The sequence below is a fragment of the Paraburkholderia sp. RCC_158 genome (genome assembly GCF_041355255.1).
GTDB lineage: Bacteria > Pseudomonadota > Gammaproteobacteria > Burkholderiales > Burkholderiaceae > Paraburkholderia > Paraburkholderia graminis.
In genome coordinates this window covers 57,672-115,342 of record NZ_JBFUPM010000021.1, presented here as the reverse complement: position 1 = coordinate 115,342, position 57,671 = coordinate 57,672, and the positions used below count along the sequence as shown (strand labels likewise).

52 protein-coding genes and 1 tRNA gene (2 of these 53 cut by a window edge) are annotated in these 57,671 nt (G+C 63.1%); 36 read left to right on the top strand and 17 right to left on the bottom strand.

Features of this window, described 5'->3' with window-relative positions; all coding sequences use genetic code 11:
- Nucleotides 1-1,477, top strand: partial view of a long-chain fatty acid--CoA ligase gene (locus AB6809_RS29275; protein ID WP_371027735.1) — the 3' portion only. Its footprint begins 197 nt before the window's first position; 1,477 of the gene's 1,674 nt are visible here — the last part of the coding sequence; its start codon lies off the left edge, out of view; the stop codon is at nt 1,475-1,477.
- Nucleotides 1,478-1,654: 177 nt separating this feature from the next.
- On the opposite strand, the gene AB6809_RS29270 is transcribed toward AB6809_RS29275, so the two are convergent.
- Entirely contained in the window at nt 1,655-2,824 is a 1,170-nt protein-coding gene (locus AB6809_RS29270) for a porin (protein ID WP_006053201.1), read from the bottom strand.
- Between the two features lie 302 nt (nt 2,825-3,126).
- Here AB6809_RS29270 and coq7 point away from each other — a divergent pair, with 302 nt between their 5' ends.
- The 18 genes from coq7 to lpxC all read left to right on the top strand — a co-directional run bounded on the left by coq7 (nt 3,127) and on the right by lpxC (nt 23,507).
- The gene (coq7, locus tag AB6809_RS29265; protein ID WP_114156505.1) at nt 3,127-3,765 is read left to right on the top strand and encodes a 2-polyprenyl-3-methyl-6-methoxy-1,4-benzoquinone monooxygenase; all 639 of its coding nucleotides are present in this window, start codon (nt 3,127-3,129) and stop codon (nt 3,763-3,765) included.
- A 412-nt stretch (nt 3,766-4,177) separates the two neighbouring features.
- Nucleotides 4,178-4,606 carry a division/cell wall cluster transcriptional repressor MraZ gene (gene mraZ, locus AB6809_RS29260; RefSeq protein WP_006053203.1) on the top strand — a complete coding sequence of 143 codons (429 nt, stop codon included), beginning with the start codon at nt 4,178-4,180 and terminating at the stop codon, nt 4,604-4,606.
- A 15-nt stretch (nt 4,607-4,621) separates the two neighbouring features.
- On the top strand, nt 4,622-5,575 hold the full coding sequence (gene rsmH / locus AB6809_RS29255; RefSeq protein ID WP_006053204.1) for a 16S rRNA (cytosine(1402)-N(4))-methyltransferase RsmH: 954 nt from the start codon (nt 4,622-4,624) through the stop codon (nt 5,573-5,575).
- The gene (gene ftsL, locus AB6809_RS29250; protein ID WP_006053205.1) at nt 5,572-5,922 is read left to right on the top strand and encodes a cell division protein FtsL; all 351 of its coding nucleotides are present in this window, start codon (nt 5,572-5,574) and stop codon (nt 5,920-5,922) included. Before rsmH ends, ftsL begins: the two co-directional genes overlap by 4 nt.
- Nucleotides 5,919-7,784, top strand: a complete 1,866-nt coding sequence (locus tag AB6809_RS29245; protein ID WP_006053206.1) for a penicillin-binding protein 2 — start codon at nt 5,919-5,921, stop codon at nt 7,782-7,784. The genes ftsL and AB6809_RS29245 overlap by 4 nt, the downstream gene beginning before the upstream one ends.
- Nucleotides 7,781-9,328, top strand: coding sequence for a UDP-N-acetylmuramoyl-L-alanyl-D-glutamate--2,6-diaminopimelate ligase (locus tag AB6809_RS29240; protein ID WP_371027734.1), 1,548 nt, complete (start codon nt 7,781-7,783; stop codon nt 9,326-9,328). Before AB6809_RS29245 ends, AB6809_RS29240 begins: the two co-directional genes overlap by 4 nt.
- Nucleotides 9,325-10,752 (top strand): UDP-N-acetylmuramoyl-tripeptide--D-alanyl-D-alanine ligase, encoded by a 1,428-nt coding sequence (gene murF / locus AB6809_RS29235; protein WP_371027733.1) that lies wholly within the window; start codon nt 9,325-9,327, stop codon nt 10,750-10,752. The genes AB6809_RS29240 and murF overlap by 4 nt, the downstream gene beginning before the upstream one ends.
- A gap of 17 nt (nt 10,753-10,769) precedes the next feature.
- A complete protein-coding gene (gene mraY, locus AB6809_RS29230; RefSeq protein WP_006053209.1) occupies nt 10,770-11,939 on the top strand; it encodes a phospho-N-acetylmuramoyl-pentapeptide-transferase in 1,170 nt (389 codons plus the stop codon).
- 27 nt (nt 11,940-11,966) lie between these two features.
- On the top strand, nt 11,967-13,481 hold the full coding sequence (gene murD, locus AB6809_RS29225) for a UDP-N-acetylmuramoyl-L-alanine--D-glutamate ligase (RefSeq protein ID WP_006053210.1): 1,515 nt from the start codon (nt 11,967-11,969) through the stop codon (nt 13,479-13,481).
- Complete coding sequence (gene ftsW, locus AB6809_RS29220; RefSeq protein WP_371027732.1) at nt 13,478-14,749, top strand: putative lipid II flippase FtsW; 1,272 nt, start codon at nt 13,478-13,480, stop codon at nt 14,747-14,749. Before murD ends, ftsW begins: the two co-directional genes overlap by 4 nt.
- The gene (murG, locus tag AB6809_RS29215; protein WP_371027731.1) at nt 14,746-15,864 is read left to right on the top strand and encodes an undecaprenyldiphospho-muramoylpentapeptide beta-N-acetylglucosaminyltransferase; all 1,119 of its coding nucleotides are present in this window, start codon (nt 14,746-14,748) and stop codon (nt 15,862-15,864) included. Before ftsW ends, murG begins: the two co-directional genes overlap by 4 nt.
- Entirely contained in the window at nt 15,861-17,264 is a 1,404-nt protein-coding gene (gene murC, locus AB6809_RS29210; protein ID WP_371027730.1) for a UDP-N-acetylmuramate--L-alanine ligase, read from the top strand. The genes murG and murC overlap by 4 nt, the downstream gene beginning before the upstream one ends.
- 1 nt (nt 17,265) lies before the next feature.
- Complete coding sequence (locus AB6809_RS29205) at nt 17,266-18,207, top strand: D-alanine--D-alanine ligase (protein WP_114156502.1); 942 nt, start codon at nt 17,266-17,268, stop codon at nt 18,205-18,207.
- Nucleotides 18,208-18,241: 34 nt separating this feature from the next.
- The gene (locus tag AB6809_RS29200) at nt 18,242-18,994 is read left to right on the top strand and encodes a cell division protein FtsQ/DivIB (protein ID WP_029971515.1); all 753 of its coding nucleotides are present in this window, start codon (nt 18,242-18,244) and stop codon (nt 18,992-18,994) included.
- A gap of 27 nt (nt 18,995-19,021) precedes the next feature.
- A complete protein-coding gene (ftsA, locus tag AB6809_RS29195; RefSeq protein ID WP_013340575.1) occupies nt 19,022-20,254 on the top strand; it encodes a cell division protein FtsA in 1,233 nt (410 codons plus the stop codon).
- 117 nt (nt 20,255-20,371) lie between these two features.
- Nucleotides 20,372-21,568 (top strand): cell division protein FtsZ, encoded by a 1,197-nt coding sequence (gene ftsZ, locus AB6809_RS29190; RefSeq protein ID WP_029971514.1) that lies wholly within the window; start codon nt 20,372-20,374, stop codon nt 21,566-21,568.
- Nucleotides 21,569-21,790: 222 nt separating this feature from the next.
- Nucleotides 21,791-22,294, top strand: a complete 504-nt coding sequence (locus tag AB6809_RS29185; RefSeq protein WP_371027729.1) for a peroxiredoxin — start codon at nt 21,791-21,793, stop codon at nt 22,292-22,294.
- Nucleotides 22,295-22,589: 295 nt separating this feature from the next.
- A complete protein-coding gene (gene lpxC, locus AB6809_RS29180) occupies nt 22,590-23,507 on the top strand; it encodes a UDP-3-O-acyl-N-acetylglucosamine deacetylase (RefSeq protein ID WP_029971512.1) in 918 nt (305 codons plus the stop codon).
- An 83-nt stretch (nt 23,508-23,590) separates the two neighbouring features.
- Here the strand turns inward: lpxC and AB6809_RS29175 are convergent, their stop codons facing one another.
- The gene (locus tag AB6809_RS29175) at nt 23,591-24,076 is read right to left on the bottom strand and encodes a DciA family protein (RefSeq protein ID WP_006051822.1); all 486 of its coding nucleotides are present in this window, start codon (nt 24,074-24,076) and stop codon (nt 23,591-23,593) included.
- Nucleotides 24,077-24,365: 289 nt separating this feature from the next.
- Between AB6809_RS29175 and secA the strand changes: the two genes are divergently transcribed.
- The 4 genes from secA (at nt 24,366) to AB6809_RS29155 (ending at nt 29,897) form a co-directional block, all read left to right on the top strand.
- Entirely contained in the window at nt 24,366-27,176 is a 2,811-nt protein-coding gene (gene secA / locus AB6809_RS29170; protein WP_006051823.1) for a preprotein translocase subunit SecA, read from the top strand.
- 150 nt (nt 27,177-27,326) lie between these two features.
- Nucleotides 27,327-28,568, top strand: coding sequence for a bifunctional glutamate N-acetyltransferase/amino-acid acetyltransferase ArgJ (argJ, locus tag AB6809_RS29165; RefSeq protein ID WP_053858767.1), 1,242 nt, complete (start codon nt 27,327-27,329; stop codon nt 28,566-28,568).
- A 40-nt stretch (nt 28,569-28,608) separates the two neighbouring features.
- Nucleotides 28,609-29,478: an ATP-binding protein gene (locus tag AB6809_RS29160; protein WP_006051825.1), complete on the top strand. Its 870-nt coding sequence runs from the start codon at nt 28,609-28,611 to the stop codon at nt 29,476-29,478.
- Nucleotides 29,475-29,897, top strand: coding sequence for an NUDIX domain-containing protein (locus AB6809_RS29155; RefSeq protein ID WP_371027728.1), 423 nt, complete (start codon nt 29,475-29,477; stop codon nt 29,895-29,897). The genes AB6809_RS29160 and AB6809_RS29155 overlap by 4 nt, the downstream gene beginning before the upstream one ends.
- Before the next feature lie 81 nt (nt 29,898-29,978).
- Here the strand turns inward: AB6809_RS29155 and yacG are convergent, their stop codons facing one another.
- The 9 genes from yacG to AB6809_RS29110 form a co-directional block, all read right to left on the bottom strand.
- Entirely contained in the window at nt 29,979-30,176 is a 198-nt protein-coding gene (gene yacG, locus AB6809_RS29150; RefSeq protein WP_029971508.1) for a DNA gyrase inhibitor YacG, read from the bottom strand.
- 139 nt (nt 30,177-30,315) lie between these two features.
- Complete coding sequence (gene zapD, locus AB6809_RS29145; protein ID WP_006051828.1) at nt 30,316-31,071, bottom strand: cell division protein ZapD; 756 nt, start codon at nt 31,069-31,071, stop codon at nt 30,316-30,318.
- A 275-nt stretch (nt 31,072-31,346) separates the two neighbouring features.
- Nucleotides 31,347-31,949: a dephospho-CoA kinase gene (coaE, locus tag AB6809_RS29140; protein ID WP_371027727.1), complete on the bottom strand. Its 603-nt coding sequence runs from the start codon at nt 31,947-31,949 to the stop codon at nt 31,347-31,349.
- A 3-nt stretch (nt 31,950-31,952) separates the two neighbouring features.
- Nucleotides 31,953-32,906, bottom strand: coding sequence for an A24 family peptidase (locus AB6809_RS29135; protein WP_371027726.1), 954 nt, complete (start codon nt 32,904-32,906; stop codon nt 31,953-31,955).
- A gap of 27 nt (nt 32,907-32,933) precedes the next feature.
- Nucleotides 32,934-34,163 (bottom strand): type II secretion system F family protein, encoded by a 1,230-nt coding sequence (locus tag AB6809_RS29130; RefSeq protein ID WP_371027725.1) that lies wholly within the window; start codon nt 34,161-34,163, stop codon nt 32,934-32,936.
- Nucleotides 34,160-35,452 (bottom strand): GspE/PulE family protein, encoded by a 1,293-nt coding sequence (locus AB6809_RS29125; protein WP_371027724.1) that lies wholly within the window; start codon nt 35,450-35,452, stop codon nt 34,160-34,162. Before AB6809_RS29125 ends, AB6809_RS29130 begins: the two co-directional genes overlap by 4 nt.
- Before the next feature lie 185 nt (nt 35,453-35,637).
- Entirely contained in the window at nt 35,638-36,933 is a 1,296-nt protein-coding gene (locus AB6809_RS29120; protein ID WP_029971503.1) for an HlyC/CorC family transporter, read from the bottom strand.
- 204 nt (nt 36,934-37,137) lie between these two features.
- Nucleotides 37,138-37,214, bottom strand: a tRNA-Pro gene (locus tag AB6809_RS29115).
- A 48-nt stretch (nt 37,215-37,262) separates the two neighbouring features.
- Nucleotides 37,263-38,255 (bottom strand): polyprenyl synthetase family protein, encoded by a 993-nt coding sequence (locus tag AB6809_RS29110; protein ID WP_006051834.1) that lies wholly within the window; start codon nt 38,253-38,255, stop codon nt 37,263-37,265.
- Nucleotides 38,256-38,502: 247 nt separating this feature from the next.
- Between AB6809_RS29110 and rplU the strand changes: the two genes are divergently transcribed.
- From rplU to proB, 4 genes are all read left to right on the top strand, one after another.
- Nucleotides 38,503-38,814, top strand: coding sequence for a 50S ribosomal protein L21 (rplU, locus tag AB6809_RS29105; protein ID WP_006051835.1), 312 nt, complete (start codon nt 38,503-38,505; stop codon nt 38,812-38,814).
- Between the two features lie 25 nt (nt 38,815-38,839).
- Nucleotides 38,840-39,103, top strand: coding sequence for a 50S ribosomal protein L27 (gene rpmA / locus AB6809_RS29100; RefSeq protein WP_006051836.1), 264 nt, complete (start codon nt 38,840-38,842; stop codon nt 39,101-39,103).
- Nucleotides 39,104-39,331: 228 nt separating this feature from the next.
- Complete coding sequence (cgtA, locus tag AB6809_RS29095) at nt 39,332-40,453, top strand: Obg family GTPase CgtA (RefSeq protein WP_006051837.1); 1,122 nt, start codon at nt 39,332-39,334, stop codon at nt 40,451-40,453.
- A 65-nt stretch (nt 40,454-40,518) separates the two neighbouring features.
- Nucleotides 40,519-41,637 carry a glutamate 5-kinase gene (gene proB / locus AB6809_RS29090; RefSeq protein WP_114156495.1) on the top strand — a complete coding sequence of 373 codons (1,119 nt, stop codon included), beginning with the start codon at nt 40,519-40,521 and terminating at the stop codon, nt 41,635-41,637.
- 112 nt (nt 41,638-41,749) lie between these two features.
- Here the strand turns inward: proB and AB6809_RS29085 are convergent, their stop codons facing one another.
- Nucleotides 41,750-42,307 carry a CNP1-like family protein gene (locus AB6809_RS29085; RefSeq protein ID WP_006051839.1) on the bottom strand — a complete coding sequence of 186 codons (558 nt, stop codon included), beginning with the start codon at nt 42,305-42,307 and terminating at the stop codon, nt 41,750-41,752.
- Between the two features lie 83 nt (nt 42,308-42,390).
- Entirely contained in the window at nt 42,391-43,131 is a 741-nt protein-coding gene (locus AB6809_RS29080) for an RNA pyrophosphohydrolase (RefSeq protein ID WP_006051840.1), read from the bottom strand.
- Nucleotides 43,132-43,428: 297 nt separating this feature from the next.
- Here AB6809_RS29080 and AB6809_RS29075 point away from each other — a divergent pair, with 297 nt between their 5' ends.
- Together AB6809_RS29075 and AB6809_RS29070 are read left to right on the top strand one after the other, a co-directional pair.
- Nucleotides 43,429-45,165 carry a proline--tRNA ligase gene (locus AB6809_RS29075; protein WP_029971501.1) on the top strand — a complete coding sequence of 579 codons (1,737 nt, stop codon included), beginning with the start codon at nt 43,429-43,431 and terminating at the stop codon, nt 45,163-45,165.
- A 12-nt stretch (nt 45,166-45,177) separates the two neighbouring features.
- On the top strand, nt 45,178-45,777 hold the full coding sequence (locus AB6809_RS29070) for a MarC family protein (protein ID WP_006051842.1): 600 nt from the start codon (nt 45,178-45,180) through the stop codon (nt 45,775-45,777).
- A gap of 87 nt (nt 45,778-45,864) precedes the next feature.
- Here AB6809_RS29070 and AB6809_RS29065 read toward each other — a convergent pair whose 3' ends face one another.
- Nucleotides 45,865-46,416, bottom strand: a complete 552-nt coding sequence (locus AB6809_RS29065; RefSeq protein ID WP_006051843.1) for a hypoxanthine-guanine phosphoribosyltransferase — start codon at nt 46,414-46,416, stop codon at nt 45,865-45,867.
- A gap of 132 nt (nt 46,417-46,548) precedes the next feature.
- Nucleotides 46,549-47,916 (bottom strand): signal recognition particle protein, encoded by a 1,368-nt coding sequence (gene ffh / locus AB6809_RS29060; protein ID WP_029971500.1) that lies wholly within the window; start codon nt 47,914-47,916, stop codon nt 46,549-46,551.
- An 80-nt stretch (nt 47,917-47,996) separates the two neighbouring features.
- On the opposite strand from ffh, the gene AB6809_RS29055 reads away from it, so the two are divergent.
- The 7 genes from AB6809_RS29055 to AB6809_RS29025 all read left to right on the top strand — a co-directional run bounded on the left by AB6809_RS29055 (nt 47,997) and on the right by AB6809_RS29025 (nt 56,465).
- The gene (locus AB6809_RS29055) at nt 47,997-48,944 is read left to right on the top strand and encodes an inner membrane protein YpjD (protein WP_029971499.1); all 948 of its coding nucleotides are present in this window, start codon (nt 47,997-47,999) and stop codon (nt 48,942-48,944) included.
- Between the two features lie 9 nt (nt 48,945-48,953).
- A complete protein-coding gene (locus AB6809_RS29050) occupies nt 48,954-49,262 on the top strand; it encodes a PP0621 family protein (RefSeq protein WP_029971498.1) in 309 nt (102 codons plus the stop codon).
- The gene (gene ampD / locus AB6809_RS29045; protein ID WP_029971497.1) at nt 49,259-49,855 is read left to right on the top strand and encodes a 1,6-anhydro-N-acetylmuramyl-L-alanine amidase AmpD; all 597 of its coding nucleotides are present in this window, start codon (nt 49,259-49,261) and stop codon (nt 49,853-49,855) included. Before AB6809_RS29050 ends, ampD begins: the two co-directional genes overlap by 4 nt.
- A gap of 570 nt (nt 49,856-50,425) precedes the next feature.
- Entirely contained in the window at nt 50,426-53,440 is a 3,015-nt protein-coding gene (locus AB6809_RS29040) for a ribonucleoside-diphosphate reductase subunit alpha (protein ID WP_371027723.1), read from the top strand.
- Nucleotides 53,441-54,143: 703 nt separating this feature from the next.
- On the top strand, nt 54,144-55,376 hold the full coding sequence (locus AB6809_RS29035) for a ribonucleotide-diphosphate reductase subunit beta (RefSeq protein WP_081653099.1): 1,233 nt from the start codon (nt 54,144-54,146) through the stop codon (nt 55,374-55,376).
- Between the two features lie 84 nt (nt 55,377-55,460).
- Nucleotides 55,461-55,787, top strand: a complete 327-nt coding sequence (locus AB6809_RS29030; protein WP_006051851.1) for a hypothetical protein — start codon at nt 55,461-55,463, stop codon at nt 55,785-55,787.
- 30 nt (nt 55,788-55,817) lie between these two features.
- The gene (locus AB6809_RS29025) at nt 55,818-56,465 is read left to right on the top strand and encodes a histone H1-like DNA-binding protein (RefSeq protein ID WP_029971494.1); all 648 of its coding nucleotides are present in this window, start codon (nt 55,818-55,820) and stop codon (nt 56,463-56,465) included.
- Between the two features lie 259 nt (nt 56,466-56,724).
- On the opposite strand, the gene AB6809_RS29020 is transcribed toward AB6809_RS29025, so the two are convergent.
- Entirely contained in the window at nt 56,725-57,201 is a 477-nt protein-coding gene (locus AB6809_RS29020) for a glycine zipper 2TM domain-containing protein (protein ID WP_006051854.1), read from the bottom strand.
- A gap of 25 nt (nt 57,202-57,226) precedes the next feature.
- Nucleotides 57,227-57,671, bottom strand: partial view of a carbohydrate kinase family protein gene (locus tag AB6809_RS29015; RefSeq protein WP_006051855.1) — the final stretch only. Its footprint extends 494 nt past the window's final position; 445 of the gene's 939 nt are visible here — the last part of the coding sequence; its start codon lies beyond the right edge, outside the window; the stop codon is at nt 57,227-57,229.

Sequence of the window (57,671 nt, the reverse complement as noted above, 5' to 3'; positions counted from 1 at the left end):
GTCGAAGGGCCTTGCGCGCGGTGCCCGCATCGCAATCATGATGCCGAACGTGCTGCAATATCCGGTCGCGATTGCGGCGATTCTGCGGGCGGGGTATGTGGTCGTGAACGTCAACCCGCTCTATACGCCGCGTGAGCTCGAGCATCAGTTGAAAGACAGCGGCGCGGAAGCAATCGTCCTGCTAGAAAATTTCGCCGTCACGTTGCAGGCCGTCGTACGCAATACCGCTGTCAAGCACGTCGTGGTCGCCGCAATGGGCGATCTGATGGGCGTGAAGGGCGCTGTCGTGAACTTCGTCGTGCGCCGCGTGAAGAAAATGGTGCCCGCCTGGAGTTTGCCCGGTCACGTCAAATTCAACGCGGCCATCGCCGAAGGCGAGCGCCAAACTTTCAAGCCCGTCCAGCAAGGCCCCGACGATGTCGCGTTCCTTCAGTACACCGGCGGCACGACCGGCGTGGCCAAGGGCGCCACGCTGCTGCACAGGAACCTGATTGCGAACGTGCTGCAGTCCGAAGTGTGGCTCAATCCGGTTCGCGCAAACCGCACGGACATCGAGCAGTTCATCACGGTTGTGGCCTTGCCGCTGTACCACGTGTTTGCGCTGACGGTGTGCGGTCTGCTGACCATCCGCACAGGCGGACTCGGCGTGCTGATCCCCAATCCGCGCGATATTCCCGGCACGATCAAGGCGCTCCAGGGTTACGCAATTACCACTATCCCGGCGGTCAACACGTTGTACAACGCGCTGTTGAACAGTCCTGACTTCGACAAGCTCGACTTTTCGAAACTGATCGCGGCAAACGGCGGCGGAATGGCCGTCCAGGAAGCTGTCGCAAAGCGCTGGTTCGAGCACACAAAGACGCCGATCATCGAGGGCTACGGTTTGTCCGAGACGTCGCCGTGCGTCACCTGCAATCCCGTGACGGTGACTGAATATAGCGGCACGATCGGGCTGCCGTTGCCGTCGACCGAAGTCTCCATCCGCGACGACGACGGCAACGAAGTGCCGCTCGGGCAACCGGGCGAGATTTGCATCCGCGGCCCGCAAGTGATGGCGGGCTATTGGAACCGGCCGGAAGAAACCGCGAAAGTCATGACGCCGGACGGCTTCTTCAAGTCGGGCGATGTCGGCTTCATGAACGACCGGGGTTTCGTGAAGATCGTGGACCGCAAGAAGGACATGATTCTGGTTTCCGGCTTCAACGTGTACCCCAACGAAATCGAGGATGTGGTCGCGAAGCTACCCGGCGTGCTCGAGGTCGCGGCGGTCGGTGTGCCGGATCAGCACTCCGGTGAGGCGGTAAAGTTGTTTGTCGTCAAGAAAGACGACGCGCTGACGGACGCCGACATATTCGCCTACTGCAAACAGCAGCTAACCGGCTACAAGCGGCCGAAGATCGTCGAGTTCCGGACCGAACTGCCCAAGAGCAATGTCGGCAAGATTTTGCGTCGGGAACTGCGAGATGGGCGGGCGTAAGCGGAAGCCCAACATCGCGGACGCTGACACGTCGTAACGCATAGGCATCAGCAGCATGCGAAGGCCCGGCTGACACGACAAGTCAGCCGGGCTTTTTTCGTTTCCGCGCGTCCCCCCACGGCCATAAAAAAAGGCGCCCGAAGGCGCCTTTGAGGCAAACTGCGTTTTTACGACTTATTAGAACTTGTGGCGGATGCCGACGCGAGCTGCGAGCTGGTTCTGGTTCGACGAGCCCGACAGGCCGTTGATGCCAGCCGTTGCCGTGACGACGGCGCCTGCCGCATTCACGGTTTCGCCCGTAGCGTGCTGGTACACACCGATCACGTAGACGTCGGTACGCTTGGACAGGAAGTAGTCCACGCCCAGCGCGCCTTGGTGGTACTGAGCGCGCGAGTTGCCGTTGACTTCCGAACCGCGCGTGTAGTCATACGCTGCGCCGACCAGCAACGCCGGGGTCAACTGGTACTTGAAGTTGACTTCCGCGTTGTTGAACGTAGCCGTTTGGCCCTTGAACGGCGATGCGTACGACGCGCCCAGGTTTGCAAAACGGATGTTCGAGTACGTCAGGCCGAGGGTTGCTGCGCCGAACGTGTAAGCACCGCCTGCACCGATAACCTGGTACGTGTTAGCCGATGCGAAGCCAGCGTAGACCGGCGACGTCACTGCGCCAGCCGGCGTAGCTGCCGTGCCGCCGTTGTTGAACAGACCACCCGAAGCTGCCGGCGTGCGCGCGTTCAAATAACCAACGCCCAAGACCAACGGACCGTTGTTATAGCCAGCGCCCAACGACCAGATCTGGTTCTGCGAGAAGTTGCCTGCAACACCGCCGAAGCTGTACGTGCCGCCGAACTTCAGGCCGCCGTAATCCGCGCTCGTGTACTTGACCGTGTTGTTCGTACGGTATGCGTTGTTGAAGTTGTCGATGTCGCCCGGGTGAGCAGCGATGTAGCCGCCCCACTGGTCGCCGGCTTCCAGCGGACCGACGTAGTCGACGACGGAGTCGTACTGACGACCCAGCGTGACCGTGCCGAACTGGCTCGACAGACCGACGTAAGCTTGACGACCGAACATCAGGCCGCCTTGACCCAGCTTGCCGTTGTTCACGTCAAAGCCGTTTTCCAACACGAAGATTGCCTTCAGACCGCCGCCCAGATCTTCCGTGCCACGCAGGCCGAAACGCGAGCCTTGCATGACGCCGCTGGACAGGTTGTACAGGTGCTTGCCACCCGAGTTGGTGTTGATGTTGAAGCCTTCGTCAATGATACCGTACAGGGTCACGCTGCTCTGAGCATGTGCGACGCCTGCGAATGCGCCCAGTGCTGCGAGAGCGAGAAGCGACTTTTTCATCGAATGATCTCCAAGGATTACGAATCTTTTTTACAAGGCGAATATTTATGTAGCGTTGAGGCCTTGCTTGTCCAACTTCGCGAGAAGTTGCACGTAATGTAACAAAAGGGCTACATGGCACAAAGAAAAAGGACGCTGCCCGGACGGCTCCTGTTTCGTTTACGCAACATGATCTAAAATCGAAATCTTGATGCCTTCAGCGGCTGGATCAGCCCCGCGCGAAGGCCGTGTTTTTTCCCGCGAAGCCTTCTCGCCCGGGCCACGAAGAACGCGAAGCAAGTTGTCGAATCACGGAGTGCCGAATGTTTCTGGACGAGTTGATTACTGAATTTGATCGGGGTTTACGCTCAATGACGGGCGTTTCGCGCATGAGCCGTCCTTTGCCAGTTCCGCAAGAATCGGCGGCTTCGGCCGAGGCGCCCGAGCTCTCGCCGGCCGAGCGCGCGCACTCCGCGGGTCTGATGCGCGTGAACCATGTCGGCGAAGTCTGCGCGCAGGCGCTTTACCAGGCACAGAAGCTCGCGACCAGTTCGCCGTCGTTGAGAAGCGTGTTCGATCGCGCCGCAATCGAGGAAGAAGATCACCTCGCATGGACGGCGAAGCGTCTCGAGGCGCTCGACTCGCGTCCGAGTCTGCTGAATCCGCTTTGGTACGCAGGCGCGCTCGCCATCGGGCTCGCGGCCGGACGCATGGGCGACCGCGTGAGCCTCGGCTTCATGGCCGAAACCGAGCGGCAGGTCGAACAGCATCTGGATAGCCACCTCGATCGTCTGCCGGTCGGTGATCGCGAATCGCGCGCGATTGTCGAGCAGATGCGCGTCGACGAAGCCGGACATGGAAAAGCCGCAATTGACGCCGGCGGCATCGAGTTGCCGTTCCCCGTGCGCGCCATGATGCGCGCGATGTCGAAAGTGATGACCCGCACCGCGTACTACATATAAGAACCGCCGAGTTTCCGTCTCACCACGCAAGGTGGGACGACGCCCCGCGCGTCGTCCCCGCGTAGCCGCCGAAAACCCCGCCGCACACCTTCCAGACGCCCTTCACGATCGCTTACGCCCCGCGCTGTTCGCCCGCACTTTTCACGTATCACCTTCAGAAGCCTCAGTAGTCCCTTCATTTATAACGATTTTCCGTTTTTCGTCTGACATGAACGACTCGCGCTAAGTCCTTGTTCTAACAAACAAAATTCGCTCGAAAACGGCCTGTCTCCCTTGACCCGTGTTTAGCGTTCCTCTAAAGTGGGAGACAGTGTGAGAAAGTGTATTTTTGTGTGATCTCACGGGTGGTTTCGGGTAGATTTTTACGAATTGGGCAGCCGGCGCAAAGGCGCGGGCCAAGAGGGAGAGCGAAGTGTTCCAAGGGGCGTCGGCGCTGACGCTCGATGCGAAAGGGCGGATGTCTATTCCGTCCCGCTATCGGGATGCGCTGCAAACACAGGCTGAGGGCCGGGTGACGATCACCAAGCACCCGGACGGCTGCCTGTTGCTCTTTCCGCGCCCGGAGTGGGAAATCTTCCGCGACAAAGTCGACAAGCTGCCCATGAACGCAGCCTGGTGGAAGCGCATCTTTCTCGGCAATGCAATGGACGTCGATATGGACGGCGCGGGCCGCGTGCTCGTGTCGCCGGAATTGCGCGCGGCCGGTTCGCTGGAAAAAGAAGTGACGCTGCTCGGCATGGGGCGTCACTTCGAACTGTGGGACGCACAGATTTACGCCGCGAAGGAACAGGCGGCCATCGCCGAGGGCATGCCCGAAGCGTTGAAGAACTTCACGTTCTGATCGCGGCATACATATATGGCATCTGCGATGAGAAACGAATTGCAGCATCGCACGGTGCTGCTGGAAGAAGCGGTAGCGGCGCTGGTCACGCGCGCGGACGGCGTCTATGTCGACGGCACGTTCGGGCGCGGCGGCCACAGCCGTCTGGTGCTGGAGAAGCTGGGGCAAGCGGGGCGTCTGATCGCGTTCGACAAAGACCCGCTCGCCATCGCCACGGCGCAGCAGATCGGCGATCCGCGCTTTGGCATCGTGCACGAGAGTTTTGCTTCACTGCGCACCGCGATTGCGGAGCGCGGGATTGAACGGGTGTCGGGCGTTTTGCTGGATCTGGGCGTGTCGTCGCCGCAAGTCGACGATCCGGAGCGGGGTTTCAGTTTCCGCGCCGACGGCCCGCTTGACATGCGGATGGACCCGACGCGCGGCGAGTCCGCGGCTGACTGGCTGGCGCGGGCCACAGTGCAGGAACTGACGGAGGTGATACGAGATTATGGGGAAGAACGGTTTGCTTTTCAGATTGCAAAGGCGCTTGTTGCTCGCCGGGCAGAGTCCGACCGTCTTGGGCCTCTCGTCAGCACGGGCGAGCTTGCCCAAATCGTGGCTAACGTCGTCAAAACCCGTGAGAAGGGCAAGGATCCGGCAACCCGCACCTTTCAGGCTATACGGATTCACATCAATCAAGAGCTTGCGGAGCTGCAAGTCGTTTTAGAAGCAGCGTTGTCGCTGCTGGAGCAAGGGGGACGGCTGGTGGTCATCAGCTTTCATTCGCTCGAGGACCGGATCGTCAAGCGATTCATGCAGGCACACGCCAGTGCGCCCGCGGTCGATCGTCGTCTGCCGATTCGTGCCGTCGACCTACCGAGCCCTCCGCTCAAAATCATCGGCCGCGTGTTTGCGAGCGACGCTGAAGTCGCCGCGAACCCGCGCGCCCGTTCTGCCGTGATGCGTGTGGCGGAGCGGATCGCACCATGAATCGCCTCAATATCTTCCTGCTGATGATCGTGATGGGCTGTGCGTTGTCGGTTGTCAACGCAACGAACCAGCAGCGCCAGATCTTTATCCAGTTGCAGCGCGCGCAGTCGCAGGAGCGCCAGTTGCAGCAGGACTATTCGCAGCTTCAATATCAGCAGAGCGCGCTCTCCAAGACGTCGCGCATCGAGCAGTTCGCGACCACGTCGCTGAAGATGCAGGCGGTCAGCACCGGGCGCACGCAATACCTGACGCTCGATCCTGGCGCCGCAAAGGCCGAAGACGCGCCGATCCCGACTTCGGCTCCGGCATCGGCGCCGTCGGCGACTCGCAGCGGAGGCGTTCGATGAAAAAATCGTCCAGCCGCAAGAGCGTCGCTTTCTCCGCTAATCCGATCCTGTCCGTGCGCCTGCCGATGTGGCGCTCGAAGCTCGTCGTGTTCCTGCTCTTCATGGCGTTTGTCGCGCTGACCGCGCGCGCCTTCTGGATTCAGGGCCCCGGCAACGCGTTCTATCAGAAGCAGGGCGAAATCCGCTATCAGCGCCGCCTCGAATTGCCGGCCACGCGCGGCAAGATTCTCGACCGCAATGGCCTCGTGCTGGCCACGAGTCTGCCGGTGCGTGCGATCTGGGCGATTCCGGAATCGGTGCCGGACGACCTCGGCGCGGACAAGCTGAACTCGCTCGGCAAACTGCTCGGCATGACCGATAAGGAATTGCGCAGGAAGCTCTCGGAAGACAAGAACTTCGTGTACGTCAAACGTCAGGTGCCGGTGGATATTGCCGAGAAGGTGAAGGCGCTCGACATCCCCGGCATTTACGCGCGCGACGAGTACAAGCGTTTCTATCCGGAAGGCGAGATCACGGCTCACCTGATCGGCTTCACGAACGTCGAGGACGAAGGCCAGGAAGGCGTCGAACTCGGCGACCAGAAGCTGCTCGCCGGCATGTCGGGCAGCCGTCGCGTGATTAAAGACCGCATGGGCCACATCATCGAGGACGTGGACGAGCAGGTCGTGCCGCACAACGGCCAGGACGTGGATCTCTCGATCGACAGCAAGATCCAGTACATCGCGTACACGAACCTGAAAGCGGCCGTCGAAAAGTTCAAGGCGAAGGCCGGCGCGGCGATGGTGATCGACGTGCGGAGCGGCGAAGTGCTGGCGCTCGTCAATTACCCGACCTACAACCCGAACGACCGGTCGCACATGACCGGCGACCAGTTGCGCAACCGCATCCTGACCGACACGTTCGAGCCGGGCTCGATCATGAAGCCGTTCACGGTGTCGCTCGCGCTCGACCTGCACCGCGTCACGCCGACTACACTGGTTGATACAGGCGGCGGCCGCTTCGTGCTCGACGGTGCGCCGATTACCGACGACAGCGCGTTCGGTGTCCTGACGGTCGGCGGCGTGATCCAGAAGTCGAGCAACATCGGCGCGACGAAGATCGCGATGCAGTTGAAGCCCGAAGAGATGTGGAACATGTACACCAGCATCGGTCTTGGCCTCGCGCCGAAGGTCGGTTTCCCGGGCGCTGCGGCGGGACGTCTGCGTCCGTGGAAGAGCTGGCGCCGTATCGAGCAGGCGACCATGTCGTACGGCTACGGCCTGTCGGTGTCGCTGTTCCAGCTCGGCCGCGCGTACACGGCCATCGCGCACGACGGCCAGATCATGCCCGTGTCGATTTTCCGCACGCCTGGCGACCAGCCGGCCACCGGCCCGCAAATCTTTTCGCCGACCACCGCCCGCGAAGTGCGCGCGATGCTCGAAACCGTCGTCTCGCCGGGCGGCACGTCGCCGGATGCGGCGGTGCCGGGCTATCGCGTCGGCGGCAAGAGCGGTACGGCGTATAAGCACGGCCCTCACGGCTACGATCACTCGAAGTATCGGGCGTCGTTCGTCGGCATGGCGCCGATGCCGAATCCGCGCATCGTCGTCGCCGTATCGGTCGATGAACCGACTGCGGGCAGTCACTTCGGCGGTCAGGTGTCGGGTCCGGTGTTCTCGGGCATCGTCGGCGATACGCTGCGCTCGCTGAACGTGCCGCCACAAATGCCGGTCAAGCAGATGGTTGTGTCCGACGACTCCGCGTCCGCTGCGCCTTCGGCCACTCCCGCGCCGTCCGCAACGAAGAAAATTTCGGCGAACGCGAGCGCGAAGAAGATGACGATTTCCGCGAATGCGAAGACGCATGCGGGAGTCGTTCGATGAGCGCGCTGCGCAACAATCATCCGTCGCATCGGCAAATTGCCGAAGCGTTGAACTGGCTGCAAGCGCACCTGCAGCGAGGCGCGCATCTGCACGCGGACACGCGTTCGCTCACAGCCGGCGACGCGTTTTTCGCCTACGCCGTGGATGGCGCGGACAACCGCGCGTTCATCGACGGCGCGCTTGAACGCGGCGCTGCCGCGGTGCTCGTGCAGCCGGAAGGCTTTAGCGGCGCGATCGACGCGTCCACCACGCTCGCGGTGCCCGCGTTGAACGAGCTCGCGGGCTCGATTGCCAGCGCCTGGTACGGCGATCCGAGCGACAGCATGCTCACGGTCGGCGTCACGGGAACGAACGGCAAGACGTCGTGCAGCCAGTGGATTTCGGCGGCGCTCACCGCGCTTGGCAAACGTTGCGCGATCATCGGCACGCTCGGCACCGGCTTGCCGGGCCAACTCGTGCACACCGGCTTCACGACACCCGACGCGCCGCAACTCCAGCGCAGTCTCGCGCAGTTGCGCGACGCGGGCGCAAAGGCGGTTGCGATGGAAGTGTCGTCGCATGCGCTGTACCAGGGGCGCGTGAACGGCACGGCGTTCCACATCGCCGTGTTCACGAATCTCACGCAAGACCATCTGGACTATCACCACACGTTCGAGGCGTATGAGGCCGCGAAGGCGCGCCTCTTTGCCTGGCCGGAACTGCGTGCGGCCGTGATCAATCGCGACGACGCGGCGGGTCGCCGTTTGCTGGCAAGCACGCAAGGCCACGCACGCACGATCGCGTATGGTCTCGATTCCGCACAACAAAGCGCGCCGCAAGCCGACGCGTCGCTGCTCGCATCGAACGTGCGCGCGACGGCCACCGGCACCGCGTTCCACCTGAGCACGTCGGACTGGGGCAATGCCGAAGTGGAAGTGCAAACGCTCGGCGCATTCAACGTCAGCAATCTGCTCGGCGTACTCGGCGCGTTGCTCGCCGCTGAGATTCCCTTCGATGCCGCCCTCGCCGAACTCGCGAAGCTCGAATCGGTGAACGGCCGCATGCAGCGCCTCGGCGGCCGCTTGCAAAACGACGAGCCGCTCGTCGTGATCGACTACGCGCACACGCCCGACGCGCTGGAAAAAACACTCGAAGCGTTGCGTCCGATGGCGGCCGCGCGAGGCGGCGAACTGATCTGCATGTTCGGCTGCGGCGGCGATCGCGATGCAACCAAGCGTCCCCTGATGGGCGCCATCGCCGAAAAGATGGCGGACGGCGTGGTGGTCACGAGCGACAACCCGCGCAGCGAAGATCCGCAATCCATCATCGAGCAGATCGCAGCGGGAATGAAAGACGCGTCGAAGGCACGCCGTATCGAGGACCGCGCGAGCGCGATCCTTCAGGCGATCCGCGGCGCGGCGCGCGAAGACGTCATCGTGCTGGCCGGCAAGGGGCACGAAGCAACACAGGAAATCATGGGTAAAAAGCGCGCTTTCTCCGACCAGGACCACGCCCGCCTCGCGCTCGCCGCGCGGGCCACGCAGGCACGCGGAGGTGGCGAATGAGCGCGCAAGGCAATGCGATGTTCACGCTGCGTGAAGCGGCCGCGCTGATTCCCGGCGCAACGGTTATCGGTGACGACAGCGTCGCGTTCGAACGCGTGTCGACGGACAGCCGCAGCGCGGGTCCCGGCGATCTGTTCGTCGCGATCAAGGGCGATCGCTTCGACGCGCATGACTTCCTCGCCGACGTCGCCGCGCGCAACGTGAGCGCCGCGCTCGTCGCGCGCGTGCCCGACGGCTGGAACGTGCCCGCCTTGCGCGTGGCCGACACGCGCGTTGGACTCGGCGCGCTGGCTCGCGGCTGGCGTCGCAAGTTCAGCATGCCGCTCGTCGCCGTGACCGGAAGCAACGGCAAGACCACGGTCAAGGAAATGATCGCGTCGATTTTCGCCGCGGCTGTCGGCGTCGATGCGCGCCTTGCCACCGCCGGCAACTTCAACAACGACATCGGCTTGCCGCTCACGCTGTTTCGTCTGCATGCCGCGCATCGGTTGGCGGTCGTCGAACTCGGCATGAATCATCCGGGCGAAACGTCGCTGCTCGCGAAAATCGCCGAGCCGACCGTTGCCGTGGTGAACAACGCGCAGCGCGAGCATCAGGAATTCATGGCGACCGTCGAAGCGGTCGCGCTCGAGCATGCGAGCGTGATTCACGCGCTCACGCCTGATGGAATCGCTGTCTTCCCCGCCGACGATGCCTACGCAAGCATCTGGCGCGTGGCGGCCACGGGCAACCGCATCGTCGACTTCGCGCTGAACATCGCCGAGCGCACAACGGAAGCGGCGGTTACGGGCACGTTCGACGGCAAAGTACTCAGCATCGAAACGCCCGAAGGCCACACAAATATCACGCTGCAAGTGCTCGGAAACCACAACGCGCACAACGCGTTAGCTGCGACGTCAGCGGCGCTTGCCGCAGGCGTTTCGCTCGACGCCATCAAGCGCGGCCTCGAATCGTTCGGCGCGGTGAAAGGCCGCCTGCAGGTCAAGCACGCCGCGCTCGGCACGCTCGCGGGCGCGACCGTGATCGACGACACCTACAACGCCAACCCCGATTCGATGCGCGCCGCGATCGACGTGCTCGCGTCGCACGCATCGCCGCGTGTGCTGGTGATGGGCGACATGGGCGAAGTCGGCGACAACGGCCCCGAATTTCACCGCGAAATCGGCGCCTATGCGAAGGAACGCGGTATCGACGCGCTGTACGCAATGGGCGACGCCTCGCGCGACGCCTGCACCGCGTATGGCGAAAGCGCGCATCACGTCGCCGACGTCGGCACGCTGGTCGCGCAATTGCAGCAGGCCGGTTTCGGTCCTGCTGCAACGCTTCTCGTGAAAGGCTCGCGCTTCATGCAAATGGAGCGCGTGGTGGACGCCGTAACGAGTCCACAACCCAACGCAGCGGGCAGCGCGCCCGCTGCACACTGAAATAGAAGGACCGAAGCATGCTACTGGCGCTGGCGCAATGGCTGCAGAATGACGCAAGCTTCTTGCGCGTGTTCAGTTATCTGACTTTCCGCGCGGTGATGGCCACCATCACCGCGCTGTTGATCGGGCTCGTCTGCGGCCCGGCTGTGATCCGCAAGCTGACCGCGATGAAGGTCGGCCAGGCTGTCCGTAAAGACGGCCCGCAAACGCATCTCGTGAAATCCGGCACGCCGACGATGGGCGGCGTGCTGATTCTGCTCGGCATCGCCGTGGCAACGCTGTTGTGGGCCGATCTGACCAACCGCTTTATCTGGATCGTGATTCTGGTCACGTTCGGCTTCGGCGTGATCGGCTGGGTCGACGACTATCGCAAGGTCGTCTACAAGGACCCGCGCGGCATGTCGTCGCGCGAAAAGTATTTCTGGCAGTCGGTGATCGGTCTCTTCGCCGCCGTGTATCTCGCGTTCAGCGTGTCCGAAGCGAGCAATGTGCGCGTGTTCGATCTGTTCATGGCGTGGGTGCGCAGCGGTTTGTCGATGGGCTTGCCCGCGCGCGCCGATTTGATGCTGCCGTTCGTCAAGTCGATCAGCTATCCGCTCGGCGTGTGGGGCTTCATCGTGCTGACATATCTGGTGATCGTCGGCGCGAGCAACGCGGTGAATCTCACCGACGGCCTCGACGGTCTCGTGATCATGCCGGTCGTGCTGGTCGGCGCATCGCTCGGCGTGTTCGCTTACGTGATGGGCAGCTCGGTCTACTCGAAATACCTGCTGTTTCCGCACATTGCAGGCGCAGGCGAATTGCTGATTTTCTGTTCGGCGATGGGCGGTGCCGGCCTCGCGTTCCTCTGGTTCAACACGCACCCGGCGCAGATGTTCATGGGCGACGTCGGCGCGCTCGCGCTCGGCGGCGCGCTCGGCACGGTGGCGGTGATCGTGCGTCAGGAAATCGTGCTCTTCATCATGGGCGGCATCTTCGTCGCCGAAACGCTTTCGGTGATGTTGCAGGTGACGTGGTTCAAATTCACCAAACGCCGTTTCGGCGAAGGCCGGCGTCTCTTCAAGATGGCGCCGCTGCATCACCATTTCGAATTGTCGGGTTGGAAGGAAACGCAGGTGGTCGTGCGCTTCTGGATCATCACATTGATGTTGTGTCTGTTCGGATTGTCCACGCTCAAACTGCGTTAAGCAGAAGGTATTAAAGGGAAGCAGACGATGTTCGGCGAGAAGTTTCGGGATCGGCAAAAGCCGATGGTGCTCGTGCTGGGACTGGGTGAATCCGGTCTCGCGATGGCGCGCTGGTGCGCGCGGCACGGCTGTCGGCTGCGTGTGGCCGATACGCGCGAAGTGCCGCCGAACCTGTCCGCGCTGGAAGCGCACGGCGTCGACGCTGCGTTTGTCGGCGGCCCGTTTTCGCCGGTGCTGCTCGAAGGCGTGGAACTCGTCGCGATCAGCCCCGGTTTGTCGCCGCTCGCCGCCGATTTGTTGCCGCTGATCACGGCGGCGCGCGAGCAAGGCATCCCTGTGTGGGGCGAACTCGAACTCTTCTCGCAAGCGCTGAAGACGCTCGGCGAAAGCGGTTATGCGCCGAAGGTCGTCGCGATCACCGGCACCAACGGCAAGACCACGACGACGAGCCTCACGGGGCTGCTGTGCGAACGCGCGGGCAAGAAGGTCGCGGTCGCGGGCAACATCAGCCCGGCGCTGCTCGACAAACTGAGCGAAGCCATCGACAACACCGCGCTGCCCGACGTGTGGGTGCTCGAACTGTCGAGCTTCCAGTTGGAGACTTCGCATACGTTCGAGCCGGACGCGGCGGCGATCCTCAACATCACGCAGGATCACCTCGACTGGCACGGCGGCCTCGATGCCTATGCCGCCGCGAAGGGCCGCATCTTCGGTACACAAACCGTGCGCGTGCTCAATCGCGACGACGCGCGCGTCATGGCGCTCGCGCCTTCGGAGCCGGGCGATGTCGACGTGGTGACCTTCGGCGTAACCGAACCGAAGAACGACGGCGATTACGGTTTGCTGCGCGATAACGCGATGATCTGGCTCGTCGAAGCACACGATCTCGACGCGAGTGAAGACATCACGCCGAAGCGCCGCCGCAAGAACGAAGCGGTCACGCCGCCGAATATTGCGCTCAAGCGCCTGATGCCCGCCGACGCGCTGCGCATTCGCGGCCTGCACAACGCGGCCAACGCGCTCGCCGCGTATGCGCTCGCACGCGCGATCGGCTTGCCCGCCGCGCGGCTGTTGCACGGCTTGCGCGAGTATCGCGGCGAGCCGCATCGCGTGGAATTGATTGCGTCGATCGACGGCATCGACTACGTGGACGACAGCAAGGGCACCAATGTCGGCGCCACGGTCGCCGCGCTCGACGGCCTCGCGCAACGCGCGGTGCTGATTGCAGGCGGCGACGGCAAGGGCCAGGACTTCGAGCCGCTCGCCGCGCCCGTCATGCGCTGGTGCCGCGCGGTGATGCTGATCGGCCGCGACGCGCCGCAGATTCGCGCGGCGCTCGAAGACACCGGCATCGCGATGACCGATCACGCGACGCTCGAAGAAGCGACGCGTGCCGCCGCCGCACTCGCACAACCTGGCGACGCCGTGCTGTTGTCGCCCGCTTGCGCGAGCTTCGACATGTTCAAGGGTTACGCGCATCGCGCCGCGGTGTTCCGCAGCACGGTGGAAGAAATCGCGGCCGAACGGGGGACGATGATATGAGCTGGTCCGAACGATTCGGTTCGCGCACAGGCGCAGGCGCCGGCGACACGGCCAACGCAGCACGCGTCGGTGGCCGCACGGGCGGCAGCGGTCTCGCGAGCGCCGTCAATGGCGTGCGGCCGCTGCGCTCGCGCATGCTCGACTACGATCATTCGCTGCTGTGGGTGGTCGTCGCGTTGCTCGGGCTCGGCGTCGTGATGGTGTATTCGGCGTCGATCGCGATGCCCGATTCGCCGAAGTACGCGTCGTATCGCGACTACGCATTCCTTGTGCGTCAGATCATCTTCGTGACGATGGGCGCGGTGGTCGGCGTCGTCGCGTTCCGTATTCCGATTTCGACCTGGGACAAGTACGCGCCGAAGCTCTTTCTGATCGCGCTCGTCGCGCTGGTCATCGTGCTGATTCCGCACGTCGGCAAGGGCGTGAACGGCGCGCGCCGCTGGATTCCGCTCGGCATCACGAACATGCAGCCGTCCGAAATCATGAAGCTCGCGGTGACGATCTACGCGGCGAACTACACGGTGCGCAAACAGGAATACATGCACAGCTTCGCCAAAGGCTTTCTGCCGATGGCGATGGCGGTCGGTTTCGTCGGCGCATTGCTGCTGCTCGAGCCGGACATGGGCGCGTTCATGGTGATCGCGGCGATCGCAATGGGTCTGCTGTTTCTCGGCGGCGTGAACGGCAAGCTGTTCGGCGGCCTCGTCGCCACGGCGGTCGGCACGTTCAGCTTGCTGGTGTGGGCGTCGCCGTGGCGGCGCGAGCGGATTTTCGCGTACCTCGATCCGTGGGACGACCGTTATGCGCAGGGCAAGGCGTATCAACTGACGCACTCGCTGATCGCGTTTGGCCGCGGCGAGTGGTTCGGCGTGGGACTCGGCGGCAGCGTCGAGAAGCTCAACTATCTGCCCGAAGCGCATACCGACTTCATCCTCGCTGTTATCGGCGAGGAGCTCGGCTTTGTCGGCGTACTCATCGTGATCGTGATGTTCTACTGGATCGTGCGCCGCGCGTTCGAGATCGGCCGCCAGGCGCTCGCACTCGACCGCACGTTCGCGGGCCTCGTTGCGAAGGGCGTCGGCATCTGGTTCGGTGCGCAGACGTTCATCAACATGGGCGTGAACCTCGGCCTGCTGCCGACTAAAGGTCTGACGTTGCCGCTCGTCAGCTACGGCGGCTCGGGCATCGTGCAGAACTGCATCGCCATCGCGGTGCTGCTGCGGGTGGATTACGAAAATCGTGTGCTGATGCGGGGAGGGAAAGTATGACCTCCACGCAGCAACGCACGCTGATGGTGATGGCCGGCGGTACCGGGGGACACGTGTTCCCTGGGCTCGCGGTCGCGCACCTGATGCAGGCGTGGGGCTGGAAGGTCGTATGGCTCGGCAATCCCGCGGGCATGGAAGCGACGCTCGTGCCGAAGCACGGGATCCCGATGGAATACGTGCGCTTCGGCGGACTGCGCGGCAAGGGCCTGAAAACGAAGCTGATGCTGCCGCTGAATCTGCTGCGCGCATGCACGCAAAGCTTGAGCGTGCTGCGTCGCGTGAAGCCGGATGTGGTGCTCGGCATGGGCGGCTACATCACATTTCCGGCCGGCCTGATGACCGCGTTCAGCGGACGTCCGCTCGTGCTGCACGAACAGAATTCGATTGCGGGCCTTGCAAACAAGGTGCTCGCGAAGCTCGCCAAACGCGTGCTCGTTGCGTTTCCGAATGCGTTGCCGCACGGCGAATGGACCGGCAATCCGATTCGTGCGGAACTTGCGCGCGCGATTGCGCCCAAAGCACGCTATGCAGAACGCAACGGTCCGTTGAATGTGCTGGTGGTCGGCGGCAGTCTCGGTGCCGCGGCGCTCAATGAAGTCGTGCCGCGCGCGGTCGCGCTGCTGGCCTCGAACGAACGTCCGCGCATCGTGCATCAGGCGGGCGCAAAACATATCGACGCGCTGCGCGAGAACTACGCGGCAGCCGGTTTGCAAACGGGCGCTGACGTGCAACTCGTGCCGTTCATCGACGACATGACGAGCGCCTATGCAAGCGCGGACCTCGTGATTTGCCGCTCGGGCGCGATGACCGTGTCGGAGATTTCAGCGGTTGGTGTGGCCGCGTTGTTCGTGCCGTTCCCGTATGCGGTGGACGATCATCAAACCACTAATGCAGCGTTTCTCGCCGATAACGGCGCGGCGCTGGTCGTGCAGCAACGCGATCTGTCGGCGGAAAAACTCGCCGGCTGGTTGCGCAGCCAGACGCGGGAAAGTCTCGCGGAGATGGCGGAGCGTTCGCGCTCGCTCGCGAAACCCGACGCCACTGAACAGGTCGCGCAGATTTGCGCGAGCGTGGCGGGTTCGATTTCGGGCGCGAGCCCAGAAGGAAAGCAATGAAACACATCGTCAAACATATTCACTTTGTCGGCATCGGCGGTGTCGGCATGAGCGGCATCGCGGAGGTGCTGCTCAATCTCGGCTATCAGGTGAGCGGCTCGGACTTGTCGAGCAACGCTGTCACGGATCGCCTGGCCGCACTCGGCGCGCGTATCGCAATCGGTCACGCGGCGGAGAACATCGAAGGCGCGAACGCGGTGGTCGTCTCGACCGCGGTGCGCAGCGACAACCCGGAAGTGCTGGCCGCGCGTCATCGACGTATTCCGATCGTGCCGCGCGCGGTCATGCTCGCGGAACTGATGCGCCTGAAACAGGGCATTGCGATTGCCGGCACGCACGGCAAGACCACGACCACGTCGCTGGTCGCAAGCGTGCTCGCTGCGGGCGGGCTCGATCCGACCTTCGTGATCGGCGGACGGCTGATCAGCGCGGGCGCGAACGCGCGGCTCGGCACGGGCGACTTCATCGTGGCCGAAGCGGACGAATCGGACGCGTCGTTCCTGAATCTCTTTCCGGTGATCGAAGTCATCACGAACATCGACGCCGATCACATGGACACCTATGGCCACGACTTCGCGCGGCTCAAGCAGGCGTTCATCGAATTCACGCACCGTCTGCCGTTTTACGGTATCGCCGTGTTGTGCGTCGACGATCCGAACGTGAAGGAGATTCTGCCGTTCGTGTCGAAGCCGATCATCCGTTACGGCCTCGCACCCGACGCGCAAGTGCGCGCGGTCAACGTCGAAGCGCGCGACGGCAAGATGCATTTCACCGCGATGCGCGAAGACGCGGCGCCGCTCGACATCGTGTTGAACCTGCCGGGCGAGCACAACGTGCAGAACGCGTTGGCCGCGATCGCGATTGCGACTGAACTCGAAGTGAAAGATGCCGATATCCAGCGAGCGCTGGCGGATTTCAACGGCGTGGGCCGGCGCTTTCAGCGCTACGGCGAAGTGCCGGTCGTAAGCGACGGCGAGCCGCGCGGGGGGTACACGCTGGTCGATGACTATGGACATCATCCGGTCGAAATGGCGGCAACGGTCGCGGCGGCACGCGGCGCATTTCCGGGGCGGCGTCTGGTGCTCGCGTTCCAGCCGCATCGCTTCACGCGCACGCGCGATTGCTTTGAAGATTTCGTCAAGGTGCTGTCGACGGTCGACGCGCTCGTGCTGACCGAAGTGTATTCGGCCGGCGAAGCGCCCATCGTCGCGGCCGACGGCCGGGCGCTCGCACGCGCTTTACGCGTCGCGGGCAAGGTCGAGCCGGTGTTTGTCGATACGGTGGATGAAGTGCCGGACGCGCTCGCAGCATTGGTGCGCGACGGCGATGTGGTGATCACGATGGGCGCGGGTTCGATCGGCGGTGTGCCGGGTCGCCTCGCTCAGGAAACGAAGGTGTGAGATGAGCAGTATCGACCCGAAAAATTTTGGCAAGGTGGCCGTGCTGCTCGGCGGCAATTCGGCCGAGCGCGAAGTGTCGCTCAATTCCGGGCGCCTCGTGCTGCAAGGTCTGCGCGACGCCGGCATCGACGCGCATCCGTTCGATCCGGCCGAGCGTCCGCTCGCCGCATTGAAGGACGAAGGCTTCGTGCGCGCCTTCAATGCGCTGCATGGCGGCTACGGCGAAAACGGCCAGATTCAGGGCGCGCTCGATTTTTACGGCATCAAGTACACGGGCAGCGGCGTGCTCGGCTCGGCGCTCGGGCTCGACAAATTCCGCACCAAGCTCGTGTGGCAGCAACTCGGTATTCCGACGCCACCGTTCGAAGCCGTGCTGCGCGGCGACGACTACGAAGCGCGCGCGCAGGAGATCGTCGCGAAGCTCGGCTTGCCGCTCTTCGTGAAGCCGGCGAGCGAAGGGTCGAGCGTCGCGGTCATCAAGGTGAAGAGCGCGGACGCGTTGCCTGCGGCGCTCGTCGAAGCGGTGAAGTACGACAGGATCGTGGTGGTCGAGAAGAGCATCGAGGGCGGCGGCGAATACACCGCGTGCATCGCAGGCGATCTGGACTTGCCGGTGATCCGCATCGTGCCGGCCGGCGAGTTCTACGACTACCACGCGAAGTACATCGCGAACGACACGCAGTATCTGATTCCGTGCGGTCTCACGCCCGCTGAAGAGACGCGCATGAAAGTGCTGGCGCGCCGCGCGTTCGACGTGCTCGGCTGCACCGACTGGGGCCGCGCCGATTTCATGCTCGACGCGGACGGCAACCCGTACTTCCTCGAAGTAAATACGGCGCCCGGCATGACCGATCACTCGCTGCCGCCGAAGGCGGCGCGCGCGGTGGGCATCAGCTATCAGGAACTGGTGGTCGGCGTGTTGGCGCTGACCTTGAAGGATTGATCAGGACTACGCGGGGCAACCCGAAAGCAACACCATGTGGAACAACGTTCGCCAGCTCAATCTCGCCGCCAGCGCATTGCATGCGTTGCTGGTGCTCGTGCTGCTGGCGGCTGGCGCTTACTGGATGATCCAGCGTCCGAATTTCGCGCTGCGCGAGATTCAGATCGACGGCGATACGGAGCACATCAATTCGCCGACGGTGCGCGCGGGCGTGGTAGGTCGTTTGAAGGGCAACTTTTTTACGGTGGATCTCGACGTCGCACGTCAGGCGTTCGAGCAGATGCCGTGGGTGCGTCACGCGAGCGTGCGGCGAGTCTGGCCCAATGCGCTGGCTGTCACGCTCGAAGAGTACAAACCGCTTGGCACGTGGGGCAGCGATCAACTGGTGAGCGTCGACGGCGAGCTGTTCACCGCGAACCAGGGCGAGCTCGAACAGGAGCTTCCCGCGTTCGACGGCCCGGACGGTACGGCGAAAGAAGTGGTCGCGCGTTATCACGACTTTCAGAAGTGGTTCGCGCCGCTGGGCGCCACGCCGGAAGAAGTCACGCTGTCGCCGCGTTACGCGTGGACGGTGAAGCTGTCGAACGGAACGCAGGTGGAGTTGGGACGCGAGCGCAATCAGGACACGCTGCTCGATCGGAGCAAGCGCCTGACGGCGGCCTGGAACGCCGTGACGCAACGTTGGGGGAAGGATATCGAGTATGCGGACTTGCGCTATCCGAACGGTTTCGCGATTCGTGCCGCTGGCATGCGCTTTATCAGCGAACCCGACAAGGGCAAGAAGTAAACGGACATCACACGCAATGAGCACGCTATGAGTAAAGACTATAAAGATCTGCTGGTCGCCCTCGACATCGGGACGTCGAAGGTGGTGGCCATCGTCGCCGAATTGAAGGGCGAAGGTCACTACGAGGTGATCGGCCTCGGCCAGAGCGAATCGAAGGGGCTCAAGAAAGGCGTGGTGGTGAACATCGAAGCCACTGTGCAGTCCATTCAGCGTGCGCTCGAAGAAGCCGAATTGATGGCCGACTGCAAGATCACCAACGTTTTCACCGGCATCGCCGGCAGTCACATTCGCAGCTTCAATTCGAGCGGCATGGTGGCGATCAAGGAGAAGGAAGTCACGCAGGCCGATGTGGCGCGCGTGATCGAAACGGCGAAGGCGATCAACATTCCGACCGACCAGCAGGTGCTGCATATCCTCACGCAGGAATTCATCATCGACGGTCAGGAAGATGTGCGCGAGCCGATCGGCATGAGCGGCATTCGCCTCGAAGTGAAGGTGCATATCGTCACGGGCGCGGTGAGCGCGGCGCAGAACATCGTGAAGTGCGTGCGCCGCTGCGGCCTCGAAGTGAACGATCTGATTCTGCAGCCGCTCGCGTCGTCGCTCGCGGTACTGACGGAAGACGAGAAGGAACTGGGCGTGGTGCTGGTCGATATCGGCGGCGGCACGACGGACATTGCGATTTTCAGCGAAGGCGCGATCCGTCATACGGCTGTGATTCCGATTGCCGGCGACCAGATCACGAGCGATATCGCCATGGCCTTGCGCACGCCGACGCCGGACGCGGAAGACATCAAGGTGGATTACGGCATCGCGAAGCAGGCGCTGGCCGATCCGGACGAAATGATCGAAGTGCCGGGTCTCGGCGAGCGCGGTCCGCGCACGCTGTCGCGCCAGGCGCTGGCCGCGGTGATCGAGCCGCGTGTCGAAGAACTGTTTTCGCTCGTGCAGCAGGTGGTGCGCGAGTCGGGTTACGAGGAACTGCTGAGCTCCGGCGTGGTGCTGACCGGCGGCGCGTCGATGATGCTCGGCATGGTCGAACTGGGTGAAGACATTTTCCTGAAGCCGGTGCGTATCGGCGTGCCGGAATACGCCGGCGGTCTCGCCGACGTGGTGCGCAATCCGCGCTATTCGACGGCGATGGGCCTGCTCGTCGAAGGACGCTCGCAACGCATGCGCGGCCGCAAGGTCGCGGTGCAATCCGGTTCGATGGGACAGGTGTTTACGCGCATGAAGGACTGGTTCCTCGGCAACTTCTAACGCATTCGTTTTCGAAATACGCGCTGGTGCCGGCGGCTGGCGCGCGACAGGAGGTTGCCCGATCTCCTGCCGAATAACGGCCGAGTGGCTGCAATTTTTTATCTTGACGGAGGCATCATGGATTTCCAAATGCTGGAAACCGAAACGAACGGCACCATCATCAAGGTGGTCGGAGTAGGTGGCGCTGGCGGCAATGCTGTTCAGCACATGATCAACAAAGGCGTGCAAGGCGTCGACTTCATCGTGATGAACACGGACGCGCAGGCTTTGTCGCGTTCGCGCGCCACCGCGGTGATCCAGTTGGGCAACACGGGTCTGGGCGCTGGCGCCAAGCCGGAAATGGGCCGCGCCGCAGCGGAAGAAGCACGTGAGCGCATCGCCGACGCACTGCGCGGCGCGCACATGGTCTTCATCACGGCCGGCATGGGCGGCGGCACGGGCACGGGCGCAGCACCCGTGGTCGCGCAGATCGCGAAAGAGATGGGTATCTTGACTGTTGGCGTGGTCAGCAAGCCGTTCGAGTTCGAAGGCGGCAAGCGCATGCGTGTGGCAGAAGCCGGTTCGCAGCAACTGGAGGATCACGTCGACTCGCTGATCGTCGTTCTGAACGACAAGCTGTTCGAGGTGATGGGCGACGACGCCGAGATGGACAAGTGCTTCCAGTGCGCAGACGACGTTCTGAACAACGCAGTTGCCGGCATCGCGGAAATCATCAACGTCGACGGTCTGGTGAACGTCGACTTTGAAGACGTGAAGACGGTGATGGGCGAGCAGGGCAAGGCGATGATGGGCACGGCGACCGTTGCCGGCGTCGATCGCGCGCGTCTGGCTGCCGAGCAGGCTGTTGCAAGCCCGCTGCTGGAAGGCGTCGATCTGTCGGGCGCGCGTGGCGTGCTGGTCAACATCACGTCGAGCCGTTCGCTGCGTCTGTCGGAAACGCGCGAAGTGATGAACACGATCAAGAGCTACGCGGCGGAAGACGCAACGGTGATTTTCGGCGCGGTGTACGACGATGCAATGGGCGACGCGCTGCGCGTGACGGTCGTGGCAACGGGTCTTGGCCGTGCAGCGAAGAAGCAGCAATCGGCACCGATGACGCTGCTGCGCACCGGCACCGACAACCAGCCGATCGCCGCACAACACGGCTCGTACGCAACGCCGTCGCACGCCAGCACGGCGGACTACGGCGCGCTCGACACGCCGGCTGTATGGCGCACGTCGCGCGACACCGCGGCTTCGCACGTGCAGGCGCTGCAGGAAAAGGGCGTCGACACGTACGACATTCCGGCATTCCTGCGCAAGCAGGCGGACTGAGCGCACGGGAGGCTTTCGCTGTCCGCGCCGTTTTAGTTTCCGGCGTTGGCGGACGAATGCACGAGCGTGGCGGGTGAACGGCTAACAAGCCGCGTATCGTCGGATTCGCGGCAAGGACAAGTGCCCTCTTCGGAAAACGAAGCGGTTTGGGCAACTGTCGCCGATTCACTGCGACACGATAACGTGCGGGCGATGCTTCGCATCGATGCAAAGGACTGAGCAATGATTCAAGCAGGTGACAAGCTGCCCGACGCAACGCTCTTCGAGTATGTCGAAGACGAGCGCGCGGGCTGCACGATCGGGCCTAACAGCTTCGACGTGCGCGAGCAGACGGCGGGCAAGCGCGTGGTGATCTTCGGATTGCCTGGCGCGTTCACGCCGACCTGTTCTGCCAAACATGTGCCGGGTTACGTCGAACACGCTGAGCAGTTGCGCGCGGCCGGCATCGACGAAATCTGGTGTGTGTCCTTGAACGACGCGTTCGTAATGGGCGCGTGGGGACGCGATCTGCATGCCTCGGGCAAGGTGCGCATGATGGCGGACGGCAGTGCGGCTTTCACACGAGCGCTTGGTCTCGAGCAGGATTTGTCGGCGCGCGGCATGGGAATCCGTTCCCAGCGCTACGCGATGGTTGTCGACGACGGCGTGGTCAAGACGTTGAACGTCGAGGCTGCCGGCAAATTCGAAGTGAGCGATGCAGGGAGTATTCTCGCAACGTTGAGCTAGTTATCAGCGCGTCGGCGCCTTCGCCTTCGCACGCGGTTATCCGCGTGGCGCAATGGCAACGGTTGCGACGACGCTTTGTGACAGGCCGTTACGCGGGCCGACGACCGGAAACGCCTCCGTTCCGGACGTCGGCCCGTCACGCTTTCCCTCACGGGCGCCCGTTGAAAAAGACGGGTAATGCAGCGAAACAGATTGATACTTTCCGCGCGAAGACGCTGCTTAGGGTTATGGAGTATAATTCGCGCTATGGAATAAAAAGTCCCGATTGGGATTTTCAATCGAGCAAAAGATGACCATGTTGAAGCAGCGCACTATCAAATCAATCGTCAAGACGGTCGGCATCGGCTTGCATTCCGGCCGTAAGGTCGACCTGACGCTCCGTCCCGCAGCGCCGGACACGGGCATTGTCTTTTCGCGCGTGGATTTGCCCACGCCGGTGGACATTCCTGCGTCGGCAATGGCGATTGGCGATACGCGTCTCGCTTCCGTGTTACAGAAAGACGGCGCGCGCGTGTCGACTATCGAGCATTTGATGTCCGCCTGCGCCGGTCTCGGCATCGACAATCTGTATGTCGACGTGACCGCGGAAGAAATCCCGATCATGGACGGCAGTGCCGGCTCATTCGTGTTTCTGATTCAATCCGCGGGAATTGAAGAACAGAACGCGCCGAAGAAATTCATCAAGGTGACGAAGCCGGTCGAGATTCGCGACGGCGACAAATTCGCTCGCCTCGATCCGTATTTCGGTTTCAAGCTCAAATTCACAATTGATTTCCGCCATCCGGCCGTGGATAAAACCGGCCAGGCGCTGGAAGTCGATTTCGCCAATACGTCGTATGTGCGCGAAATCGCGCGCGCCCGCACGTTCGGCTTCGCACATGAAGTCGAGATGATGCGCGAACTGGGCCTCGCGCGCGGCGGCAGCATGGACAACGCGATCGTGCTCGACGAGTACCGCATTCTGAATAACGACGGCCTGCGTTACGACGACGAGTTCGTGAAGCACAAGATGCTCGACGCGATCGGCGATCTGTACGTGATCGGGCATCCGTTGCTGGCTTCGTACAACGCGTACAAGTCGGGCCACGGCCTGAACAACGCGCTGCTGCGCGAACTGCTGGCGCACGAAGATTCGTACGAGATCGTCACGTTCGACGACACGCAAAAGGCGCCGCGCGGCTTCGCGTACGAGACGCAGACGGCTTTTGCGTAGGGAATTCGCGTCAAGTCTTCGGTGAAACTTCCGAAGCAGGCGTACGAAAAATAAGCGGCTCATGTGAGCCGCTTATTTTTTGTTCAACGATTTCTCCGATGCCGCGCCGCCATCTTCGCCAACGCTTCGCGCAGGGGCGACGGCGCGAGCGATTCGCTCAACGCATGCAGCGCATCGGCGCCGGCCGGCGTCATGCGCGCCTGCTTGGGCTGCGGCGGCTCCTTGACGGGCTGCGGCCGCACCCGAATGCGCAGCGCATTGACCGGCCAGCCGCGCTGCTGCAAATCCGACAGCAGTCGCGGTTCGAGATGGCGCAGCCGCGCCGCCAGCGCGTTATGCGCGGCGAACAGCGACAGCACGCCTTCCTTGATGAAGCCCGGCTCCACGCTCGATCCCAGATAATCGGGCAGCAGCTCGCGCAAGTCCTTCTCGAGCGCGGCGATCTGCTCGACGCCCGCGCGCAGCGCGGCAAACGCGTCGGTGCGCCTGAGCACCTCGGCGACCGGCTGCGGCCGGCGCACGTTGAACTGCTTGGGCGGCGGCCTTGAAAAGGAAGGAAAACGGCTCATGTTTGACAGTGAGGGCGCGTTCGCACCCGATGTGCGCACACGTCCCGATTGTACCGTGCGAGATGCCCCGCGACGCGCCCGTATGCATGCCGCCGAAGCTCCGCGCGACGGGCGTTGCTGCCCCGCCGACGTCGCGCCGCGGACACAGGCGCGGGCGGGGGCGCGTGCTAAAATGCCCGATTCGAATTCACTCTTGGACTAAGCCGCCGAGGCCATTCCGACCCCGGAGCGCGCGTGCTTTTAACCGCACGCCGCGACCAGCCGAAGCCGCGACGCAGACACCGATCCGATGACCACCGGTTTTCTACAGAAGATTTTTGGCAGCCGCAACCAGCGGCTAGTCAAGCAATATCAAAAGACCGTCGCGGCGATCAATGCGCTCGAGCCGCAGATCGAGCAATTGACGGACGATCAACTGCGCGCCAAAACGGACGAGTTCCGCCAGCGCATCGCGAGCGGCGAGTCGCTCGACAAGCTGCTGCCGGAAGCCTTCGCGGTCTGCCGCGAGGCGAGCAAGCGGGTGCTGAAAATGCGCCACTTCGACGTGCAGCTCATCGGCGGCATGGTCCTGCACTACGGCAAGATCGGCGAAATGCGCACCGGCGAGGGTAAAACGCTCGTCGCCACGCTGCCGGTCTACCTGAACGCGCTGTCGGGCCGCGGCGTTCACGTCGTCACGGTGAACGACTACCTTGCGCAGCGCGACGCCGAATGGATGGCGCGCCTCTACAACTTCCTCGGGCTGTCCGTCGGCATCAATCTGTCGCAGATGGATCACGACGCGAAGCAGCAAGCGTACGCCGCCGACATCACGTACGGCACGAACAACGAGTTCGGCTTCGACTACCTGCGCGACAACATGGTGTACGAGCCGGAAGCGCGCGTGCAGCGGGGGCTGAACTTCGCCGTCGTCGACGAAGTGGACTCGATCCTGATCGACGAAGCCCGTACGCCGCTGATCATCTCGGGCCAGGCCGAAGACCACACCGAACTCTACGTGCGCATGAACGCGCTGCCGCCGCTGCTCGAGCGCCAGATCGGCGAAGAGAAGGCTGACGGCACCGGCGTCGAAAAGCCGGGCGACTATACGCTCGATGAAAAAGGCCGCCAGGTGTTCCTGACCGAATCGGGCCACGAAAAGGCCGAGCGCCTGCTCGCCGAATGGGGCTTGATCGGTGAAGGCGAAAGCCTCTACGCGCCGCAAAACATCACGCTGATGCACCATGTGTATGCCGCGCTGCGCGCACACACGCTGTTCTACAAAGACCAGCATTACGTGGTGCAAAACGGCGAAGTGATCATCGTCGACGAATTCACCGGCCGTCTGATGGCGGGCCGCCGCTGGTCGGACGGGTTGCACCAGGCCGTCGAAGCGAAGGAGCACGTGAAGATTCAGAGCGAGAACCAGACGCTCGCTTCCATCACGTTCCAGAACTACTTCCGCATGTACGCCAAGCTCGCCGGCATGACCGGCACGGCGGACACGGAAGCCTACGAATTCAACGAAATCTATGGTCTCGAAACGGTCGTCGTTCCGACCAATCGTCCGCCCAAGCGGATCGACAAGCAGGACCAGATTTACAAGACCGCGAAGGAACGCTACGACGCGGTGATCCGCGACATCCGCGATTGCTATGAGCGCGGGCAGCCGGTGCTGGTCGGCACGACGTCGATTGAAAACTCCGAGCTGCTGTCGCATCTGCTGAAGCAGGCCGGTCTGCCGCACGAAGTGCTGAACGCGAAGCAGCATGCGCGCGAAGCGGAGATCGTCGCCGAAGCGGGCCGTCCGAAGCGCATCACGATCGCCACGAACATGGCCGGTCGCGGCACGGACATCGTGCTCGGCGGCAACGCGGAAAAGCAGGCGTCGTTCATCGAACTGGACGAGACGATTCCCGAGGACGAAAAGCGCCGCCGCATCCAGAAGCTGCACGACGAATGGCAGGCGCTGCACGATCAGGTCAAGGCCGCGGGCGGTTTGCACATCATCGGCACCGAGCGTCATGAATCGCGCCGGATCGACAATCAGCTGCGCGGCCGTGCGGGCCGTCAGGGCGATCCGGGTTCGTCGCGCTTCTATCTGTCGCTGGAAGATCCGCTGCTGCGCATTTTCGCGGGCGACCGCGTGCGCGCGATCATGGACCGCCTGAAAATGCCGGAAGGCGAGGCGATCGAAGCGGGCATCGTGTCGCGCTCCATCGAATCGGCGCAGCGCAAGGTCGAGGCGCGCAACTTCGATATTCGTAAGCAACTGCTCGAATACGACGACGTCTCGAACGATCAGCGCAAGGTCATCTACCAGCAGCGCAACGAACTGCTCGAGGCAAACGACATCACGGAAACCATCGGCGCAATGCGTCATGGCGTGATTGCGGACATCGTTCACCAGTTCGTGCCGGCGGGCAGCATTGAAGAACAGTGGGACGTGCCGGAACTCGAGGAAGTGCTGCGCAACGAATGGCAGCTCGACCTCGCGATCCAGGAAATGATCAACGAGTCGAACTCGATCACGTCGGACGAGATTCTCGAAGCGGTGGAGGCCGCCGCGGACGAAGCGTACGAGGCGAAGGTCGAACTGGTCGGCCGCGAATCGTTCAGCGCGTTCGAGCGCTCGATCATGCTGCAAACGCTCGACCGTAGCTGGCGCGAACATCTGGCCGCGTTGGACCACTTGCGCCAGGGCATCCATCTGCGCGGCTATGCGCAGAAGAACCCGAAGCAGGAATACAAGCGCGAGGCGTTCGAACTGTTCGCCGCGATGCTCGACGCGGTCAAGCTCGAAGTCACCCGCATCGTGATGAACGTGCAGATCCAGTCGCCGGAGCAGCTCGAACAGGCGGCCGAACAGATGGAAGAGCAGGGCGGCCATCTGGAGAACGTCGAGTTCCGTCATGCGGAATTCGCCGAGGCGTCGGCTGCGGCGCCCGCGGCCGTGGAAGCCGCGACTGCCGCGATGATCGGCGACGCAATGAGCCACGCGTCGTCGTCGCAAGCGGCGTCGGCTGTCGGCGCGGACGGCGTGCCGAAGGTCGGCCGCAACGATCCGTGCCCGTGCGGCAGCGGCAAGAAGTACAAGCAGTGTCACGGCAAGATCGCATAATGCCGAAAGCGGCGCGCCTCTGAGCGCGCCGCGTCGCTTTGCCAGTATGTTGTGGTTGATTTCGCGGTGCTCCGGCATCTTGCCCGAGCCACCAGTTCCGTTTTCCTCGATGCCGGCGCCCGCCGGCATTTTCTTCGACAGGTCGCGACCATGGCTGTCAATTTCCCCTCGATCGATCCCGCTCAACTGCATCCCGTCGCCGGCGTCACGCTCGGCTGGGCGGAGGCGAACATTCGCAAGCCGAACCGCAAGGACGTGCTGGTCATTTCCGTCGACGAAGGCGCGACGGTAGGTGGCGTGTTCACGCAGAACCGTTTCTGCGCGGCGCCCGTCACCGTGTGCCGCGAGAATCTCGAGCGCGTGCGCGCCGGCGGCAAGCCGATTCGCGCGCTCGTGATCAACACCGGCAACGCGAACGCGGGCACCGGCGAACCGGGCCTCGCGCATGCGCGCGAAACCTGCGCGGAACTCGCCCGCCTCGCGGACATCGCGCCGGAACAGGTGCTGCCGTTTTCGACCGGCGTGATTCTGGAACCGCTGCCGGTCGATCGGTTGAAGGCGGGTTTGCCTGCCGCCTTGGCCAATCGCAAGGAAGCCAACTGGTACGACGCCGCGCAGGCGATCATGACCACCGACACGCTGCCGAAAGCCACCTCGCGCCAGGTCACGATCGACGGCCACACCGTCACGCTGACCGGCATCAGCAAGGGCGCGGGCATGATCAAGCCGAACATGGCGACCATGCTCGGCTTCCTCGCGTTCGACGCGGCGCTCGCGCAGCCCGTGCTCGACGCGCTGGTCAAGCACGTGGCGGACCGCTCGTTCAACTGCATTACGATCGACGGCGACACGTCGACCAACGATTCATTCATCCTGATCGCGTCGGGCAAATCCAGCCTGCCGGCGATCACGTCCACCGACTCGCCCGCTTATGCAGCGTTGCGCGACGCGGTGACCGAAGTCGCGCAGACGCTCGCGCAATTGATCGTGCGCGACGGCGAAGGCGCGACCAAATTCATGACGGTTCAGGTGGAAGGCGGTTCGAGCGTCGGCGAATGCCGCCAGATCGCGTATGCGATCGGCCATTCGCCGCTCGTGAAGACGGCTTTCTACGCATCGGACCCGAACCTCGGCCGCATCCTGGCGGCCATCGGCTATGCCGGCATCGACGATCTCGATGTCGGCAAGATCGATCTGTATCTGGACGACGTGCTGGTCGCGACTGCCGGCGGCCGCAATCCGGCGTACCGTGAAGAAGACGGCCAGCGCGTCATGAAAAAGAGCGAGATCGGCATTCGCGTCGTGCTCGGTCGCGGCAATGCGCAAGCCACGATCTGGACTTGCGATCTGTCGCACGACTACGTGAGCATCAACGCCGACTACCGCTCGTAATCCGGTTCATCACGCGGCCTCGGGCCGCTCACTCATTGTCATGGACAAACTCGAACAGTTTCTGACACGGGCCGAAGCCGTGCTCGTCCGCCTCGAAGCGATGCTTCCGCCCGCCGCGCCTGAAATCGACTGGTCGGCGGCGGTGGCGTTTCGTTGGCGCAAGCGCCAGGGGCGCGGCTATCTGCAGCCGGTGCCGGCCATCTCGGACATCACGCTCGACGATCTGCAAAACATCGATCGCCAGAAAGCGCTCATCGAGCAGAACACGCGCCAATTCGTCCACAAGCTGCCCGCGAATAACGTGCTGCTAACGGGCGCGCGCGGCACCGGCAAGTCGTCGCTGATCAAGGCGTGCCTGAACGCGTACGCGAAAGACGGCCTGCGTCTCATTGAAGTCGACAAGGACGACCTGCACGACCTCGGCGATATCGTCGATCTGATCGCGAAACGGCCGGAACGCTTTGTCGTGTTCTGCGACGACCTCTCGTTCGAAGACGGCGAGTCGGGCTACAAGGCGCTGAAAGTCGCGCTCGACGGCTCGGTCGCCGCACAATCGGACAACGTGCTGATTTACGCGACGTCGAACCGCCGCCATCTGCTGCCCGAGTACATGAGCGACAACGAGACCTACAAGCACACGTCCGATGGTGAGATTCATCCGGGCGAGCTTGTCGAAGAAAAGATCTCACTGTCAGAACGTTTCGGGCTGTGGGTCAGCTTTTATCCGTTCAAGCAGGACGACTACCTGTCGATCATCGCGCATTGGCTGCGGCATTTCGGCTGCAACGACGCCGAAGTCGAGGCGGCGCGCGGCGATGCGCTGGTGTGGGCGCTGGAGCGCGGGTCGCGTTCGGGGCGTGTGGCGTGGCAGTTCGCGCGCGACTGGTCCGGCCGGAAAGCTCAGGCGTGAGCGACGCTCTGACAAACGCAGCGGGCCGCCCGGTGACGGAAGTCGCCGTCGGCGTGCTGGTGCAGCCGGACGGGCGCTATCTGCTCGCGCAACGTCCGGCCGGTAAGCCGTACGAAGGCTACTGGGAGTTTCCGGGCGGCAAGCTGGAGGTGGGGGAATCGGTCGAGGCGGCGCTCGCGCGCGAGTTGCACGAGGAACTCGGCATCGACGTAAAGGCTTGTCACCTCTGGCATACGCTCGAACACGACTATCCGCACGCCTACGTGCGGCTCTTTTTCTGCAAGGTGACGCAGTGGACGGGCGAGCCGCATGGCCGCGAAGGTCAGGCGTTTGTCTGGCAGGCGTTGCCCGCCGACGTGTCGCCGCTGTTGCCCGCCACCATTCCAGTGCTGGAATGGCTCGCGGCGGAGAAACAGTAATCGGGAAAGGAAACGGCGCGGTTGCGGCCACTCGCGCTCAGGTGCGGCGCGAACGGGGCGCGCCGTGCCGTACCGTACCGGTCAATGCGGGTTGTAGTCCCCGTCAGGCGTCTCGTCCGACGACGCTTCCTGATCGGTCCCGCCGATCTTGTACTTCTCGGCGGCCCAGGCGCCTAGATCCATCTGCTTGCAGCGCTCGGAGCAGAATGGGCGAAACCGGCTTTCAGGTGTCCAGCGGACGTCCTTTCCGCAAGTGGGGCATTTGACGACGGTTGGCATACGGTCAGGCAACTAGTGCAATTTGAACAGTAACGAATATAAGGGCATTTGGCGCCGCTTTAAAGGCGCGGCTGGCTGCGGGCGCCTGCTGTATGTATCTGTGTATCCGAATCTGTCCGACAGTCGGAACGGACGGGGCTTACAGGCTGCAAAGCGTGAGCTGGAAGGGCACGTCGACGTCCACCGCGCGCGGACGCAAGTCGCCGTCCTGCACCGTGAAGCGCACCCACAGCATGTACTTGTTCGCGCTGGCCTCGGGAATCACACGCAATTCGGGCGCCACGCGTACCTGCATCAACTGATACGAGCGGCCCGACAGCATTTGCTGATAGCTGCCCGCCATCGCCATGACCTTCGATGCCTGGCCGGACTCGCGTGCAAGCCTCAGCACGATCGTGGCGGCGTCGCGCAGCGGCAGCAGCGGCATGACCCATTTCGCGATGTCCTGACGACGCTGATCCGGATGAAGCTGCTGCCACGCATAGTACGACGGCAGATCGAACTTGCAGGTGCCGCCCGGAATGATCGCGCGGCTGCGGATGCTCGCAAGCCATTCGTTCTCTGCAAGATGCTGGCCGGTCTTGCCCTGCATCTGCGAAAGCCCCGCCAAGGTCTGCTCGATTTCGCCGAGCACGGCTTCAAGCGCGCTCTGCTCGATTCCCGGATTGCCGCGAAACGGCGCGAGCGTTTGCCGCTGCCGCTCGAGTTCCTTCATCAGATCGGACTTGAGATCCGCACGACCCGCTACCTCGGAGATTTCGAACAGCGTAGTCAGTGCGACGTGATGTTCCCTGGCGTCTTGCTGCGTCAGAAAGAACGTGAAGCGCTCGAACAGATCTTCGAGGCGCAATAGCGTCCGGATTCGCTCGTTGAAGGGGTACTCGTAAAGGATCAAGCGGGCTCGCCTCGGGCGTGGTCGGTGACGGGATTGCAGGACATTCTAATGCCGTGGGACTACCCTAGCAATCGCGCGCTTTTTGTGCGCGTCTGTGCAAACTTTTCTGCGCGTTTTCGGCGGTTTTCAACTGCGTCGGCATGCAGACTGTGCCGAAGTTCAACGATTCGCGCCAACGGCTGACGTCAGGCATCGGCGCGCGGTTTTGTCGTCAAAGCGAGATGCCCGCGGCATGCGTGCAGACGCTCGCGCTGCGCCGCTGACTTCTGTGCCGCTTACGCTCCCACGAGCGCAAGGTACGCGCGATGCTGCGCGTCGACTTGCGCCGCCAAGGAGGCAAGCGGCGCGTTGTCGTTCACGATTACGTCGTCGGCGGCGGCGAGGCGCGCTTCGCGCGTTGCCTGGCGCGCGATGATCGCAAGCACCTGATCGCGGCTGAAACCGTTGCGGCTCATCACGCGCGAGATTTGCGTCTCCACGCTGCAGTCCACGGCGAGCACGCGATTCACGCGGTTTTTCCAGCTTCCCGACTCGACGAGCAGCGGAATCACGACGATCACATACGGCCCCTTCGCCTCGCGTTGTTCGCGTTCGGTTTCTGCGCGAATCAAAGGATGCGTGATGTTCTCGAGGCGCTTGCGTGCCGCGTCGTCGCTGAAGACGAGTGCGCGCATGCGCGCGCGGTCGAGCGAACCATCGGCGGCGACGAATGCATTGCCGAACTCGGCGGCGATCTGCGGCATCGCCATGCCTTGCGGCGCGGTGATGCGATGCGCGATCACATCGGTGTCGACGAGCGGCACGCCGTGCGCCGCGAAGAGATCGGCTACCGTCGATTTGCCGCTGCCGATGCCGCCAGTCAGTCCCACCACGAACATGCTTCAGCCTCCGAGAGCCAGATAAAGCGGTGTGCCGAGGAACAGCGTGAGTGCGCCGCCCGCTGCCAGAAACGGACCGAAAGGCAGCGGTTCTTCGAAGCGCATGCGGCCGCGCCACGTGGCCGCGAGGCCGACGACCGCGCCCGCCACGGCGGCCACCAGCACGATCTGCGGCAGCGCGGCCCAGCCGAGCCACGCGCCGAGCGCGGCGAGCAGCTTGAAGTCGCCGTAACCCATGCCGTCGATACCTCGCACCAGCCGGAACAGCCAATGCACGGCCCACAGCACGAGGTAGCCGAAGATTGCACCCAGCACCGCATCGTGCAGCGGCGCGAACATACCGTTGAAATTGACGATGATGCCCGCCCACAGCAGCGGCAACGTCATCGAGTCCGGCAGCAGATGCGTGTCCATGTCGATCGCGCTCATTGCCAGCAGCGCCGCACACAGCCCGAATGCGGCAAGCGCGGCGAGCGTCGGGCCGAACAGCGCGAGCGCGAGCGCCGCGAGCGCCGCGCTGGCAAGCTCGAGCAGCGGATAACGCAGGCTCACGCGCGCCTTGCATGCCGAGCAGCGGCCGCGCAACAGCAGGTAGCTCAGCACCGGCACGTTCTCCCACGCACGCAGCACGTGCCTGCAGTGAGGGCAGGCGCTACGCGGCACCCACAGGTTGTAGCGCGGCGGCAGGCCGTCTTCTTCGAGAGCTTCGTCCGTCGCCTCGCTCACTTCGAGGCGCCACGCCCGTTCGAGCATGATGGGCACTCTATGCACGACCACGTTCAGAAAGCTGCCGATCACGAGACCGAACACGATTGCAAAAGCGAACTGCAATGCAATGGGCAGGCTGCCGAATGCCTGGCCGGAGCCGGCTGCGAAATGCGCCGGCAGCAGGCTTGAAAGCGGGCCCGAAAGCAGGCTGGATGAGGTGTCTGGCACGAGTGAATGAGCTGCCTGCATGGATAAACAATGGATTCGGCTGCGATGCTACACCACGTTGCCGAGTTGAATAATGGGAAGATACATCGCGATGACGAGGCCGCCGACGAGCGCCCCAAGCACAATGATGACGAGCGGTTCGCACAGGCTCGACAGCGTGCCGATTTTTTCGTCGACCTGACGATCGGCAAGCGACGCCACGTCGAGCAGCATGGTGTCGATTGCTCCGGACTCCTCGGCAACCGCGATCGGCTGCACGACCTCGGGCGGAAAGCAGCGCGCCGCGCGCATGGCCGCGGCAAGCCGTTCGCCGCGCCGCAGCCTCACCGCGATGTCGACGGTCGCGCGATCGAAAAATGCATTGCCGGTGGCGTGCGTGAGCGAGTCGAACGCATCGGCGAGCGGCGTGCCGGCGGAGAGCAAGGTGCCGAGCGCACGGCTCCAGCGCGCGGCACAAAGCGTCGCGAGCAGCGCGCCGGCGATTGGCATTTTCAACGACAAGCGCGCGAAGCGGATGCGCGCCGCTTCCGAACGTCGCAGGAGAAACGTCACCGCCGAACATGCGGCGACGATGACTGCGATCGCGGGCACGCTCCACGTCGCGACGCCGGACGACAGCGCCAATACGAATTGCGTGGGCGCGGGCAACCGGGCGCCGAAGCCGTCGAAGATCTGTTTGAAGATCGGCACGACCCAAACGAGCAACGCAGCCGTGATTGCAAGAGCAAGCAGCAGAATCGCCACCGGATACGTCAACGCGGCGCGCACTTTTGCGCGTTGCGCTGCGGCGCGTTCGCGGTCGTCGGCGATTCTCGCGAGAACGGCGGGCAAGGCGCCGGCCGCTTCGCCCACTTCCACCAGTTGGCAATACAGTGCGTTGAACTGCGACGGGTGCCCATGTAACGCAGCGGAAAAACGCAGACCCGCGGTGATGTCGCGTGCCAGTGCGCCGACGATGCGCGGCATGCCCGCACGGCGCGAGTTTTGCGGCTGAGCCAGCAGATCGAGCGCGGGCGCGAGCGGCAAGCCGGCGCGCAGCAGGCTGGAAAGCTGGCGTGTGAACAGCGTGACTTCGGCGGCATTCGCTTTTGGGCGCGGCGCCGGTCCTTCCGTCTTCAGGTCGGTCAGGAAGACATTCTCGCGCTTCAGAAGTGTCCGCGCAGTGGCTGCGTCCGGTGCGATGAGCACGCCGGTTTTGCGGCTGCCATCGACGTCGACGCCGCGCCATCGGAAGCGCGTATCGGTCGATGCAGGACGGCGCGTTATCGGTGTGCTCACGCGAGATCCGTTGCAGCGAGCGCCTCGGCGAGGCTCGTGGTGCCGTCGCGCACAAGGGCCAACGCGGCGGCGCGCAGCCTGCCGACCCGTTCGCTGTAGGCCTGCCGCGCGAGTTCATGGCTGCCGGCACGCGCGACGATCAGATCGCGCATGGCATCGGACACCGGCATGACCTGATGGACGCCGACGCGGCCCCGATAGCCGATGCCGTGGCAAGCGGCGCAGCCGGTGGCCGCATACGGCTGCCAGTCGCCGAGCTGATCGTCGGCGAAACCGGCGGCACGTAGGGCGGCGGCCGAATGTGGCGCGGGCGCCCGGCACGCCGCGCACAGGCGCCGCACGAGCCGCTGCGCGGTCACCATGCGCAGCGCGGCGGCGAGGTTGTACGGTGCGACGCCGATGTCGATCAGGCGCGCGACGGCGGCCGGCGCGTCGTTCGTGTGCAATGTGGACAGCACCAGGTGGCCGGTTTGCGCGGCTTTTACGGCGACGTCGGCGGTCTCCTCATCGCGTATTTCGCCGACCATGATCACATCCGGGTCCTGGCGCAAAAACGCCCGCAACGCGACCGCGAAAGTCAGCCCGGCCTTCTCGCGCACGCTGACCTGATTGATGCCGGCTAGCTGGATTTCGGCCGGATCTTCGACGGAACAGAGATTGCGCGCCTCGCTATTGAGCAGGTTCAGAAAGCAGTACAAGGACAGCGTCTTGCCGCTGCCTGTCGGTCCCGTGACGAGCACGAGACCGTGCGGCGCGCGAATTGCCGCATCGACGGCATCGCGCTGCTGCGCGTCGAGCCCGAGCAAGTCGAGCGAAAGATCCGCCGGCAGCGCGTCGAGCCTGCGCAACACGAGCTTTTCGCCAAATAGCGTGGGCAGCGAGTTGACGCGGTAGTCCTCGAGCCGTCCGGGCGACGTGGCGATGCGCAGCCGGCCGTCCTGCGGCACGCGCCGCTCGGCGATGTCCATGCGCGCAAGCACCTTCACACGCGTGATGAACGCGTCTCGCAGATGAGCCGGGGGCGGCGAGATTTCGTGCAGCACGCCGTCGATACGCAGGCGCACCCGCCAGCCGTTTTCAGCCGGCTCGATGTGCAGATCCGACGCATTGCGGCGCGTCGCTTCGCGTAGCGTGTCCGTCAAGAGACGCACGGCGGGGGCGTTGTCTGGATCGTTGAGCGTTGCCGCGCCTGAGTCGGCGGTGAGCGGGTTGGGCTTGTTGCGCGACGCGTTTGCGCCGTCGGTGGGCAGCGGCCGCAGCGATGCGGCGGGTTGAAAAGAAGCTTGCATGAGGAGCCGGCGATGCGCCGCCTGTAGAACACGACGGCTCCAGTTTCCGGCAAGGCGCGTCTGAATGACACTCGGCCATTCGGCTAATGGTGCGCGCTCGGACCTTGTGCGATGCTGTCTGTGCGGGCGGTGAGGCGAGCGGTTGATCCGCATGCGAGGCGACCGACGACCGTCCGCCGAATCCGCTAACCGAGCAGCGCCTTGCCCTTTGCGCGCGCCGGCGGTTTGAACAGCTTGACGGTGCGGATCGCCTGATCGTCGCTGCGCATGACTTCGAGTTTGACGTCGCGGATCTGCACGCAGACATCGCCGTCGGGAATGTCCTCGAGAATTTCGAGGATCAGGCCATTGAGCGTTTTTGGGCCGTCAGTAGGCAGCGTGAGTTGCAGCCAGCGGTTGAGCTCGCGCAGCGGCATGCTGCCCGCGACGATGCATTCGCCATGCTCGTTCCAGCCGCCGCGTGAACTGGCGCCACGCGGGATCGAGGTAGTGAATTCGCCGATCAGTTCCTCGATGATGTCTTCCGGCGTGACGAGCCCTTGCAGTTCGCCGTATTCGTTGACGACGAGCGCAATGCGGTGGCGGCTCTCCTGGAAATACTGCAACTGCTGGAACACGGGCGTGCCGGTCGGCACGAAGTAAGGCTCGGTGAGCAGTTCGCGCAGCGTCTCGCGCTCCAGTTCCTGGTTATGCAGAGCCGCGAGCGTCTTGCGAACGTGCAGTACGCCGAGCACGCGGTCGATGTCGCCCTGATAGACGATCAGCTTGTTGTGATAGCAGGTTTCGAGCTGATGCAGGATCTGTTCGAACGGCGCGTCGAAGTCGAGCGCCTCGATGCGGCGGCGCGGGATCATCACGTCGTCCACGGAAATGTTTTCGAGGTCGAACAGGTTAAGCAGAATGCTGCGGTGCTTGGTCGGCATGAAGCTGCCGGACTCGAGCACGATGGTGCGCAATTCCTCGGTGGACAGGCGCTGGTCGCGCGCGCCTTTTGTGTTGATGTGCAGCACCCGCAAGATGCCGGTGGCGAACAGGTTGACGAACCACACGAGCGGTCTGGCGACGCGCATCATCGGCGCGATCAGCAGACTGGCGGGCAGTGCGATTTTCTCGGGGAAGGTCGCGCCGACGATCTTCGGCGTGATCTCCGCAAAGACGATGATCAGGAAGGCGACGATGCCGGTCGCGATCGACAGTACGAGGTTGTTGCGCCCGAACGTGTGCAATGCGATCGAAGTCGTCAGAACCGGGATGATCGTGTTGAACAGATTGTTGCCGATCAGCACGACGCTCAGCAGTTGATCGGTATGCGCCAGCAGACCCTGCGTGGTCTTCGCGCCGAGCGCGTTTTTGCTAGCGAGATGCTTCAGCCGATGGCGGTTGAGCGCCATCATCGCCGTTTCGGAAATCGAGAAGAAGCTCGAGCAGACAAGCAGCAGGAAGACGGCGCCAATCTGCGCCCATAAGGGAAGTTGTTCCACGCGTCGCGAAGGATAGAGGGGGAAAGGATGGAGAGAATATAGCAGAGGGGGCTGCCGAAGCCGTGCGCGGCGCCGCCCTGAAAACAGGGCCTTTGCGCTCGACATGGCCGCGGCATGCGGGCTCTAACGAACATGCGCCGCAAAAACAAAAAACCGCCGAGCAAGCTGGGCGATTTTTCGAGCCTTGAACTAACAAGGCAAATCTGGTCGGGGTGAGAGGATTCGAACCTCCGGCCTCTACGTCCCGAACGTAGCGCTCTACCAGGCTAAGCTACACCCCGAAAAGTACTGCGAACTCGATTCAGACTAAACCGGCGTTTCCGTCTCGTTTAAGACTGTCTCGCCGTCGAGTAAGAACATAATTCTAGCAGGCTTTCTTTGTAAATGGAATCCGGGAACGAAGAAATTGCGGCGGCGGCTGCTTGCGCCTCCTGCTTCGCGCATTCGAGCGTGTGGTCGAGCGCGCCTGAACGCGTGATGGCTTCGAAAATCGTTTCGAAACGGTCGGTGCCGCCTTGTTCGATGGCCTCGCGGGCAAGCGCCGATTGCTCGGGCGTGCCGCGCTCGATCAGATAGATGAGCGGCAGCGTGGGCTTGCCTTCGCGCAAATCGTCGCCGGCATTTTTACCCATGGACTCTGCCGTGCCCGTGTAGTCGAGCCAGTCGTCCATGATCTGGAAGGCCGTGCCGATGCGCCGGCCGAATTCCGCCGCGGCCGCTTCGATGCGGGCGTCCGCGCCGGCCAGCACCGCGCCGAGTTGCGCGGCGGCCTCGAACAGCTTCGCCGTTTTGTAACGGATCACCTGCATGTAGCGGGCTTCGTCCACGTCGGCGTCGTGCATGTTCAGCAGCTGCAGCACCTCGCCTTCCGAGATGATGTTGGTCGCCTCGGCCAGGATCTCCATCACGCGCATCTTGCCTACCCCGACCATCATCTGGAACGAGCGCGAATACAGAAAATCGCCGACGAGCACGCTCGCCGCGTTGCCGAAGAGCGCGTTGGCCGTCTGGCGGCCGCGCCGCAGATCGGATTCGTCGACCACGTCGTCATGCAGCAGCGTCGCGGTGTGGATGAATTCCACGACCGCCGCCAGTTCATGCCGATGCCCCGTGGTTTCTCCGAGCGCGCCGGCCACCAGCAGCAGCAGCGCGGGCCGCAGCCGCTTGCCTCCGGCACTGATGATGTACTCGGAGATCTGATTGATCAGCATCACCTCGGACGCAAGACGGTGCCGGATGACGCGATTCACCTGCTGCATGTCTTCGGCTATCGGAGCGAGCAGGCTGGCGGCGTTGGAGGAGGGGGTGGCAGTCGACGACATGATGGCTGAATTGGGTAGTGCCGCGAATTATAAGGCGAATCGCGGTGGTTCCGGGTCGCGGACTGCCGTGCGCCGCGCCTTACGGCAGCGCACAGAGCAGCGTGGAGCGGCGCCCGGCGGCGGGCCGCGCGTCACCCGGACGGCACGGCGGCTCTCAATGAGTTTTGACCGAGCAGCTAACTCTATGTATAATCACGGGTTTCCGCGCGCGGTGCGTGGAAAAAATGAACACAGAGTGAGGTTCTCAATGTACGCGGTCATAAAAACCGGTGGCAAGCAGTATAAAGTTGCCGTCGGCGAAAAACTTAAAGTAGAACAGATACCGGCAGACATTGACGCTGAAATCACGCTCGACCAGGTTCTCGCAGTGGGCGAAGGCGAATCGATTAAGTTCGGTGCGCCGCTGGTCAGTGGGGCTTCCGTCAAGGCTACCGTCGTGTCGCAAGGTCGTCACAAGAAAGTGACCATCTTCAAGATGCGTCGCCGGAAGCACTACCAGAAGCATGGCGGCCACCGCCAGAACTATACCGAACTGCGCATCGACGCGATCAACGCGTAAGCGCACCGGTTAAGGAGCAAATCAAATGGCACACAAAAAGGCAGGCGGATCGTCCCGGAACGGCCGCGACTCCGAGTCGAAGCGACTTGGCGTGAAAGTGTACGGCGGTCAGGCTATCAACGCTGGCGGCATCATCGTTCGTCAACGTGGCACGCGCATGCACGCTGGCGAGAACGTCGGTATCGGCAAGGATCACACCTTGTTCGCGCTGACGGACGGCCACGTCAAGTTTTCGACGAAAGGCGCCGCGAAGAAGCACATGGTCAACGTGATCCCGGCAGCAGTCTGAGCTTGCTCAGGCACGGGCTTCAGGACCGGAAAAAGGCCCCGCGAAGTTAGCGGGGCTTTTTTTATTGCGGTAGCGGCTGTTGCCGCCGCGAATTCTGACGTCGTCCTATGCCGTTCGGTCGATTGATCATCGCGCGGCGGGCGCGGCAAAATAGCTGTATCAGGCAGTATCCGGCAACAACACATCTGGCAGCACCATCTGGCTGTACACCACGGGACGGAGTTACGCATGAAGTTCATTGACGAAGCGAGGATTGAAGTCATCGCCGGCGACGGAGGGGATGGCAGCGCGTCGATGCGCCGCGAGAAGTTCGTTCCGTTCGGCGGCCCCGATGGCGGCGACGGCGGGCGGGGCGGCAGCGTGATTGCGGTAGCAGACCGCAACATCAACACGCTGATCGACTATCGCTACGCGAAAAAACATATGGCGCGCAACGGCGAAAACGGCCGTGGCGCGGACTGCTACGGCAAGGGCGGCGACGACATCACGCTGCGCATGCCGGTCGGCACCACGATTACCGACATGGAAACCGGCGAACTGATCGCCGATCTGACCGAGCACAATCAGAGCGTGAAAATCGCGGAGGGCGGTGCGGGCGGTTTGGGCAACCTGCACTTCAAGTCCAGCACGAACCGCGCGCCGCGCCAGAAAACGGACGGCAAGCCGGGCGAGCGCCGCATGGTGCGCCTCGAACTCAAAGTGCTGGCCGACGTCGGTCTGCTCGGCATGCCGAACGCGGGCAAGTCGACGTTCATTTCTTCGGTATCGAACGCGAAGCCGAAGATTGCCGACTATCCGTTCACCACGCTCGCGCCTAATCTCGGCGTGGTGCGCGTTGGGCCGAGCCGCAGCTTCGTGATCGCGGACATTCCGGGCCTGATCGAAGGCGCGGCTGAAGGCGCGGGGCTCGGTCACCAGTTCCTGCGGCACTTGCAGCGCACAGGTCTGCTGCTGCATATCGTCGACATCGCGCCGTTCGACGAATCCGTCGACCCGGTCGCGGAAGCCAGGGCGATCGTCAACGAACTGCGCAAGTACGACGAGCAGCTGTATCAGAAGCCGCGCTGGCTGGTGCTCAATAAGCTCGACATGGTGCCCGAGGACGAGCGCGAAGCGCGCGTGTCGGCGTTCCTCGAAGGCTTCGGCTGGGACGGCCCGGTGTTCGAAATCTCGGCGCTGACCGGTCAGGGCTGCGAGAGCCTTTGCTACGCGGTGTTCGACTACATCGCCGCGCATTCGGAAGCTCAGCGCGCGGCTGAGGCTGAAGATCTCGCCGCCGACGTGCGCTTTCGCGACAAGCCCGAAGCGCCGGCCGCCGCCAGCGAATCCAGCGCCGATCCGCAGGAATAAACAACGGGAGCGCCGGCCTTTCGGGGCCGGTGCGTGTCAGGCGTCATCTTGGGAGACCACGCACAATGCGTTCCGTCATCGCAGATTCACGGCGATTGGTAGTGAAAGTCGGCTCGAGCCTCGTCACGAACGACGGCCGAGGCCTCGATCATGCTGCGATCGGCCGCTGGGCTGCGCAGATCGCCGCGTTGCGCGCTCAAGGTAAGGAAGTCGTGCTGGTGAGCTCCGGCGCGATCGCGGAAGGCATGCAGCGGCTCGGCTGGACCAAGCGGCCGCGCGAAATCGACGAATTGCAGGCGGCCGCCGCCGTCGGTCAAATGGGCCTTGCCCAGGTCTACGAAAGCCGCTTTGCCGAGCATTCCATTCAGACCGCGCAAATCCTGCTGACGCATGCGGACCTCGCGGACCGCGAGCGCTATCTGAATGCGCGCTCCACGCTGCTGACGCTGTTGCGGCTCGGCGTGGTGCCGATCATCAACGAGAACGACACGGTCGTCACCGACGAAATCAAGTTCGGCGACAACGACACGCTCGGCGCGCTCGTCGCGAACCTGATCGAGGGCGACGCGCTCATCATCCTCACCGATCAGCAAGGGCTTTTCACCGCCGATCCGCGGAAAGATCCGACCGCGACGCTGGTTCAGCAGGCGGATGCCGGCGCGCCCGATCTCGAAGCGATGGCCGGCGGCGCGGGTTCGAGCCTCGGCCGAGGCGGCATGCTGACCAAGATTCTCGCCGCCAAGCGCGCCGCTCACAGCGGAGCGAACACGGTGATAGCCAGCGGCCGCGAAGCCGACGTGCTGTCGCGGCTCGCCTCGGGGGAAGCGATCGGCACGCAACTGATCGCACGCACCGCGCGCATGGCAGCACGCAAGCAGTGGATGGCCGATCACCTGCAGGTGCGCGGCCACGTCGTGATCGACGACGGCGCCGTCGAGAAGGTGACCGCGGGCGGCAAGAGCCTGCTGCCTATCGGCATTGTCGGCGTGCAGGGTGCGTTTGCGCGGGGCGAGGTGATCGCTTGCCTGAACGCAGCGGGCCGGGAGGTGGCGCGCGGCCTCACCAATTACAGCAGTGCCGAAACCAAGCTGATTCAGCGGCGTCCGAGCGGCGAGATCGAGTCGGTGCTCGGCTACATGCTCGAACCGGAACTGATTCATCGGGACAACCTGGTGCTGGTTTGAGTGGGTAATCAATCAGCGGTCAGTGGCTGGCAAAGAGACACCAGGCAGCAATTAAAAAAGCCGTTCCAGTCACCACCGGAACGGCTTTTTTGCCTAATGCATCGTCAACGGTTCAATGAATTAAAGACGTCGCCGTGCGCTTATAGCGGATGTTCTCGATAATCGACTTGGCGCTGCCTGTCGGCAGCTTGTTTGCACACAGATAGTCCTGGTACAGCGCCGCGTGATACGCGTTGAGCGCGCCGTTCTCGATGCGCGTGAAGTCGTTGGCAACGGTTCTGTCCCAGCCGTCGTGATCGGCGTTCAGGCCGGCATACAGACGCCATTCGTAGGTGTCGCAGCGAATGCCCTCGTAGTTCACATTGCGCGCGCCGCTCGGGCTCGTGACCACCACCGTGTAGCGCACCACGCCGTCGGAACCCACCGTGAGCGACGTCGGATCTATCGCGAAATGCAGCGGCGTATTGCCCGACACTTCGAACGGAAGGAGGCTGGAGTCCTGCGGCAGCGGCGGCAACGTCTCGACCTTGTTTTCGACCCAATTGGTAGGCCGGTCGAGCAGATAGGTAAACGCGCTGTCATCCTTATTGGTGGGTTTGCCGGCACTCGAACAGCCAGCCAGAAGGGCGCCGGTGGCGACGCACGCCACGACGAGAGCGAGAGCTTTCAATATGGTTTTCCTCAAAAAACGGGCGCGGCTCCCGGGTCCGGGGGCCGCGCCCGCATAGCGGCACGGAAAGCCGCGCAGAACGATCAACTACGCACGCCTTGGCGAAGCAACGAAACGGCAGCCTCGCGAGCTGCGTCTTCTTCAAGCTCCGACGCGGCGCTGGCCTCGTCCGTTGACGCGGCATTTTCACCGCAGTCGGACGCGCTTGTTGTGCGAACCGAAGTTTCGATTCTGACGGACGTGACCGTTGTCACCGTCATTACCGTGGAATCCGGCGGACTTTCCATTGACGACGCTATCCGTGGATAGCGCGGCCCATGATGAGCGCCGGGTTTTTCCGCACGCGGCACAGTCCGGCGCATGAAACGGGACAGCTCCGTCAGCGCCAACTGATACACATCCCGCTTGAACTCGATCACACAGTCGAGCGGCACCCAATATTCGTTCCAACGCCAGGCATCGAACTCCGGGTGGTCGGTGGCGCGCAAGCAGATGTCGCAATCGCGCCCCACCATTCGGAGCAAAAACCAGATTTGTTTCTGGCCGCGGTAATGACCGCGTACCTCACGCTTGATGAACTTGTCAGGCACCTCGTAACGCAACCAGTCGCGCGTGCGACCAATCACCTTGACGTGCTCAGGAAGCAGGCCGGTTTCTTCGTGTAACTCCCGATACATCGCTTGCACGGGGGTCTCTCCGTACTTGATGCCCCCTTGCGGAAACTGCCAGGAATGTTCACGGAGCCGTTTGCCCCAAAACACCTCGTTGTGCGCGTTCAAGAGGATGATGCCGACGTTCGGGCGAAAGCCTTCACGATCCAGCATACAACCACCTTCGAATCCTTTAAAATTGCTTTGATTATAAACAGATAACGGCCCTGACGCACCGATTCGCACCAGAATGGAACGATTCGCCGCAAAAGGCCTGCATTTGCGGTAGCCTGTCAAGCTTCCCGCGCGTCATCCCTTGTGCAGAAGGCTTTGCGCGGCGGCGTCGCCGGCGCTTTGGCGTCGGTGCGGCGCAGTGCAGCACACCGCGGGTTCTGGCGCCGCAGCCGTGTCGATTTCCCGTTTCACCCTTTCGGGCGGTCCCTCCGGAGCCGCCGCTTTTGGAAAATCTGAATGAAAGCTTCCCGTTTCTTTATCGGCACCCTGAAAGAAGCTCCGGCAGACGCCGAGATCGTCAGCCACAAGCTCATGGTGCGCGCCGGCATGATCCGCCGCGTCGCCGGCGGTATCTATAACTACCTGCCGATCGGCCTGCGCTCGATCCGCAAGGTGGAAGCCATCGTGCGCGAGGAAATGAACCGGGCGGGCGCTATCGAATTGCTGATGCCGGCCGTGCAGCCGGCCGAGTTGTGGCAGGAGTCGGGCCGCTGGGAAAAATACGGCCCCGAATTGCTCCGCTTCAAGGACCGCAAGCAGTCCGATTTCGTCATCGGACCGACGCATGAAGAAGTGGTGACGGACATCGCGCGTGGCCAGATCAAGAGCTACCGTCAGTTGCCGGTCAACTTCTATCAGATCCAGACCAAGTTCCGCGACGAAATCCGTCCGCGTTTCGGCGTGATGCGCGGCCGCGAGTTCATCATGAAAGACGCGTACTCGTTCGACAAGGACGCGGCGGGTCTGCGCGAGTCGTATCGCAAGATGTACGACGCGTACGTGCGCATTTTCACGCGCCTCGGTCTCGACTTCCGCGCGGTCGCGGCGGACAACGGTTCGATCGGCGGCAGCGGCTCGCATGAGTTTCACGTGATCGCCGAAACGGGTGAGGACGCAATCGCCTATTGCCCGACTTCCGACTTCGCCGCGAATGTCGAAGCGGCCGAAGCATTGCCGCTGTACGCGCAACGCGCCGCTCCCACCGAGGAGCTGAAGAAGACGCCCACGCCGGGCAAGGCAAAGTGCGAGGCCGTCGCCGAGTATCTGAACATTCCGCTCGAACGCACCATCAAGTCGATCGTGCTCGCGACCGAAAACGAAGGCGCCGAGCCGACCATCTGGCTGCTGATGCTGCGCGGCGATCACGATCTGAACGAGATCAAGGCAAACAACTTGCCGGGCCTCGCTGACTTCCGCATGGCGACCGAGGCTGAGATCATCGAGACCTTCGGCACGCCGCCGGGCTATCTCGGCCCGCTCAACACGAAGAAGCCGGTGAAGGTCGTGGCGGACCGCACGGTCGCGAACATGAGCGACTTCGTGGTCGGCTCGAACGAGGTGGACTTCCACACCACCGGCGTCAACTGGGGCCGCGATTTGCCGGAGCCGGTCGTCGCGGACATTCGCGACGTCAAGAAGGGCGATCCGTCGCCGGACGGCAAGGGCGTGCTCGACATTTGCCGCGGCATCGAGGTCGGCCATGTGTTCCAGCTCGGCACCAAATATTCCGAAGCGATGAACGCGACCTGCCTCGACGAAAACGGCAAGCCGCAGCCGATGGAAATGGGCTGCTACGGCGTCGGCATCACGCGTATTCTGGGCGCCGCGATCGAACAGAATTTCGACGACAAGGGCATCATCTGGCCGGAATCGATCGCGCCGTTCGAAGTCGTCCTGTGCCCGATGGGCTATGACCGCAGCGAAGCCGTGCGCGAGCAGGCCGACAAGCTGTACGCGGAACTGGTGGAGGCAGGCATCGACGTGATTCTGGACGACCGCGGCGAACGCCCCGGCGTGATGTTCGCCGACTGGGAGCTGATCGGCGTGCCGCATCGTCTCGTGATCGGCGACCGCGGCCTGAAGGAAGGCAAGCTCGAATATCAGGGCCGCCGCGACGCCGAGGCGACCCTGCTGCCGGTCGACGAAGCCGCGCAAACGGTGATCGCGAAGGTGCGCGCGGCGCTCGCGCGCTAAGCGGAGCGGACGGTGGAGTACACCTTCCTGTCCGCGACCGTCCTGCTGATTCTCATCACCGATCCGCTCGGCAACATTCCGCTCTTCATCAGTTGTCTGCGCGGTGTGTCGCCGAAGCGTCGCACCGCTGTGATTCTGCGTGAGGTCGCGATTGCGTTTGCGATCCTGCTGCTGTTCATGGTGCTGGGCGACGCGTTCTTGCGGATGATGAGTCTCACGGACCAGTCGTTGCGAATCGGCGGCGGCATCGTGCTGTTTCTGATTGCGCTGCGCATGGTGTTCCCGCATCCGGACGGCCCGTTCGGTGGCGACGCGCGCGGCGGCGAGCCGTTGATCGTGCCGCTGGCCATTCCGGCGCTGGCCGGGCCGTCGGCGCTCGCAACGGTGATGCTGTTGACGTCGCAGGCGCCCGGCAAGATGTTCGAATGGATCGGCGCGCTGACCGTCACCATGATCGTTTGCGCTGTGGTGCTAATGCTGGCCGAGCGCATTCAGGCATGGCTCGGCGAGCGAACCATGATGGCATTCGAGCGTCTGATGGGACTCGTGCTGGTGGCGATTTCCGTCGAGATGATGCTCGGCGGTATCCGCGCCTTCGTGCATCAACTCTGAAGCCGGCGGCGCGCCTTATCGCTGCGCAATGAAAAAAGCGGCCCAGGTAGGCCGCTTTTTCGTTCCAGCGCAAGACAGATGAAGAACTCACGCGCCTTCGGTCAGCGCGCGAATGGTCGGCAGGTTGCGCCAGTAGCCTTTCGCGTCCATGCCGCAGCCGAACACATAGCGGTCCGGCACTTCGAAGCCGCAGTAGTCCGGGCGCAGCGGCTTGGCCTTCGGAATGATCTTCTCGCACAGCACCGCGCTCAGGAAGCGCTTCGCGCCCATCGCGAGAATGCGGTCGCGAATCGCGGCCATGGTCTCGCCTTCGTCGAGAATGTCGTCGAGCACCAGCACCACGCGATCCTTCACCGACTCGGCCGGCGCCACGCGCCACTGCATCTCGTTGCCGCCTTTGGTGGTGTTGCGATAGCGGGTCAGGTGGATGTAGTCGAACTCGAGCGGAAAGTCGAGGTGCGGCAACAGCATGCCGGTGAACACCGCGGCGCCGCCCATCACCGAAAGCACGAGCGGGAAGTCCTCGCTTATTTCGGCGCGGATGGCGGCAGCCATGCCGCTGATCGACGCGTTCACGTCGTCGGCCGAAACGATTTCTTCGGAGTGGCTAAAAATGTGGAGAGCTTCTTCGCGGTTCATGACGTCTGACGGGCGGTGACTGTATACATAGTGTGAGCGGGAATGCTCTCAACCAATTCCTTTTCCGAGGCGGCGGCTATCGGCGGGCGCAGTGCAACCCGCACGACGCGCGTGCCGCCGTCTTGCTAAAGCTTAGCGCATGCCGGGCAACATGCCCTTCATGCCGCGCATCATCTTTTGCATGTTGCCGCCCTTCAGCTTTTTCATCATCGTGCGCATCTGGTCGTACTGGTTCAGCATGCGGTTGACTTCCTGCACCTGCACGCCCGCGCCCGCGGCGATGCGGCGCTTGCGCGTGGCCTTGATGAGATCCGGCTTGGCGCGCTCGAGCGGCGTCATCGAGTTGATGATGCCTTCCATGCGGCGCATCTGTTTTTCAGCCTGGCTCATGTCGGCGCCGGCGGCGGCCTGCTGAAATTGCGCGGGCAGCTTGTCCATCAGCGACGACAGCCCGCCCATGCCCTTCATTTGCGTGAGCTGCGCGCGGAAATCGTTCAGGTCGAAGTCGCCGCCTTTCTTCACCTTGTCGGCGAGTTTTTGCGCGGCCTGAACGTCGACGCCCTTCTGCGCTTCTTCGACGAGCGCGAGAATGTCGCCCATGCCGAGAATCCGGTTCGCCATGCGATCCGGATAAAACACTTCGAGGCCGTCGAGCTTTTCCGCGACGCCGACGAACTTGATCGGCTTGCCCGTGACGTGACGCACGGAGAGTGCCGCGCCACCGCGCGAGTCGCCGTCGAGCTTGGTCAGCACGACGCCGGTGAGCGGCAGCGCGTCGCTAAACGCTTTCGCCGTGTTGACGGCGTCCTGGCCGAGCATCGCATCGACGACGAACAGCGTTTCCGCCGGCTTCAGCGTGGTATGCAGCGCGGTGATTTCCTGCATCATCGCTTCGTCGATACCGAGACGGCCGGCCGTGTCGACGATCAGCACGTCGTGATAGTGACGCTTGGCCCAATCCACCGCCGCACGCGCGATGTCCACCGGCTTCTGATCCGGTTCCGACGGGAAGAAATCCGCGCCGACCTGCTCGGTCACCGTCTTCAACTGCGCGATAGCAGCAGGGCGATAGACGTCGCACGAAACGGTCAGCACCTTCTTCTTGTACTTTTCGCGCAGCAGCTTGGCGAGCTTGCCGACCGTGGTCGTCTTACCCGCGCCCTGCAAACCCGCCATCAGGATGACGGCCGGCGGCGTGACGGCCAGGTTCAGCTCCGATGCCTTGCCTTCGTAATCGCCGCCGATCACCGCGGTCAACTCGCGCTGCACGACGCCGACGAGCGCCTGACCCGGCGACAGACTGCTGATGACTTCCTCGCCGAGCGCCTTCTCTTTCACCTTCGCGATGAACTCGCGCACGACGGGCAGCGCCACGTCCGCCTCGAGCAGCGCAAGGCGCACTTCGCGCAGCATTTCCTGGGTGTTCGCCTCGGTGAGCCGGGCTTCGCCGCGCAGCGTCTTGACGACGCGCGCCATCCGTTGAGTCAGATTGTCGAGCATGGGGAGCGATGAACAGTGCGGCCCGGGCGGGCGCGAAGCGGAAGACGTCGCGGGGCGGGGGCCTAGTGTAAACTTCGAATATGGATATTGTACTGTATGCCCTCACCGCGCTCCTGTACGGCGGACTCGCCGTAGCGGGCTGGCGCTCGCACCGGCACGCCGGATCGCGCTCCATGCTGGAGAGCGTCGCGCCCATGCCGGCCGGCGCGGCAACCACGGCCGACGCGCGTTCCGGGTTCGCCGGGGCCGCGGCGTCGGGCATGAGCTCATCGGGCCGCGCGCTGCTGTTCGTCGCGCTGCTCGCGCACGGCGTGCTGCTGCACACCACGATCTTCCCGCAGAACGCGATGGTGTTCGGCTTCGCCTTCGCGCTCTCCGCGATGTTCTGGCTCGGCGCCGGCATCTATTGGATAGAAAGCTTTTTCTTTCCGCTCGACGGGCTGCGTCTGCTGGTCTTGCCGCTCGCCTGCGTCGCGTCGCTGTTGCCGCTCGCGTTCAACGGCGTGCGTGTGCTGCCGTATTCGGCCGCGCCCATGTTCAAGCTGCACTTCCTGATCGCCAACATCGCGTATGGCCTGTTCGCGATCGCGGCGCTGCACGCCGTCCTGATGCTGCTCGTCGAGCGGCGTCTTCATGCGATGCGCGGCGGCGTCGCGCAGCGGCATGTGGCCGCAGCGGGCAACGGCTGGCTCTCCAGTTGGCTCGATACACTGCCGCCGTTGCTCACGCTCGAGAAGCTGCTGTTCCGTCTGATCGGCGCGGGCTTCGTGCTGCTCACGCTGACGCTGGTATCGGGCATTCTGTTTAGCGAGCAACTGGTCGACCGCGCGCTGCGGCTCGATCACAAGACCGTGTTCGCCATTCTTTCGTGGGTGATGTTCGGCGCGCTCCTGACGGCGCGCAAGGTGTCCGGCTGGCGCGGCCGTGCCGCATTGCGCTGGGTGCTGGCGTCGTTCGTCGCGTTGCTGCTGGCGTACGTCGGCAGCCGTTTTGTTTTCGAGGTGCTGTTGCACCGAGCTGTAGTGTGAGCGTGTCCCATGCGACAAATCTTTTTGCTGATCCTGTTGTTCATCGTCGGGCAGTGGCTTGTGAAGGCGCTGCGCCGTCACGATGCGCACACCGCGCAACGTACCGGCGCAGGCGGCGCGCGCGGCGCTGCCAATAACGGCAACGGCGCCGCGCGTCAGCCCGAGGCGCCGCAACTCGCGGAGCCGATGATCCGTTGTGTCGAGTGCGGCGTGCATGCGCCGAAGAGCGACTCGGTGGTCGTCGCGGGCCAGGTGTTCTGCAGCGCCGCGCACGCGCAGCGGCACGGCACGCGACCCACGGGCCGCGACGCCCGATGAGCGTCGAGTTCACCGTCGACGCAGACGGTTGGGCCGCGCAAGCACGCAAACTGCCGTCGCCGAACTTCGAGGCGCGGCCACAAGGCGCGGTGCCCACGCTGATCGTCGTGCACAACATCAGCTTGCCGCCCAATGAATTCGGCGGCACCGCGATTGCCGAACTCTTCCTCAATACACTCGATTGCGACGCTCACCCGTATTACGACGCGCATCTGCGCGGCGTGCGCGTGTCGGCGCATTTCGTGATTCATCGCGACGGCGCGCTCGAGCAGTTCGTGTCGTGCAACGAGCGCGCGTGGCACGCGGGGCCGTCGAATTTTTTCGGCCGCGAGCGTTGCAATGATTTCTCCATCGGCATCGAACTCGAAGGCAGCGACACGACTGCTTTCGAGGCGGCGCAATACCGCACGCTGAGCGCGCTCGTGAGAGCGCTCGCGGCACGTTATCCGATCGAAGCCCTCGCCGGACACTCCGACATTGCGCCCGGCCGCAAGACCGATCCGGGCCCCCACTTCGAATGGACGCGCCTGCAACGCGACACCTCGCTCGCGGATCGGTATTTCCCCTATCTCAAGTTTTCCAAAACGCGGTAACGGCCGTTCGCGCGAGCTCGCGTGATGCGAGGAGAACGAGGCGCAGCCTCGCTCTCCGGGGAGCCGGCTTCGCGTCGCGCGAGCCAAAAGTCAATACGTTTCGGATAAATAAAACGATTTGATCTGTCTTGAAAGTCCACTATACTTGGTGCCACAAATTCAGTTACGCACTAGATGTTGTGTGTCCTGTGTATAACTGTGTGAATAACCAAGTGCATAACATAGTGCACAAGTCTGCGGCGCCCCGCTCTCCGAGCATGGCGCCGCAAGCATTCCAGGCAGCGAAAAAGAATTCCTGCAGGGCGGCCGGTGAAAGGTAAGAGCGGGTAGAGCGCGGGGCAAGCGCGAACCAACCGGCGGCAACCATAAGCATCAGGAAAGGGGCTGAGAGTGATCGCGAGAACTACGACGAAGACCGTTACGAATTCGAATCAGGCTTCATCGCAGTCGCATTCCGTCAGCCGCCGAGGCCGGCCTCTTTCCTGCACCCCATCGCTCGCGCACGCGGCGCAGCGTTCGTTTTAATCCGCGGCACTCGCCGCAACATTTCCAGGACCAGGAGCTTTGCACATGCAAACCACCGACAACGCGACGACCCGGTATGAGGGATCACCGACTGGCCAGGCTTTCGGCCAGGCACAAGGCGCCCAGGCGCTCGCGCCGCAAGCGACGTACGCCGACTATAAGGTGATCCGCCGCAACGGCAGCGTGGTGTCGTTCGAGCCGTCGAAGATCGCCATCGCCGTGACGAAGGCATTCCTCGCTGTCAACGGTGGTCAGGGCGCGGCATCCGCACGCGTGCGCGAACTGGTCGAGCAACTCACGCAGAACGTGGTGCGCGCGCTGGTGCGCAGCCGTCCGAACGGCGGCACGTTCCATATCGAAGACATTCAGGATCAGGTCGAACTCGCGCTGATGCGCGGCGGCGAGCACAACGTCGCGCGTGCTTACGTGCTGTATCGCGAGAAGCGCACCCAGGCGCGCGGTCATGACGAGCAGGTGGCCGGCAGCACGCCGGGCCTCACCGTTACCGACAACGGCGTGTCGCGTCCGCTCGACATGGCTGCGTTGCGCGGCATCATCGAGTCCGCTTGCGCGAACCTGGGTGACGCCGTGAGCGCCGAGCCGATCGTCGCTGAAACGGTCAAGAATCTGTACGACGGCGTGCCGATGAGCCAGGTCTACGACTCGGCGATCCTGGCCGCTCGCACGATGATCGAAAAAGATCCGGCTTACAGCCAGGTCACCGCGCGCATTCTGCTGCACACGATCCGCCGCGAGATTCTCGAAGAAGAAGTCACGCAAGCCGAAATGGGCGAGCGTTACGCCGAGTACTTCCCGCAGGTCATCAAGCGCGGCGTGCAAGCCGAGTTGCTCGACGACAAGCTGCTGCAGTTCGACCTGAAGCGTCTGGGCGCCGCGCTCGATAACAACCGCGACCTGCAGTTCGGCTACCTCGGTCTGCAAACGCTGTACGACCGCTACTTCCTGCATCACGACGGCGTGCGTATCGAAATGCCCCAGGCATTCTTTATGCGTGTCGCAATGGGCCTGTCGCTGAACGAGATCGACCGCGAAGCGCGCGCGATCGAGTTCTACAACGTGCTGTCGAGCTTCGACTTCATGTCGTCCACGCCGACGCTGTTCAACTCGGGCACGCGCCGCTCACAACTGTCGTCGTGCTACCTGACGACGGTCGACGACGACCTCGACGGTATCTACGAAGCGCTGAAGGAAAACGCGCTGCTCTCGAAGTTCGCCGGCGGCCTCGGCAACGACTGGACGCGTGTGCGTGCGCTTGGCTCGCACATCAAGGGCACCAATGGCAAGTCGCAAGGCGTCGTGCCGTTCCTGAAGGTCGTCAACGATACGGCCGTCGCCGTGAACCAGGGCGGCAAGCGCAAGGGCGCAGTGTGCGCGTACCTGGAAACGTGGCACCTCGACATCGAAGAATTCCTGGAGCTGCGCAAGAACACCGGCGACGACCGTCGCCGCACGCACGACATGAACACGGCGAACTGGATTCCCGACCTGTTCATGAAGCGCGTGATGGAAGGCGGCGACTGGACGCTGTTCTCGCCGTCCACCTGCCCGGATCTGCACGACAAGTTCGGCGCCGAGTTCGAAGCGGCTTACACGGCTTACGAAGACAAGGTCGCGCGCGGCGAGATCAAGCTCTTCAAGAAGGTTCCGGCGGCGCAACTGTGGCGCAAGATGCTCGGCATGCTGTTCGAAACCGGCCATCCGTGGATCACGTTCAAGGACCCGTGCAATGTGCGCTCGCCGCAACAGCACGTCGGCGTCGTCCACTCGTCGAACCTGTGCACCGAAATCACGCTGAACACGAGCGACGCTGAAATCGCCGTCTGCAACCTGGGCTCGGTGAACCTCGTCGCGCATCTGAAGGAACAGGCCGACGGCACGCTCGTGCTCGACCACGACAAGCTCAAGCGCACCGTCAGCGTCGCGATGCGCATGCTCGACAACGTAATCGACATCAACTACTACGCAGTCGCCAAGGCGCGTAACTCGAACCTGAAGCACCGTCCGGTCGGCATGGGCATCATGGGCTTCCAGGACTGCCTGCATCTGCTGCGCACGCCGTACGCGTCGGAAGAAGCGGTGAAGTTCGCCGACACGTCGATGGAAGCGGTCTGCTACTACGCTTACTACGCGTCGACGGAACTGGCGCAGGAGCGCGGCCGTTACTCGAGCTATCGCGGCTCGCTGTGGGATCGCGGCATTCTTCCGCAAGACTCGGTCAAGCTGCTGGCCGACGCGCGCGGCGGCTATGTCGAAGTCGATTCGAGCGAGTCGATGGACTGGACCGAACTGCGTCAGCGCATCGCCACCTACGGCATGCGCAACTCGAACTGCATCGCGATCGCGCCGACCGCGACCATCTCGAACATCATCGGCGTGTCGGCCTGCATCGAGCCGACGTTCCAGAACCTGTATGTGAAGTCGAACCTGTCGGGCGAATTCACGGTGGTCAACGACTACCTGGTGCGCGACCTGAAGGCACGCGGTCTGTGGGACGAAGTGATGGTCGCCGACCTGAAGTACTTCGACGGCACGCTCTCGCGCATCGACCGTATTCCGGCGGACCTCCGCGCGATCTACGCGACCGCGTTCGAAGTCGATCCGAAGTGGCTGGTCGAAGCGGCGTCGCGTCGTCAGAAGTGGATCGACCAGGCGCAGTCGCTGAACATCTACATGGGCGGCGCATCGGGTAAGAAGCTCGACGAGATCTACAAGCTCGCATGGGTGCGCGGTCTGAAGACCACGTACTACCTGCGCACGATGGCGGCCACGCACGTCGAGAAGTCGACGGTCGCTCACGGCGCGTTGAACGCAGTGAGTTCGGGCGGCGGCGAAGGTGCGGGCGGTGCCGGTGGTGTCGGCGGCGGCGCGGCAGGTGGCTTCGGCGTGAGCGGCGGTGCGGGTGTCGGCGGTTTCCAGGCAGCGGCGGCGGCAGCGGCAGCGCCGGCAGTTGCAGTGGAAGCAGCGCCCGAAGCGGACGGTCCCGTGTGCATGATGCGTCCGGGCGATCCTGGCTTCGACGAGTGCGAGGCTTGCCAGTAAGCGGCAAGAGCGAGCAGTCGCAGTGAGTAGTCGCAGTAAGCAGGTTCGTTGTTTGCTGAAGCGTTCTAGGTAATGACCCGCATGCAGCGATCGACGAACCTGATAGAGATGAAGCAGAGATAAGCCGACGAGCGGCGCGGCAAGCAAGGTGGATGAAGTCGAACGCCGCACCGCTCATCGTCGGACCGTTGCAAAGTGAAGTAGAGAAGCAACGAGTCGACATGTCACGAAGCGCGCAAGACGACACCGACTGCAAGACCCGCCGCTTCAATCGCCGCTTCACCAACGCTTCAATCAACGCAGCGACGCAGCGATGAAATGATGCAGCGATGAAACGACGCAGCGAACAACGCAACTGGCCACATGCATCGCGCGACATCGCATTGAACTTCATCTCGCTAACGCGGACGAACCCGCAACGCGCATCGAAGTGCGCATCGAAGTGCAGTACACAGCAACCGCACTCCGCAATACAGATAGATAGAGCAGCGAAACGTCGCTCGGACACGTTGCTCTTCGAGCTCGCGAAGCACCTCGACGACACAGCTTGAAGTCGCATCACTCAAGGCAACGTTCACAGTCTGTTGAACAAAGTGTTGTATGAACGTAGCAACGCGAATCGAAAACAGGATTTTTCGCAAGCGGACTCTTTTATCGCTCGTGAAAAGATGGTACAAACCGTTCTAAATTGATGGTGACATTTATGCTCAACTGGGATGACGAGATCACTGCCGTAACTCCCTCGAGCGCTACGCAACAGAACGTGTTGCGCAACGCTGCGGGATCGGCTGTCGGTTCGCAAGTCGAAACGCGTTCCGCTCCTCATGCTCCCTCGGCTTCAGACATCTTCGCGAACGACATCGCTGTCGCTCCCGCTGCTAACGTTGCTCGTGCTGCTGGAACGGCTGCCGTTTCCGAAGCGCGGGTGAATGTCGCCGACAAGCGCATCATCAACGGCCAGACCGACGTCAATCAGTTGGTGCCGTTCAAATACAAGTGGGCCTGGGAAAAGTATCTGGCTGGTTGCGCCAACCACTGGATGCCACAAGAAGTGAACATGTCGCGCGACATCGCCCTCTGGAAAGACCCGAACGGTCTGACCGAAGACGAGCGCCGCGTCGTCAAGCGCAACCTGGGCTTCTTCGTGACGGCCGATTCCCTCGCCGCCAACAATATCGTGCTGGGCACCTACCGCCATATCACGGCGCCCGAATGCCGCCAGTTCCTGCTGCGCCAGGCGTTCGAAGAGGCGATCCACACACACGCATACCAGTACATCGTCGAATCGCTGGGTCTGGACGAAGGCGAGATCTTCAACGCGTATCACGAGGTTCCCTCGATCCGCGCGAAAGACGAGTTCCTGATTCCGTACATCAATGTGCTGACCGATCCGGGCTTCAAGACCGGCACGCTCGAGACAGACCAGACTCTGCTTCGCTCGCTGATCGTGTTCGCCTGTGTGATGGAAGGCCTCTTCTTCTACGTCGGCTTTACGCAAATCCTGGCGCTCGGCCGCCAGAACAAGATGACCGGCGCGGCGGAACAGTATCAGTACATCCTGCGCGACGAGTCGATGCACTGCAACTTCGGCATCGACCTGATCAACCAGATCAAACTCGAAAACCCGCAACTCTGGACGGCTGAGTTCCGCGCGGAAATCCGCGAGATCTTCCAGCAAGCGGTCGAGCTCGAATATCGTTACGCAGAAGACACGATGCCGCGCGGGGTGCTCGGCCTCAATGCGTCGATGTTCAAGAGCTATCTGCGCTTCATCTGCAACCGCCGTTGCCAGCAGATCGGTCTCGATCCGCTGTACCCGAACGAGGAAAACCCGTTCCCGTGGATGAGCGAGATGATCGACCTGAAGAAGGAACGCAACTTCTTCGAGACGCGTGTGATCGAATATCAGACTGGCGGCGCGCTGACCTGGGAGTGATCCGGGTTCGTACCGCGATGTATTCATCGATGGGGATGCCGTGGCTTCGGCTGCGGCGATTATGTTTAGGAGCTGAACCGCCTGATGCAAAGCGTGCCTCGTGCGCCGCGTGCCTTCGCGGCCCACAAACATGACCGGCACTTTGCGAACCCTTCAGTGGGATGGGCAAACTTCCCCCCGGAAAAAGCCGTCGGCGGTATCGCCGTCGGCTCGATCAAGCAATTGCCGGCGTTGATTTCCAACGCCGATGACATTTGGCGCGCGGTGCCTTGCGGCACGGCGCGCCTTACCGCATTCATTAGCGTAAGCGCGCGGCACCTGCGTACGCCGATGAATAGCCCGCTTCGTAGCGCGCGCCCTGAGAAGCGTCCGCGGGAAGCGGGTTTTGACGAAGGGTGTAGTTTGAACTGACTCTCATCTGAAAACCTGAAGGAGAAAATGATGGCAACTGCAAAGAAAGCCGCCGCTAAGAAGCCTGCAGCAAAGAAGGTCGCAGCAAAGAAGGCAGCTCCGGCGAAGAAGGCCGCACCGGCCAAGAAGGTAGCAGCGAAGAAGGCTGCTCCGGCTAAGAAGGTAGCGGCGAAGAAGGCAGCGCCGGCGAAGAAGGTAGCAGCGAAGAAGGCTGCGCCGGCCAAGAAGACCGTAGCGAAGAAAGCAGCACCGGCCAAGAAGGTAGCAGCGAAGAAGGCAGCGCCGGCGAAGAAGGCTGCAGCGAAGAAGGCTGCACCGGCCAAGAAGGCGACTGCGAAGAAGGCAGCGCCGGCCAAGAAGGCTGCTGCGAAGAAGGCCGCGCCTGCGAAGAAGGCTGCTGCGAAGAAAGCCGCGCCTGCCAAGAAGGCTGCTGCCAAGAAGGCTGCGCCTGCGAAGAAGGCTGCTGCTAAAAAGGCTGCGCCTGCCAAGAAGGCTGCTCCTGCGAAGAAGGCCGCTGCTGCTCCTGCGAAGAAGGCCGCGCCTGCGAAGAAGGCTGTTGCCAAGAAGGCTGCACCTGCACCCGCTGCGACTTCCGTTTCGAGCGCACCGGCAGCAACGGTGAAGACCGCGCTGAACCCGGCAGCAGCATGGCCGTTCCCGACGGGCAGCCGCCCGTAATCGGGCTGTTCAGCGGTAGCAGTACTTCGACGCATCGCATGATGTGTCGATGATCGAGTAGCGCTTCACGCAGTCTCGCGAGCGCTACTCGGTCAGGATCCCGTTGCCGGTTTCGGCGACGGGATTTTTTTCGTCCGTACGAGTCGATACAAACGGAAGCAGCACGAATGCGCAGGCGAAAAAAAACGCATGCACAGGGGAGGGCATGCGTGTGAGGTCGATGCGGCCGCATGAAGCTGGCCGCTCGAGAGGGGAAAGCTTAGTGCGTGACGCGTGTGACGCCGCCGCTGGAAAGCAGCCGGACGCGGTCGCCGGCGCGGAAAATCTCGCCGGTTGAGCTTTGCGTGATCGCGCGAATGTCGCCGTTATCGAGCCGCACGGTAATTTCCAGACCGTCGCGCACGGCCACCCGGTTCTCGACCGAGTTGCCCGCCACCGCACCCGCCAGACCGCCAATAATGCCGGTGACGATCGAGCCCGTGCCGCCGCCGATAGTGCTGCCGGCCACCGCGCCGAGCGCGCCGCCGCCGATCGCACCGAGGCCGCTCGGCTGACCGTTGTTCGAGCTGATCTTGACGGCGCGCACGCTGTCGACCATGCCCATGCGGACCGTTTCCTCGCGCTGCGCCTGCGACGCGGTGTAGACGTCGGCGGAACTGCTGTTATACGCACACCCCGACATGGCCAGCGAACCGGCGATCAAGGCGGCCACTATCAGGCGACTCGTTGTTCTCATTCCCTAACTCCAATAGCTTTCGGTATTACGGCAGGTCGTACCCGAACGCCTGCTTGAACCGTTCGTTGATCTGCGCCCGGGTGGGCGCGTAGTTTTGCGGACCCTGCTGTTCGATCTTCAGCGCGCCCATCAGGCTCGCGAGACGGCCCGTGGTCGCCCAGCCGAGCTTCTTTTCGATGCCGTACAGCAAGCCGCCGCGAAACGCGTCGCCGCATCCTGTCGGGTCGAGCACCTGCTGTGCCTTGACGGCGGGAATGTCTTCGACGCCGCCCGCATGATGAATCTGCGCACCGTGTTCGCCGAGCGTGACGATGAGCGCTTCGACCTTGCCGGCGATCTCCTCGATCGACCAACCCGTCTTGTTGCTCACAAGTTTGGCTTCGTAATCGTTGACAGCTACATAGGTCGCAAGTTCAATCATGCGCCGCAGTGCAGCACCGTCGAAGAGCGGCAGTCCTTGGCCCGGATCG

Bases quoted from the DNA above. Each gene is read 5' to 3' on its own strand.
- AB6809_RS29270 (WP_006053201.1), bottom strand. From the start codon at position 2,824: ATGAAAAAGTCGCTTCTCGCTCTCGCAGCACTGGGCGCATTCGCAGGC.
- coq7 (WP_114156505.1), top strand. From the start codon at position 3,127: ATGTTTCTGGACGAGTTGATTACTGAATTTGATCGGGGTTTACGCTCA.
- rsmH (WP_006053204.1), top strand. From the start codon at position 4,622: ATGGCATCTGCGATGAGAAACGAATTGCAGCATCGCACGGTGCTGCTG.
- ftsL (WP_006053205.1), top strand. From the start codon at position 5,572: ATGAATCGCCTCAATATCTTCCTGCTGATGATCGTGATGGGCTGTGCG.
- AB6809_RS29245 (WP_006053206.1), top strand. From the start codon at position 5,919: ATGAAAAAATCGTCCAGCCGCAAGAGCGTCGCTTTCTCCGCTAATCCG.
- AB6809_RS29240 (WP_371027734.1), top strand. From the start codon at position 7,781: ATGAGCGCGCTGCGCAACAATCATCCGTCGCATCGGCAAATTGCCGAA.
- murF (WP_371027733.1), top strand. From the start codon at position 9,325: ATGAGCGCGCAAGGCAATGCGATGTTCACGCTGCGTGAAGCGGCCGCG.
- mraY (WP_006053209.1), top strand. From the start codon at position 10,770: ATGCTACTGGCGCTGGCGCAATGGCTGCAGAATGACGCAAGCTTCTTG.
- murD (WP_006053210.1), top strand. From the start codon at position 11,967: ATGTTCGGCGAGAAGTTTCGGGATCGGCAAAAGCCGATGGTGCTCGTG.
- ftsW (WP_371027732.1), top strand. From the start codon at position 13,478: ATGAGCTGGTCCGAACGATTCGGTTCGCGCACAGGCGCAGGCGCCGGC.
- murG (WP_371027731.1), top strand. From the start codon at position 14,746: ATGACCTCCACGCAGCAACGCACGCTGATGGTGATGGCCGGCGGTACC.
- murC (WP_371027730.1), top strand. From the start codon at position 15,861: ATGAAACACATCGTCAAACATATTCACTTTGTCGGCATCGGCGGTGTC.
- AB6809_RS29205 (WP_114156502.1), top strand. From the start codon at position 17,266: ATGAGCAGTATCGACCCGAAAAATTTTGGCAAGGTGGCCGTGCTGCTC.
- AB6809_RS29200 (WP_029971515.1), top strand. From the start codon at position 18,242: ATGTGGAACAACGTTCGCCAGCTCAATCTCGCCGCCAGCGCATTGCAT.
- ftsA (WP_013340575.1), top strand. From the start codon at position 19,022: ATGAGTAAAGACTATAAAGATCTGCTGGTCGCCCTCGACATCGGGACG.
- ftsZ (WP_029971514.1), top strand. From the start codon at position 20,372: ATGGATTTCCAAATGCTGGAAACCGAAACGAACGGCACCATCATCAAG.
- AB6809_RS29185 (WP_371027729.1), top strand. From the start codon at position 21,791: ATGATTCAAGCAGGTGACAAGCTGCCCGACGCAACGCTCTTCGAGTAT.
- lpxC (WP_029971512.1), top strand. From the start codon at position 22,590: ATGTTGAAGCAGCGCACTATCAAATCAATCGTCAAGACGGTCGGCATC.
- AB6809_RS29175 (WP_006051822.1), bottom strand. From the start codon at position 24,076: ATGAGCCGTTTTCCTTCCTTTTCAAGGCCGCCGCCCAAGCAGTTCAAC.
- secA (WP_006051823.1), top strand. From the start codon at position 24,366: ATGACCACCGGTTTTCTACAGAAGATTTTTGGCAGCCGCAACCAGCGG.
- argJ (WP_053858767.1), top strand. From the start codon at position 27,327: ATGGCTGTCAATTTCCCCTCGATCGATCCCGCTCAACTGCATCCCGTC.
- AB6809_RS29160 (WP_006051825.1), top strand. From the start codon at position 28,609: ATGGACAAACTCGAACAGTTTCTGACACGGGCCGAAGCCGTGCTCGTC.
- yacG (WP_029971508.1), bottom strand. From the start codon at position 30,176: ATGCCAACCGTCGTCAAATGCCCCACTTGCGGAAAGGACGTCCGCTGG.
- coaE (WP_371027727.1), bottom strand. From the start codon at position 31,949: ATGTTCGTGGTGGGACTGACTGGCGGCATCGGCAGCGGCAAATCGACG.
- AB6809_RS29135 (WP_371027726.1), bottom strand. From the start codon at position 32,906: ATGCAGGCAGCTCATTCACTCGTGCCAGACACCTCATCCAGCCTGCTT.
- AB6809_RS29125 (WP_371027724.1), bottom strand. From the start codon at position 35,452: ATGCAAGCTTCTTTTCAACCCGCCGCATCGCTGCGGCCGCTGCCCACC.
- AB6809_RS29110 (WP_006051834.1), bottom strand. From the start codon at position 38,255: ATGTCGTCGACTGCCACCCCCTCCTCCAACGCCGCCAGCCTGCTCGCT.
- rplU (WP_006051835.1), top strand. From the start codon at position 38,503: ATGTACGCGGTCATAAAAACCGGTGGCAAGCAGTATAAAGTTGCCGTC.
- rpmA (WP_006051836.1), top strand. From the start codon at position 38,840: ATGGCACACAAAAAGGCAGGCGGATCGTCCCGGAACGGCCGCGACTCC.
- cgtA (WP_006051837.1), top strand. From the start codon at position 39,332: ATGAAGTTCATTGACGAAGCGAGGATTGAAGTCATCGCCGGCGACGGA.
- proB (WP_114156495.1), top strand. From the start codon at position 40,519: ATGCGTTCCGTCATCGCAGATTCACGGCGATTGGTAGTGAAAGTCGGC.
- AB6809_RS29080 (WP_006051840.1), bottom strand. From the start codon at position 43,131: ATGCTGGATCGTGAAGGCTTTCGCCCGAACGTCGGCATCATCCTCTTG.
- AB6809_RS29075 (WP_029971501.1), top strand. From the start codon at position 43,429: ATGAAAGCTTCCCGTTTCTTTATCGGCACCCTGAAAGAAGCTCCGGCA.
- AB6809_RS29065 (WP_006051843.1), bottom strand. From the start codon at position 46,416: ATGAACCGCGAAGAAGCTCTCCACATTTTTAGCCACTCCGAAGAAATC.
- ffh (WP_029971500.1), bottom strand. From the start codon at position 47,916: ATGCTCGACAATCTGACTCAACGGATGGCGCGCGTCGTCAAGACGCTG.
- AB6809_RS29055 (WP_029971499.1), top strand. From the start codon at position 47,997: ATGGATATTGTACTGTATGCCCTCACCGCGCTCCTGTACGGCGGACTC.
- AB6809_RS29050 (WP_029971498.1), top strand. From the start codon at position 48,954: ATGCGACAAATCTTTTTGCTGATCCTGTTGTTCATCGTCGGGCAGTGG.
- ampD (WP_029971497.1), top strand. From the start codon at position 49,259: ATGAGCGTCGAGTTCACCGTCGACGCAGACGGTTGGGCCGCGCAAGCA.
- AB6809_RS29040 (WP_371027723.1), top strand. From the start codon at position 50,426: ATGCAAACCACCGACAACGCGACGACCCGGTATGAGGGATCACCGACT.
- AB6809_RS29035 (WP_081653099.1), top strand. From the start codon at position 54,144: ATGCTCAACTGGGATGACGAGATCACTGCCGTAACTCCCTCGAGCGCT.
- AB6809_RS29030 (WP_006051851.1), top strand. From the start codon at position 55,461: ATGCAAAGCGTGCCTCGTGCGCCGCGTGCCTTCGCGGCCCACAAACAT.
- AB6809_RS29025 (WP_029971494.1), top strand. From the start codon at position 55,818: ATGGCAACTGCAAAGAAAGCCGCCGCTAAGAAGCCTGCAGCAAAGAAG.
- AB6809_RS29020 (WP_006051854.1), bottom strand. From the start codon at position 57,201: ATGAGAACAACGAGTCGCCTGATAGTGGCCGCCTTGATCGCCGGTTCG.